Source organism: Kibdelosporangium aridum, assembly GCF_900176515.1.
GTDB classification, from domain to species: domain Bacteria; phylum Actinomycetota; class Actinomycetes; order Mycobacteriales; family Pseudonocardiaceae; genus Kibdelosporangium; species Kibdelosporangium aridum.
The window spans coordinates 460,447-517,234 of sequence record NZ_FWXV01000008.1; the positions used below are offsets into that span (position 1 = coordinate 460,447).

The window sequence follows — 56,788 nt, forward strand, 5'->3', positions numbered from 1 at the left end:
CCACAACGTCAACGCCTCGGTCAGCAACGCCACCTTGTGCGTGTCGTCGTCTGTGTCGCGGGTGCGGTCGCGCAGATCGCGGAACCGGAGCACATCCACTGCTTGATTCGCTTGGTCCACCACCAGCATGTATCCGCTTGAGCGGTGGACGATGGTCATGGCGCCAGCGAAAGCCCCGCGCAGCCGTGAGATGTAGCTGTGCAGTGTGGCCCGTCCCCGCCGGGGTGTGTCGGCACCCCAGACCCGCTCGATCAATCGTTCCGCCGGCATCAGCCTGCCTGCGTCTACGGCCAGTGCCGCCAGCACGCACCGTTGCCGGGCGGGCCCGAGGTCCACCGACCGCCCCTCGACGTAAGTGGTCACTTCGCCCAGTAGGGCGATCTCTACCGACATTCCCGCCTCCCCCGTGCGGCGTCCCTCTACAGGGATAGCGCACTTGACCAGGGCAATGCAGAAAGTTGGCAAGGGGTTCACACGAATGGACGGCCACTCTGACTCCGAGGCGGTCCGTGTGAACGTCAAGGGGGTCGGGCCGCCTCCTTCAGACCTTTTGCTGTCAGTACCTTGTCTGATCACCGGTTGGGCGGTGCACGCTCACACCGGTGCGGGTGACCACCGCGAACATGGCGACCGCTCCGAGGACCACGGCCACGCCTGCGAAGATCCCCAACATGCTGTCGGTGACGTCGACGCCCCACTCCCGCCCGACCGAAACGACGGCGACCTGCCCGGCGACAAGTACGGCCAACGTGATCGTGGCGGCGAGCGGCGCGGACGCACGCCGTGCCGTGGATGCCAGCAGCACCAAGGCAAGTAGCAGCATCACCAGGACACCGGCCAGCGTCCATGCGCCGGGGTCAAGCAATCGCGCGACGCCTTCGACGTTGGTCGGGGTGAACGGCGCGAACGAGAACTGGAGTGCGACGTCGGTAGGCGAGTCACCGCCGGACGGAAGCTCGCTGACCAAGACATTCAGCGGTATGAACGCACCCGCAGCAACCAACACCGTCCCAACGGCCTGACCGGCGGCGCTGCCACGTAGCGCCGCCACAGCCGCGGGTACGCCAAGTACCAGCAGCGGCAGAACGAGAACCGTGATCGCCGTGAAATCGCCGTCACGACTGAACGACGACAGCCGGTCTGCGCCCAACAGTGCCCACAGCACGTTGGCCATGGCTCCGGCCAGCAGATAGGCGGCAGCCGCCCAGACTCCTGCTTGCCGGTGACGCCAGACCAGCACCACGGCAGCCGCGACGGCGACAATCAGGCCCACTATCGCCGCGATCTGCCAGTCCACAAAGCCGTTCTGGAACCCACGGTCGCCGTTGATCAGGCGCAGCCACGGCGCACCGAGCTGGAGGGCGACCAGGGTCACCGCTGCCAGCACCGCGCCTGGCAACCCTGGCAGCCGTACCGCCAGCACCGCCGCGGCAGCCAGCACCGCCAGGGTGATCACGCCGGAAACCCGGCCAGGCAAACCGAAAGCGGGAAGGCTGTACACCGTCAGCGTCACCGCCGCCACCCCGGCCGCAGCGGCGAATACCGCTGGGTGCACGGCAGGCAGCCGCAAGGCCCGCGCGACCACGTCGCGTAAAGCCGAAGCCCGCCACGCGATCAGCGCGACCAGCAGAACAGCGAGTGGGATCGCAGCGAGTGCCAACGACCTGCTCACGTGGACGCCCTCGCCCGTCATAAGTGTGGGGATCAGCAGATACGCGGGCGGCACCGAGAACAGCGCAGCACCGACCAATCCGCTGGCCACGTCCTGGCGCGACACCGCGAGAGCCAGCAGTACGGCTGCCGCGCCGAGCGCAAGCACCAATACCACCGGCACCAGCCCCTCTGGAAGGGTGCCGACGGCGGCTTCGGTCGCCTTCGTCGCAGGGCGGTTCGTGCTGGTCGCCAGCGAGCCGAACGGCGACACTCCAGCCCCGACCGCGAACGACGCCGCCATCAGTCCGATGAGGATCGTGAGGCTGCCCCACCGTGTCTTCGAAAGCAGGGCCATCGGGACACACGCGATGGCCACAACCAACGACGAGAGAGCGATCACCGAAGCGTTGGCGCCGGCCACGCCCATGATCGACACAGCCAGTACGGGCGTGACCACGCCGATGCCGACGAGGCCGGCCGTCAGCCCACGAACGGCGAGGATGATCAGCGCGATCAGCGGAACTCCGTACAGCATCAGCAGAATCACGACAGGCGGTGGCAGTTCCGGCCGTTGGGAACCAAAGAACGGACCGTCCGGAATCGACAGGTCGACCAACGCGAACCCGGCGAGGTACGCCCCGAGCACCACACCCGCCGCGCCGATCCCGGTCAGCACCCAACGGCCGAGCACCCAGGTCCGCCGCACGTCCGGGTCATTCGCCGGCCGGGCGATCAGCGCTCCCGCGATGATCATGCTCAGCGTGATGAGCAGATGCCAGCCCTCCTCGGACGTCCATCCGTAGAGCATGACCGCCGCGACCCCGACGAGTGCCGCCGCCACGGCGGCAAATCCCGCTATGGCGGGCGAGTGCGGTCGATCATCGTTCGCGGGGACGGTAACGGCGTCATCCGGCGCTGTCTCAGTCATGCCGCTGATTCTCATCGACCAATGTCTCGGTTCGTACCGGAACATTCCGCTTACGCCGGTTCGGTGTTGACGCGACAGTGTTCTCGCTCGAGTTCATACGACTGAAGGACACTAAGGAGCAACGGGCCGCGCGTCGAGGGACGGTCGTTTCGCTCGCGGTCGCATTCGGGGTTCTGTTGCGGCAACAGCGTTATTCGTCGTGCTTGGTGATCATGGTCACGAAGCACTCGTTGGGGTGAAGGATCAGGCAGCCGTCGGACTCGCGGATGCCCAAGCAACGCCTCCTGCGTGGTCTGTCACAGCGGGCGCCCGAACCGCATGAAGTCGCCGAACTCAGCGATGGCGCAGGACAGAGCTTCCTGCTGGGTGAGCACGGTGCTGGTGATGTGCGGGTGAGCAGCTTGCCAGATCTCCGCAGCTGTGGTGCCGGTGAAGAAGTTGATGTGACTGCACGTGCGGTCGACTGACGCGCAGCACGTGTCGTCCGTCGCACCAGCGAGGACCACCGCGGACGCCGGGCTCCAGTGTGCTTTGTGGCGGTCGACTTCGATGGTGATGGTTGTGCCGGTCGCGGGTTCGGCGGAGGTGATGGTGACCGGGCGGTCGAGCATGGCTGAGATCCCCAGGGCGTCGATGGCGCACATCGCGTAGGTCCGCGGTCCACCCGACCACGTGATGACATGGTTCGTGGGTTTGGGGGAGAACGGATACGCTGCACGGATCTCGCCGTGATCGTCGACGGCGAAAAGGTCTCGAGCGATTAGTTCTTCTATCGCACTGTCCGGCTCGACGCCGTGGTCGTGGGCCATTGTGTTCAGGTCCAGCCGGTTCGGCGCGTGACCGGTCTCGGCGAAGTGGGTCAACAGCAGGTGGTGAAGTCGCCGGGCCTGCAGGCCCAATGCGCCGACAGCTGAGCATTTGGTCAACTGCGGATCGGCGCGATCCATCGACGGACCATGGGTTTTCTCATGGTTGGCCTCCCTTGGAGAAGGTATGACCACCGTAAAGCCTGTACTGGAGAACAAGGTCAACCTGCGCTGGAGTGGCCATAGTGGACAGTGCGAAGCGGTTGACTTCGTACCCGGGTACCGGGCCGATACTTGGAGTGTCCGATGTGGAGGTGATCAGGTGGAGATCCGGCTGTTGCACGTTGCGGACTGTCCCAGTGTGGCTTTGCTGACAGAGCGGCTCAGTGGGTTGCTTGAGGGGCGTCAGGATGTCGAGATCGAGTCGCTGGAAGTCGATGACGATGATCGGGCGGCGGCGCTGGGTATGACGGGGTCGCCAACGATCTTGATCAATGGCGTTGATCCGTTCGGGGAGCCGAGGCGTGCGCCGAGCGTGTCATGTCGTCTCTACCGGGATGAGGACGGCCGGGTCAGTGGAGTGCCGTCGTCGGCGATGTTGCGGAATGCCCTCGAGCTAGACCGCTGCTCGTGAGTGTCTGGGCAGGGCCCGACGAAACGGGGGGTGCTCGCGCGTTGTTGACCCTGTAGCTCGGTACAGGGTTGACACTGTGTGGATGAGGACCAGCGAGCTCGCCGCCCAGGCAGGCGTCAACCCGCAGACGCTGCGCTACTACGAACGCCTCGGCTTGCTGCCCGAACCCGGCAGAACGCCAGGTGGCTACCGCAGCTACCCACCTGAAGCTGTCCGCCTGGTGCGGTTCGTCAAACGGGCACAGGAGCTCGGCTTCACCCTCTCCGACATCGCCGACTTGCTGCACCTGGCCGAAGGCGGTCCGCAGTCTTGCGCCGCGGCGCGCGATCTGGCCGCCAACAAAGTCGTCGACCTGAACCGGCGTATCGCCGACCTCGTTGCCATGCGCGACGCGTTGGAGCAGCTGGTGGCGACCTGCGCCAAACCCCGCGAGTTGCGTGACTGTCCCATCCTCGGAGAGATAGCTCGCCAGTCAGGGCATGGATGATTCCGCGGCGGCGATCCCGCCGTTGTCGGTGTTGGCGAGCAGTTGCGTCGTGGCCAATTCGGCGTAGAGCGGATCGGCGGCGACCAGTTCGGTGTGGGTGCCGACGGCGCGCACCTGGCCGGTGTCCATCACGACGATGCGATCGGCCATGGTCACGGTGGACAACCGGTGCGCCACGACCAGCACGGTGGTGGTCCGAGCTGCTTCGGCGATCGTCTCTCGCAGCGCGGCTTCGTTGACCGCGTCGAGTTGTGAGGTGACCTCGTCAAGCAACAGCAGCCGTGGACGGCGAAGCAGGGCCCGGGCGATCGCGACGCGCTGGCGTTCCCCGCCGGAGAGCTTGACGCCGCGGTGGCCAACGACGGTATCCAGGCCGTCGGGCAAGCGGCTGATCATGGCCTCGAGCCGAGTCACCGCGAGAACCTGGTCGAGGTCGGCGTCGCTGGCGCGCGGAGCAGCGAAGAGCAGGTTGTCGCGCAGCGTTCCGGACAGGACGGGAGCGTCCTGCTCGACGTAGCCGATGGCAGCACGCAACTCGGCCAGCGACCAGCTGTGTACATCGGTGCCGTCGATGAGGATCCGCCCGGATTCGGGCTCGTAGAACCGTTCGATGAGCGAGAACACCGTGGTCTTACCCGCACCGGACGGGCCGACGAACGCGGTCATGCCGCCGGGCGGGATGGCGAAGGTGACCCCGTGGTGTACTTCCGGAAGATCGGCGCTGTAGCGGAAATGCACCTGTTCGAACGCGACAGCGGCCGGTGTTGTTTCGACAGCGGTCGCTGCAGCCGACTCATCTGGCTCCGCAGGCAGAGATTCGACTTCCTGGATGCGTGCGACGGCGGCGGCACCAACTTGGTATTGGGTAGCGACGTGGGCGAGTTCTCGCATCGGCGGCATCAGGTAGTACAGGTACAGCAGGAACGCCACCAGCGTCGCGACATCGATCGCACCAGACACGACGCGGGCGCCGCCGAGGCCGAGCACCACGATGAACGACAACTGGATCGCCAGCCCGGCGGTGTTGCCCGCGACCGCTTGCCACTTCGCAGCCTGCACTCCACCACGCCATGCCTCCAGCGCCGCGTCATGCAGGCGATCGCGCTCGCGTTGTTCCGCCGTGGATGCCTTGACCGTACGGAGATTGCCCAGCGCGCGTTCCAATGCCGCGCTCATCGTCCCGACTGATTCCTGGGCGACTTTGGCGGCCCGCGAGATTCGCGGCACCACGACGCCGAGCACGACCTGTGCCAGGCCGAGCGCGGCCAAGGTGACCAGCAGCAACACCGGATCCAGCAAGGCCATCATCGTGACGGTCGCGACGAGGGTAAGCGAGCTGGTCACCGCGGAGACCAGCGATTGCGTGCTCACCTCGCGCAGCAGTGTCGTGTCGGCGCTGACCCGCGACATCAGGTCACCAGGCTCAGTCTCGTCCAGAGCCGGGATGCGCAACCACAACAACCGGGACACCAGCTGCCGCCGAGCCGCCAGCACCACCGACTCGGCCGTGCGTTCGAGCAGGAAGCTCCCGAACGCGCCGATCGCGGCGTTGGTCAGCACCAGGAGCGTCATCACCAGCAGCAGACCGCTGATCTCGGCGCCGGAGCCGAATCCCTCGATCAGCTCCCGCACGACCAGCGGCAGTGCCAAACCTGCGGCAGCCGTGGCCAGGCTCAGGACACCGCCCAACACCAGCACAGAGCGGAACGGACGAACGTAACCCAGCAGGACTCGCCACGCCGGTTGACTGGTCTGTGTGCTCACCGATGACCTCCGCCGCCGAGCATGCACGCTGTACCGAGGTACAGAGTCAACAACGTCGCCCGGACGTCGGTACGCATCGGCAACCTAACCTTGAGAGCACAAAGTCGGAAGCGTTGGCGCTGAATGACATGTTCAAGTGTGCGTGATGGAGGAGGTGAACTTCATGAGCACAGCGTGCCGGGAAGTGTCGAAAAGCGGACTCACGAAGGGCAATTGTCAGGCGCTGGTTTGCCAGCGAATCGGTCGGCGAACCAGCGCGGCAGTGCTCTGGCCGCGTCCGCCACGATGGAGCCATGGTCACGGCCAGCGATTTCGTTGTAGAGAACCCTGGATCCGGCTGTGCACAGCACTTCCCATTCGCGCCGGGTGAACGCTGGGGGCACGGTGTCGTCAGCCGTCCCTTGGAAGATCGCGTACGGCATGGTGCCGGTTGGGTGAAAGTCGTCGATCGCGGCCATCGCCCGGGACCAGACGCGGTCAGCGGCCATCGCGTCAGGCTGGTAAGGATTGACCAACTGGCTTCCTCGGCTCCATATGTCCCAGCAGCCGTCAGCCAGCATGGGCAGTGCCTCCATGGCTTCCGCAGTCAGGAAGTCCCGGAACTTGAGGTTGGGGTGGGCTGCCTGGATTCCGCGTAGTGTGGCGATCACGTATCCACCCAAACCTTTGTGACGCATCGAGTTCAGCGTGAGATCCCGGATCCTGGTGGCCGGTGCGATCAGTCCGGTGCCCATCGGGCGAAGTTCCGGTGCGTAGGACGAGGCGATCGCGTCGACGTGTCCCGAGGTTTGGCCACCTTGTGACCAGCCGTATTGGACGAACTTCGCCGATGCGCGCAGTTCTGGGATAGTGCGCGCGGCGCGGACGAGATCCAGCGCCGCTCTTGCGTTCGGATCGCCTGCATGTAGTACTCGGGCCCTGCCAGTCCGAGTCCCGGGTAGTCACTGGCCAGAACCAGGTGGTCGGCGTCCGTCAGTGCCTGGATCGCCGGAATGACGTTGGTGTTGCTCAGATCAGGATCGGCGGTGTTCAGCGTTTGCCTGGAGGGTGCGCAGTCGTCGGTCATCCCGGCGGTGGGATGGTTCCACAGCACGACGTCGCGTGGGCGTGTTGACAGCCGGTTCGGCGCGAAGACCTGCCCGGAGACGTACTTCTTCAGACCAGGCTGGATCTCGGAGACGTAGACGACGTTCCAGCCGCGCGCGCCGCGAGGTGCGTCCGTGCGGCGCTGCACCCAGAGGACATCGCCAGGTTTGGCTCCGGACGGCACCTGCTCCGGCACCATGGTCCAGAATCCGGTGCCTGGCGGTCCAATTTTCTGTGCGGCGAGGGTCACCGCTCCCGATTCCGGTTGCGCGCCGGCGGACGTGCACACCACGATCACCGACATCGCCATGGCGGCCACAACCGCAACGACTGCTTTCGAAGTGATCTTCAACCGCATGAAACCTCCGTTTGCCGGGCGGCTCGCATCTGCGATCGCGGCCACTGAGGCAGCATCCGGCACACGTCGTGACCCGCCTGGTAAGGCAACGCACAATTGTGGTGCCACGATGCACGGCTGGAGGTGTGCTATGCCGGTAGAACACCGAGAGGACGGTGCGCTGGTGTTCGGCTATCTGGACACCAACGCGACTCGTCATCCCCGCGACTCCGTATTGGTGCGCACCAAGGTGCGTTACCACGCCGAGATGCGGTCGCACCACTTCGGATTGCTGGTCGCATGCGACGTTGTCGGCGACGACTGGGTTCAGGTCCGGCCGGTGCCGTCGCCTGTCCCGACCACGCAACACCTGCTCGGTCTGTTGCTGTCTGGCAGCGGAACGCTGGAGCAGAGCGGGCACACCATGAAGCTGCAGAGTGGCGAGTTCGTTCTGTACACCGGAGTCCGACCGTTCCAACTAGAACTGAACGGACCGTACCGTTACCTCGTGATGACGCTCGATGCCGCAACGACGTCGCTCGCGCAGGCCACCGTTGGCGCCACAGCGGACACGCGGCTGTCGCATACCCCCACAGGCAGGGTGCTCGCCGCCGCCCTCACCGAGTTGGTGCATTCCGCCCCGGGACTCGGCCCGGTGTCCAGGCGCGAAGTAGGCGAACACATCGTGTACCTACTCCGTACCGTCATTCGCGACGTCGACCGCGGGCATGAGCAAAGCCCGCTGTTCGAACAGATTCTCGAATACCTCGACCGTCATCTCGCCGAGAACCTGTCGCCCGCGACAGTCGCAGCTGCCCATCATGTGTCCCTGCGCTACTTGCATCGTCTGTTCCGCGACCGGGGCGAGACCGTATGCGAGCACATCCGGCGACGTCGGCTGGAGCGCATTCGTCGCGACCTGGCCGATCCTGATCTGATACATCTGCCTGTCTACTCCGTTGCCGCGCGTTGGGGACTGCGCGACCCGAGCCATTTCGGCAAGCTGTTCAGGGCGGAGTTCGCCATGTCGCCCCGTCGGTTCCGGGATCAGGTTCTGGACAGGGAATAGGCATGGGTCGTCTCCTGCTGGTGCTGGTCTTGGTGGCTGGTCTTGGAGCAGCCGGGCTCGCCCTGGGTGGCGTGTTCGACCAGCCGCCGGACGCGTTCTGCCCGGACTCCCACGACAACGCGGAAGTCAAGGCCTCCTCGCTGCTGGACGGCGAGGTGGCGCCCATGTCGGCGACCGGGCCGCGTCCGACGAAAGTCTTCGACGTCTACGACCGGGACTCCAGAGTGGAGGGTGCTGACCCCAACCCGCCCGAAGACGGCAAGATGTACGACGTCACGTACGAACTCGAACAGAAAGCCTGGCAGGCGAAGAACCAGGTGCAGGTCGTGGTCTGCCAGTACCGTCACGGCATCGGTGAGGGCGAGGGTAAGCAGTGCACGGGCTACAACAACCAACAGACGATCCCGGTGTTGGCAGCGACCTACACCTACAAGGTCTACGAGGCAGCCACCAAGACCCTGCTCACCACGTTCACTGTTCCCGGTTCCCTGGAGGACACCCTGTGCCCCAAGGTGATCACGTACGAGGCGGGCGATCAGCCACACCTCGCCGCGAGCCCCGACCACGCGGAGTTGGCCAACCGTCTCCGCCCGTACGTCGAGCCTGCTCAGTAGCCACGTTGGGCCGTCTCGCGGATGGCAGCGATCAGGACGAGCAGGGCAGGGGCGAGTGCCACAGAGGCGACCCTGGTCCTTGGGCGCTTCCGGATCACCCCGTTCCGCGAGCGCGGCCTCCTGTCGATGCGCTCCGGGACTCACGCCGCAGGGGTGGGCGACGCAACCAGGTCGCCCACCGCCAGAGCCATTCAAGGGGTCCTTGGTGGTATCGGCGAAGCCAGAGCGTGGACCAGATCCACTGAACTGTGAGGATGACTCCGGCGATGACAAGTACAGTCCGGATGGACCAGGTTTCCGGCGGGCTGCCGAGTATGTTCCGGGTCGCCAGCACGAGAAGGGTGGCAGTCAGGTAGTTGGTCAGCGCCATCCGGCCCAATGGGGCGAACACCGTCTGGACGGCCTGCCGTAGCGGGCTTTTGAGCAGGAGCAGCAAGCCGCACACGTAAGTCCCGCCGAGCAGCAGTCCCGCTACGGTGAGGGCGAGGTGGAACGCCGGGTCAGTTGCCTGCAGACCGGCCTGCCACCACAGGGTGGGTGCGGCCGCGGCGGCGAGCCCGAGACCGAGCAACGCCGGGTGCCGTGTGGACTGCTCGATCCGGTCGATCACGCCGTATCGCACGAGGGTTGTCCCCAGCAGGAACAGCCCGGCAACAAGGGTGAACCTGCCGTCGCCGAGCATCAGCGACGCCCCGAGGAACGCGCCACCAAGTCCGGCGACGACCGCTCGCGGCAGCCAGGTGGACGGCAGCAGCACCAGGATGCCGACGACGGCGTACGTCGACAGGATGTCGCCGCGCCACAACAGAAGGAAATGCGCCGCACCGATCACAAGCAGGGCCAGCAGCCGACGCAGCAGTAGCAGTCGCGGGCTGGTGGTGCGGTCCGTGGATGCTCGCAGGAGCAACGAGAACCCGATCCCGAACAGCAGCGAGAAGATCGGGAAGAAACGCTGCACCACCAGCAGCCCGAGCCAGGCGTCCCCGCCGTCGTGGTGACCGGACGGTGCCTCGGAGATGACGACCGCGCCCGCGTTGGCGATCGGCTGGATGTTGGCGAGCAGGATCCCGCACAGCGCGAACCCGCGGATGACGTCGAGCGCCACGATCCGTCGGCGGCCGGGCACGAGGTCTTGAGTGGACATAGGCGGCATCTTGTGCGCCCGCCCACAGTGGCCGCATCGGCTCAAAGCACAGTTGACCGGCATGCGGTCGTACTTTTGACCGATGCTGCGCAGGGCACGCCGTTTCGTAGCCTGACCGGGTGAGTGGGTGGAACCGATCGGCCAGGGCGATGACCGATGTGGCGCTCGGCGTAGCGTTCGCGGCGCTGCTTGTGTATTGGGCGGCCAGGATTTCCGGCAGCTGGGGCGGAACCTACTGGCAGTTCGACTTCGCCGCAGGGACAGTGGTATGCATCATCGCCCTGATGCGCCGACGTAACCTGGCGTACCTGGCTGTGGCGGGTTTGACGGTTGCCGCAGTGGCCGTTCTGGTGGCCCGTCTCGCCCATCTGCCGAGCCAGCCTGGTCCGGCGATGACCTTGGCGCTTACCGTCCTCGTGGCCGCCGCGATCAGGACACTTCAGCCGCTTCCGGCAAGCGTTGTCGCCGCCGCCGGTCTGGCAGTCGCCGCAGGCAGTGCGTTCACGGCCCACGATCCAGCCTCATCGCCGGTGATGGTGCTCAACGGCATGGGGTGGTTGGCTGCTGTCACGATCGGACTGCTCCGGCGACTGCGTGACAGCCGTCGACGGGCCGTGATCGAGAAGGTGCGCCGCGACGAACGGCTCGAGCTGGCGAGAGAACTGCACGACATCGTTGCCCACCACATCACCGGTGTCGTCTTGCGGACGCAGGCGGCAAGGATCGTCCGCCGTAAGCAACCGGAAGAGCTCGACGGCGCGCTGGCGGACATCGAGACTGCGGGATCCGAGGCGCTGACGGCGATGCGCCGTGTCGTCGGCCTGCTGCGTGACGAAGACGTCACGGCGGGCTTGCTCGGGCCCGAACAGCTCAGCGAACTGGTCCGTCGCTTCACCAAGCACGGCCCGCGGGTACGCCTGCAACTGCCCGAGGGCGAGCCAGTGTGGCAGCCGGAGATCACCAGCACGGTCTACCGCATCGTGCAGGAGTCGCTGACCAACGTCTCGCAGCACGCCCCGCGCGCCCGCTCGGTCTCGGTCGACGTCAGCCAGGATCAGGATCGTGTCACTGTCGAGGTCGTTGACGATGCGCCACCGGCGCCCGCACTGCATCGCGCCGGATATGGACTTGTCGGCCTGCGCGAACGCGTCGAAGCACTCGACGGCGTGCTCTCGGCGGGCCCGCGTCCCGGCGGCGGCTGGTCCGTACTGGCCACGCTGCCCACTGTGATGAGGAAGCGCTGATGACGATCACCGTACTGCTGGCTGACGATCAGGCAATGGTCCGCCGCGGCCTGCGGCTCATTCTGGAAGATCAGCCCGACATCACGGTGGTGGGCGAAGCCGCGGATGGCGCGGAGGCCGTGGCACTCGCCCGGCGGCTGTGCCCGGACGTGTGCCTCGTGGACATCCGGATGCCTCGCCTGGACGGCATCGAAGTCGCCCGCGCCCTGGCCGGCCCGGGCGTGGCCAACCCGCTGCGGGTAGTCATGGTCACCACCTTCGACCTGGACGAGTACGTGTACGGCGCGCTGCGCGGCGGCGCCCTCGGTTTCGTCCTGAAGGACGCCGGCCCTGGCCTACTCGTCGAAGCCGTCCGCGCCGCCAACGCCGGCGACGCTCTGGTCTCTCCCTCGATCACCTTGCGGCTCCTGCGCCACATCACCGCCACCGAAAGAACAACACTCACCCACGCCACAAAGCCATTGTCCGAACGCGAGACCGAGGTGGTCCGTGCCATCGGCCGCGGCCGGACCAACCGGGAGATCGCCGCAGAACTGTTCATCTCCCTGAGCACCGTGAAAAGCCACGTGTCCGGAATCCAGAACAAGCTCGGCCTACGCAACCGCGTCGAAGTAGCCGCCTGGGCATGGGAAAACCAGATCATGCGAAGAACATGACCAGCACAGTGAGATCACTTTCGCGCGCCCCTTGATCAGCCGGACGCGGGCTGTGCTGTTCGTTGCGGCACAACGGCGACGACTCCCGCGACCAACGCCATGACCAGCCCGGCCATCATCAGCGCCGCCGAACCGAAGCCGACCGAACTCAGCCGGGAGACCGTGCCTTCCAGGAACGCGATCGACATCACGATGCTGATCATGACCATGAACCGGTACCGCACGAGCGCCACCAGCAAAGCCAGCACCGCGAAGGGGATCGGTCCCGGCCGGCTCAGGTCCCACCCGCCCATCCAGGCGTTGCCGACCGCGTAAACCAGCAGTCCCGACGAAGTGACCGTTACGGCGGTACGTTGCCCTACCTGCGGTTCCGATGAGCGCGTAACGGTCATCGCCACGACCGCGGCAATTACCGACACCACGAGTCCGGCGACCATCACCCAGTTGCCGACCGCCACTATGTCCTTTGTGGAGGACAGGCCTCTGGTGAGCGAGCCGCTGTTCAGGCCGCCGTAAAAGATCCATGCCGACATCGCGACCGCGCCCATGGACGCCCACCGTGACCGCCGTTCCAGCAGCAGGATGACGATCGCCCCCGCGATATAGATCAGCCCTGGTGGCAGGTACTGCGGCGCCGCCAGCCACTGCAGGCCGCTCCCGATCGCGGCGACCAGCTGTCCCACAAGAACTATCCACGCAATTCGTGTCATATTCCCACGATCCCCACGTCGTGGCGGCCACGAGTACGTCACGTGTGCCCATTCGATCTACGCCCGGTGACGTACATAAACCTGAATCATCAGTGGTACACGCCAGCTTCGCGGCACGGTTGTTAGGGAAGCTGGTTAGCGAGGGCTTGTTCGGGTAGCCCGACGCCATGGACCCGGTGGCACAGGCCCGGCGCATGGCCTCGTCACATGGCTGACACGCTCGACCGGCTGATGAGCGCCTACGGTTCCCAAGCGAAAGCTGTTGTCTGGGCGCACAACACGCACGTGGGTGATGCCCGGGCGACCGACATGGCGGCGGCCGGGATGGTGAACATCGGTCAGTTGGTGCGTGAACGGCACGCCCGGGACGGTGTGGTACTGATCGGCTTCGGCAGTCACCGCGGGAGTGTGATCGCGTCTGACTTCTGGGGCGGGCCGGTGCGTCGCATGCCGGTGCCTGGCGCACGATCGGACAGCGTCGAGGATCTGCTGCACGAAGCCGTCCCGGATGACGACAGCCTGTTCGTGTTCCCGGATTCCTCATGGGCAAGCCAGGTTCGTGGACACCGGGCGATCGGAGTGGTCTACCACCCAAGCACAGAACGCACGAGCAACTACGTGCCGACGATCCTCGGCCAGAGGTACGACGCGTTCGTCCACTGTGACCACACCGATGCGCTGAATCCCTTGCACCAGTTCGAGCACGCGCAGAGCGAGTTGCAGACGTACCCGTCCGCCGAGTGAAACGAAGGGTGATCGACGACGCCTGCCGACGCGGCCGAGTTGATCGTGGCCAGCCATATGGCCCGAGCCTGCGACCTGGTGTCCAGGGTAGCCTTGCGGACCGCAGGTCAGCGGCTGATCCAGAACTGGTCGACGGCAACTCGCATCAGCAGCCCCTGGGGCGAACCCGTGCAACCCCACATCACCAGCGGTGACCCAGTACGGGTCACCGCCGGTTTCCTGTGCTGGAACGAACATGGTCCAGTGGATGCCCGCGGCGGACCGGGAGTGCTCAGTACGCCCGGACGTTCGGCCACGCCCTGTTGACCCGCACGGTGCACTCAGCTGATACCGTCCTGCGCTTCCCAGGGTCCACGCGGTACCACCTGGTGTGGTGGTCGCGGGTGATCGGCCCGACCCCGCAGTTGTAGCCCAGGCGCACCCAGCTCTTCCGGGTGCCGCCGGTGCAGTCCATCCACGCGGCCGTGTTGGCCCAATGGGGCGAGCAGCTGGCCAGGCTCTGGACGCCGATCGGGTCGGCATTGGCCGGCGCAGCGCCCAGGCCCGCCGCCAGCAACAGTGGGGTCACACCCAGTGCGGCCACCGCTCGCAGGCCTCTGCCGGTCTTTCGTAGCATCATTTCATCCCTTCGGAAAGAATTCATACGTCAGGACAATGTGCGGTGCGAGATTTGTTCCTCAAAGGACGTTCAACGCGGTGAGCGAACGTCGATCTCTATCGTGAGAGCACGCTCTTCTCAGGTGGAACTGAACGCAACCCAGGTTGTCCGTCCATTGCCGTCCAGGTGTCCAAAATTTGGACACGGCCTGCCCAGTGGAACGTCCAACATGACATTTGACCTGCTGATACCCTGTGGAGGTGCATCGATCTGACCCGCACGGAATACGCACGCGTGCGGACTTCAATCGTGAGCTGCGCGCCCTGCACCGGGCCAAAGGGCTGTCAATCCGCGTCCTCGCGGGCAGGTGCGGCTATTCACACGGATCCGTGGGCAACTTTCTCAATCCAAAAGTGTGTGCCATACCCGACAACGAGGAGAAAGCCCGGCGACTGTTGCTCGCGATGGGCGCCACCGATGACGAAACCGCGGCGTTCCTCGCCGCCCTGCTGCGGGTCAAGGAGGCCGAGACGCTCGATCGGCCACGCTCCGACGTGCGAGCGGCAGAGACCAGGAATCCGCGGACCTGGTGGATTGTCGCCTTCACCGCAGTACTGGCCGTCGTCGCGGTTGTGGTGATCTGGCTGAACACGGGCGATCAGGACCCGGCCCCGTCGACGTCGCCCGTGACGTTCACCGAGCCCCGACTCCTCGTCTCGCACGACGGCAGGTGCGTCGGCCCACGTGACGGCCGCGGAGACTACGACGTTCCGTTGGTGCTGATCGACTGCGCGCGCATACCGGACGGCGGCCGCTGGCGCCTCGAGAAGGTGGACGACGAGGACTACCGACTGGTCAATGACTACAACAGATGCCTCGGGGCGCACGACGCAACCGCCTATCAGGGCACCAAACAGCAACGGTTCGAGTGCCAGAGGCGTACTCACTTCTTCTGGCGGGTGCGGGTGCTACGGGACCACGGTGGCGGGACGGCCATGACATTGTTCAACATCGGCCGCCAAGGCTGCCTGGACACTGAGGACGACAAGGTTGTTCTCTCGGCCACCTGCGACGAACGGCCGTCGCAGACGTTCATGGCCCGGCCGGAATAAGCAAGTGCGGGCCGTGCTTGGACGACGGATGTCGTCCTTGTCGTCAGCTCAGCCAACTGTCAGCCGCGGCCGCCGTACGACCTCACCAGCAGCTCCGGTACGACTGGCCGGGCCGTCAACGCGATCGCAGCGCCGTGGGCGTGATGAATTCACCGGTCGCGCGCCCGTACTCGTCGAGCATCCAACCGATTCGCTTGCTCGTGCGTAGGTTGATGCCGCTGTCGAGGATCTCCATCCACGGAAGTTTCGTGGCGAGGAGTTGCTCAAGACGGACGCTGATCCGTGCCGAGCTCGCGCGGCATTCACGGCCCCGTCAAATCGCGGCACACGCGCAGGGGACCGCCGGGATCCTGGCCGCGATCCGGGGTGGCGTGGACAGTGTCGAGCACGGTTACGAGATCGACGACGAGGGCATTGAGCTGATGCTGGAACGGGGCACCTTCTTGGTCCCGACTCTCAGTGCCGCGTTGCGGGTTCCCGATCCGGCGGCGGTGCCGCCGTATTTGTACGAGAAGAAGGTCCGGTGGTCGGAGATCGCGCGCGAGAACGTTTCGAAGGCGATCCACGCGGCGGAGTTGCTAGGCCTCGCGAGCGAACTCGGCACCCTTGAGGTCGGCAAGGTCGCTGATTTCGTTGCGGTACCGGTAGACCCGCTGACCGACATCGCCACGCTGGCTGATCCTGGCACGATCGAACTCGTCGTCAAGGACGGCATCATCGTCAAAGACCTGATGGGCACGACGGCGGGAGCCTCGGCCACCAGGGCACGTATGTGAGATTGTTCCCGGGCGGCCCGTCGATTCAGCGGGCCAGGTGCCGGCTGATCACCAGGCGCTGGATCTGGTTGGTGCCTTCGAAGATCTGCATGACCTTGGCTTCGCGCATGTACCGTTCGACCGGGAAGTCCCGGGTGTAGCCGGCTCCGCCGAGCACTTGCACGGCGTCCGTGGTCACCTTCATCGCGGCGTCCGTGGCGACGAGCTTGGCGACACTGGCCAGCCGGCTGTAGGGACGTCTCGCGTCACGGCGGCGGGCAGCGTCCAGATAGGACGCGCGTGCGGAATCGACCGCCGCGGCCATGTCCGCCAGGAGAAAGCCAAGTCCCTGATGGTCGGCGATCCTTCTGCCGAACGCGGTGCGCTCCTGCGCGTAGGCCACGGCGGCGTCCAATGCGGCCTGGGCGAGTCCGGTCGCCACGGCAGCGATACCTAGACGACCGGCGTCCAGCGCGGAGAACGCGATCGGCAGTCCCTGCCCTTCGGCGCCGATCAGGCGGCCGGGTTCGAGCATCGCGCCGTCCCAGTGGGCCATCGTGGTCGGGATGGCGTGCAGGCCCATCTTCTGTTCCGGACGGTCGAACGTCAGGCCGTCGATCCGGCCGGGCGCCAGGAAGCAGGAAACGTCTTCGCCTGTGCGCGCGAACAGGGCGTAGCAGTCGGCTTTGCCGCCGTGGGTGATCCAGGCTTTGGTGCCGATGATCCGATAGCCCTCGGTCGTGCGCTCGGCGCGGCATTTCAGCGCGGCGGCGTCCGAGCCGGCGTGCGGTTCGGACAGCGAGTACCCGCCGACCAGTTTCGTCCACGCGCGTGGCGAGTTCCTTGTCGGCGACCTCCCGTACGAGCGCGAGCAGGTCCTCGGCCTCTCGGCTGGGCAGCAAGCGATCAACGGTCACGACCATCTCCCGTGAGTTCGGCGAACTGGTCGTCGCGCCACTCCTCGCAGGTTGTGTTTTCCTGCGCTATCCGGTCTTCGCGGCCGCGCAGTTCGAAACGGCGGATCTTGCCCGACAAGGTTTTGGGCAGTGTGTGGAACTCGATCCGGCGGACCCGCTGGTACGGATTCAGCCGCTCCCGGGCGTGTCGCAGGATTGACAGTGCTGTTTCCTTTGTCGGCTCGTGGCCGGGTGCGAGCGCGATGTAGGCCTTCGGCACGGCCAGCCGCACCGGGTCCGGGGCGGGCACGACGGCGGCCTCGGCCACGGCCGGGTGCTCGACGAGGACCGACTCCAGCTCGAACGGACTGATCTTGTAGTCACTGGCTTTGAACACGTCGTCGGTGCGGCCCACGTAGAAGATGTACCCGTCCGCGTCCACAGTGGCCACATCGCCGGTGTGGTAGTAGCCGTCGGCCATCGCCTCGCCCGTGCGGTCGGGATCGCCTTGGTAGCCCTTCATGAGGGACAGCGGCCGCTGGGCGAGGTCCAGGCAGATCTCTCCCTCGCCAGGCCCATCCAGCTGCTTGCCGGTGGCCGGGTCGACCAGTACCACTGGGACGCCCGGCAGCGGCCGGCCCATCGAGCCCGGCTTCACTTCGGCGCCAGGGGTGTTGCCGACCTGGGCGGTGGTTTCCGTCTGGCCGAATCCGTCCCGGATGGTCAGTCCCCACGCCCGCCGAACCTGGTCGATCACCTCGGGGTTGAGTGGCTCGCCCGCGCCGATCAGTTCGCGCAGACCGCTGGGCCGCTTGCCCAGGTCGGCGTTGATCAGCATGCGCCACACCGTCGGCGGGGCACAGAAGCTGTTGACCCGCCGTTCCCGCAGTTGCTGGAGCAGTGCGGGGGCATCGAACCGGCCGTAGTTGTAGACGAAGATCGTGGCCTCGGCGATCCACGGCGCGAAGAAACACGACCAGGCGTGCTTGGCCCACCCCGGTGAGGAAATGTTCAGGTGCACGTCGCCGGGCTGGATTCCGAGGAAGTACATGGTCGCCAGGTGACCAACGGGGTAGGACACCTGCGTGTGCTCGACCAGTTTGGGCCGGGACGTGGTTCCTGACGTGAAGTAGAGCAAGGCCGGATCGTCGACGGATGTCTCCGGATGCTTGACCGGCTGCCATTCCTGCGAGGCAGCGTCCCGGAGGTCCGCCCAGCCCGCAGCCGGACCCACACTGATCCGGGTGTAGTCACCCGGGACATCCTCGAAGCGACCCGTGTCAGCCGCATTGCAGATCACGTGCCGCGTGTTGCTGCGGGCGATCCGGTCGGTCAGATCAGCGGCGGTGATCGCGGTGGTCGTGGGCAGCAGCACCGCGCCCAGTTTCAGCACCGCCAGCATCGATTCCCACAGCTCGACTTGATTGCCGAGCATGAGCACCACCGGGTCCCCTTTCTCAACGCTACGCGCGGCCAGCCACGTGGCCAGGCGGTCGGATGCCCGGGCCATCTCGGCGAAACTGCGTTCGATGCAAGAGCCGTCTTCCTCGGCAATCACCAGAGCCGGGCGGTCGTTGTCGTGGGCGATCGCGTCGAACCAGTCGACTGCCCAGTTGAACCGATCTCTCAGCTCCGGCCATCGGAATTCGGCTACAGCACGCTCATGCTGCCCACGCAACGCGAGCAACTGGTCCCGGCTCGCTCGATACGCCCCGGTCATGTCCATCGTGGACTCCTCATAACTCGGCGGAATCTCGCCCCTGCAACAGGTCAGGCGGTGGTGGGCTCGGGCTCTTCGTGCTGGGGCTGTTGTTCGTGTTCCAGGGCGCGGTTGCGGGTCTCGGCCAGCATGGAGACGCTCACCAGGGAGAGCAGGGCGATCAGTGAGAGCATCACGCCGATCGCGATGCTGCCGAAGGACGCGGCGAGACCGGGCGCGACCAGCGGGGGAATGGCCCCGCCGAGGACCCCGGCGAGGTTGTAGCCAAGCCCGGCGCCGGTGTAACGGTGCCGAGCGGTGAACAACTCGGGCAGGTAGGAGCCTGCCGGGCCGTAGGCGATCGCGAAGATCACCAGGGTGCCCGACAGCCCGATCGCGAACGCGGCGGCGCTGCCGGTGTCCAGCAGCGGGAACAGCACCAGGGCCCACAGGATGCCGGCCACGCACGAGACACGGATGACGTTGCGGCGCCCGAACCGGTCCGACACAGTCCCGGCGATCATCGTCACGATCCCGAACAGCACCGCGGCACCGATGCCCATGCCGAGGACGACCGGACGGGACAGTCCCGCGCCCTTCGGGTTGGTGCCGTAGCTGGTCAGGTAGGCCGTGCCCATGTAGAAGAACGCGAACAGCATGGCCAGCGCACCGGCCGACAGCAGCACCTCACGCGGCTGGGCCCGCATCGCCTCCAGGAACGGCACCCGCCTCGGGTTCGTCTCGGCGCGGGTCTGGGCCGCGCGGAACGCCGGAGTCTCCTCAATACTCACCCGGACGTAGAGACCCACCAGGACCAGCACGATCGAGAACAGGAACGGGATCCGCCAGCCATAGGACAGGAACGCCTCGTCGGTGTCGCCCATGATCAGACCGGTCGCCAGGAACGTGCCACTGGACAGGGCAAAGGCGATCGCCGGACCGATCTGAGGGAACACGCCGTAGAAGCCACGCCGGTGCATGGGCGCGTACTCCGCAGTGAGCAGCGTCGCGCCTGCCCACTCGCCCCCGACGGCGAAGCCCTGCGCGAAGCGCAGCACGACCAGGGTGATCGGGGCGGCGACCCCGATAGTGGCGGCCCCGGGAAGCAGCCCGATCAGCACGGTCGCTATGCCCATCAGCAGCAGTGTCGAGATCAGGGTGCGTTTGCGGCCGATCCGGTCGCCGAAGTGACCGAACACGATCGCGCCGACCGGGCGGGCAATGAACGCCACCGCGAACGTCGCGAACGAGGCCACCGTGCCCGCCGTGGAACCCAGCGCCGGGAAAAAGACCTTGGGGAATACCAACGCCGCGGCGGTGCCGTAGATGAAGAAGTCGTAGAACTCGATGGTCGTGCCTGCACAACTGGCGGCCGCGACACGCCACAGCGGGACTGGCGGGCTTGTGCTGGGTTGCGAAGTGGACATCGAGGCTCCTCGTCGAGCTCGGGCTGAAGGTGCTGGGTGAGCCAAAACTGCTGTTGAGGGGTCTCCTCACCAGGTACGGAGGCTGGGTGAGCGCGTATCATCCGGATGGCTCGGCAGCGCTCGCTACCCCCGGACAGGGGTAGTGCCCGGCCGGGCCGGGCGGGTTCGCTGCCGGGAACGGCACCGACGAACGCAGGAGGTCACGTGTCCGCCCTGCTAAGGCCGGCTGACGGGGAGCTCTACCGGCGTGCCCTGCGTGGGATCCGCAGCCGGACCGGAGTGCCGCTGGCCTTCGCTGGTCAGATCCGCGACCAACGACTGGTGCTCTGCGAGTTCCTCGGCGCGCGGACGACCGGGCTCCGCGATCTGCACGTCGAACCAGGCAAGGGCGTGGGCGGAACAGTGCTGCAACGGGTCCGCCCATACGGGGTGTCCGACTACCGAGCGGCCCGCTCGATCACGCACGACTACGACGATCCCGTGCTGGGCGAAGGCATCCACGCGACGGTCGCCGTCCCAGTCGCGACGTACGGCCAAGTCCGCGGCGTGCTGTACGCCGCTGTCCGCTCGGACCTGCCGCTAGGCACACGCACCATCGACGCACTCGTCGGCATCGCCAACGACGTCGCGCGCGAACTGGCGGTGCGCGACGAGGTCGACCACCGGCTGAAACTGCTCGGCACGACCGCCGTGAAACCTGATCCCGCAGGCCAGGAACAGCTCCGCGAGCTGCACGCGGAGCTGCGCGGCATCGTGGCAGACGTTCCGCCCGGACCGCTCCACGACCGGTTACGCCGTGCATGCGACCGGATCAACGCCCTGAGCGGCCCGGTACCGGATCCGGCCTCGCAAACAACGCTGTCTCCACGGGAAATCGACGTGCTCAGCCAGGTTGCCCTCGGCTGCAGCAACGCCGGGGCTGCCGAACGACTGGCCGTCAAGCCCGAAACGGTGAAGGCGTACCTGCGCAGCGCCATGAGCAAGCTCGCGGTCCACAACCGCTACCAGGCCGTCCTGGCCGCCCGACGGCTCGGGTTTCTCCCCTGACTGCTCGACGGCGTCGACGCAAGTCGTCAAGGGTTCGCAAGGTCACCTCACTGCTGTGGAGAGGCGATCGCCGTGGTGGCCGCGGTCGTCGCGTGGCCACGGCGCACGCGGCCGACCGGAGGCGACGGTGTGCACGTCCCTGGCCCACCAGGTGCTGAGTATTCATCCGATGGCCCTGCGAATGGCCGACAAATGGGCGCGCGAGGAAATTCCCGCCGACCAGGTACGCGATCGAGTTCTCACACTGATCAACCACGCGTTCGACCTACTTGGCCACGGCCTCAGGCACGTTGAGTGATCGACGCCAGGCGATTGGTACGCCGACTGGACCGTGACTATCACCCGTAACGGCGATGCGCGTACAGTCGGCGGTGGTGCAGGGTTACCGGTGCCGCAATGTCCATAGGGGTAGACAGGGGTGAATGTTCGATGATCGAGGATGTGGACCTCGAGATCGCGTTCGAGTCGTACTCGCAAGACTATGACAAGCCTATCGACGAGATCTTCGGGTTCGTCACGCGGTCCGAAGGGTAATAGCCCGACGACCGTTTTCCCATGAATCACCAAACCGTTCAGGTTCGGGTTTCCTCGTGTGGCGTGTCCTTTTGGGACTCCGGGAAACTCGTTTGGGATGACACCCTCGGGCACCGTCAATTCGCTCTGGTTGATGGTGCCGAAGCGTTGTTGCGCTGGTTCTCGGCGTGGAAACCGTTGGAATCCACGGACACCATGACCGACGATCCGGTGCTCCGTGAGCGTTACGCGAAGATCGCCAGGATCTTTCTGGACCACGACATTCTGGTCGCGGAAGGATCGCCTCGGCACAGGTTCGAGGAGTCGGCCGTCTCGGCTTTCAAGCCGTGGGGCCGGCTCGCGTCCGCGTTCCACTTCTCCACTCGCAACCTGGCGGGCGAATCGGCGATGTCACCTGAGGACTACGACGCCATGCTCGTCGAGAACCTCAAGCTCGGGCCGCCGCCACGGGCGCACCGGACGTTCACCGGGGCCCCGGTCGTCGAGCTGCCCGACTGGTCCGCGGCGAACTGGCGAGAACGTGATCTCCTCAACCTGCTGTATCAGCGACGCAGTGACCGGAAGTTCGTCGACAAGCCGATTCCGCTGGAATCGGCGGCGGCCTTGCTGAAGGTTTCCGCAGGCATTGTCGAAATCGACGAACAATCGCAGACGGTGTTCAAGACCTCACCGTCGGGTGGCGGCCGGCATCCCACCGAGGTTTACGTCCTCATACGCGCGGTCGACGGGATCGATCCGGGCGTTTATCACTACAATCCGACCGCGCACACGCTTGCACTTATTGGTGGACCGTGTAGCGACGATGACTTTTCGCGTATTGTCACCGAACAGGCCTGGACCGAGAATTCGGCGATGGTGGTCTTCTACACCGCGGTCCTGGAACGAAGCATGTGGAAATACCGCACGGCCCGAATCTACCGCGTACTGCATTTCGACGTCGGACACCTCAATCAGACGGTATATCTCCTGGTCACCGCCCTAGGTCTGGGCATGACGTTCACCTCGGCGGTCCGCGACGAACTCGTGGAGCAGCTGCTTGGTCTCGATCCGGCCGGGGAACTGGTGATGGGATGCGCGGTGATCGGAAACAAAGCGTGACGTCGGCTCCCGAGCGCGTCGGCTACCGCGAGGCGCTCGCGAACCGCGAGTTCCGGGCCCTGTTCCTCGGCCGGAGCCTCTCGACGGCCGGTGACTACCTGGCCAGGGCCGCGTTGATGATCGCGGTGTACGAGCGGACCGAGTCCGCCGGCCTGATGGCCGTGACGTTCGGGTTGACCATGCTCCCTGACCTGCTCGGCGGTCCGCTGCTGGCCGGCCTGGCGGATCGGTATCCCCGCCGGACCGTCATGATCTGCTCGGACGTCGGCCGCGCGATGTTGTTGCTGTGCATGGCGATTCCGGGAATGCCGTTGGCCGGGCTGTGGCTGCTGGTGATCGCGACCCGGTTGCTGGACACGCCGTTCAACGGCGCGCACACCGCCACCCTGTCCGTGGCGCTGACCGGCGAGTCCTTCGTGACCGCCACCTCGATGAACCTGCAGGTCGCTCACCTGGGATACGCACTGGGCTACGGGCTTTCCGGCGTGATGGTCGGCTGGCTCGGGATCAGCGGGGTGCTTGTGCTCAACGCCGCCACCTTCCTCGGGTCCGCCGCCCTGATCCGCTTCGGCGTGCGGCTGCGGCCCGCGACGGCCGCCGAGACGGATGCCAGCCCATGGTTGGCCTCATTGCGGTCAGCCGTCGTTTTCGTTGCCCGGCATCGGCGGCTGCGCGTCCTCATCCTCTTCACACTGCTGATCGCGATCGCCCCGATAGGCGTGACGCTCGCCGTTCCGTACGCCGCGCAGTTCGGGGTGGACGTGGCCGCCGCGGGAGTGCTGATGGCGGCCAACTGCACCGGAATCGTCGTCGGCCTGTGGGCGTACACCCGCTGGGTCAGGCCCGCCAGCCGGTCCCGGCTGATGGCACCGCTCATGGTGTTGACCAGCCTGCCTTTCGTGGCCTTCGTTCTCCAGCCCGGTGTCTGGGCAGGCGCCGCGCTGTTCGCCGTTTCCGGTGCCGCCCTGTGCTTCTGGATCCCCCTTGGCGCCGAGTACACCCGGTCCGCTCCGGACTCGCAGCGCGGTCAGCTGGCCGGCCTGCTCTTCACGTTCATGCGGGTGAGCCAGGGCATCACCGTGGTGCTGTTCGGTGTCCTGGCCGAGTCGTTCGCGCCGTCGTCGGTGATCACCGGCACTGGCCTGGCTGGTCTGGTCCTGTGCGCACTGCTGCTCGCGGCGTGGCGCGCGGCCACGTCGTCAACCAGAAGCGAGTCAATCAGAAGCGAGCAGCCGGCGTAGCTCGTCAGTGTCCGGAATGGACAGTCCGGACAGTCGGTCCAACGCCTGCTGCCACGAGGATCTCGCCTGCTCGTGGTCCCCGCTCGCGGCCAGCGCCAAGCCGAGCACATGCAGGGCTTGCGCCTGGCCGAACGGGGAATCGGCGTCGGTGTGCACGGCCAGTGCCTGCTGGGCGTGTTCCCGCGCGACAAGCAGGTCATGCGCCTCGAACGCGAGCCAGGCCAGCAGCGTCTCGGTGCGCCCTTCAAGGTCGAGCAGCTCCGCGCGCCTGCTGAGCTCGACGGCCTGGCTGGCGTGCTCCCGTGCCGTGGCCAGGTCACCCCGCTGACGGCACTGGGCCGCCAGCTCCAGCAGTGCGCAGATCTCGCCGCGGTGGTAGGCGAGGCTACGTGCCATCTCCAGTGCGTTGCGGGCGCACGTGGCCGCCTCGTCGGCGTGTCCGATTCCTTGCTGTGCCGCGGCGACGGTGACCAGCGAGTCGACCTGGTCCTGCTCGATGCCGGACTCGTCGGCGACGGCCATCGCTTCGAGCGCGTTGGCCAACGCGGCCTTGTGGTCGCCAGCCAAGCGGTTGGCGTCGGACAGTCCACGCAGTGTCTTGGTCACGTTGTTCCGCGTCCCGGTTTCCCGGTAGGTGGCAAGGGCCGCCGAGAACTGGTCGATGGCCTCGCTGAAGCGGCCCCGGCGGACCAGCACATCGCCCAGGACCGTGCGGGACGAGGCCACGGTCACCAAGGTGCCGCTCGCCGGCGCCAGTCGCAGGGCTTCCCGCGCGGCCCACTCCGCCTGGTCGAGGTGCCCCCGCCGCTCCTCGACCACGCACAAGTTGATCAGTCCGAACAGCCGGACCTTGTCGGACCCGTGTTCCTCGGCCAGGCGCACGCCCCGTTCGATCTCGTCCACGGCGGGTCTGAGCCTGCCGTCGACGAAATGCAGGATGCCCAGGGCGATCAGTGCCCGTGCCCGGCCCTCATCGGATTCGCACCGGTCGTAGGCGGCCAGTTCGGCCAAGGTGTGCTCCATCGCCGTGACGCGGTCCTGGAAGCGGAAGGAGATGGAGGCGTGGACATAGTGCATGGCCGCCTCCGCATGGGCATCCCCCGCCACCCGCGCCGCGGTCAAGGCAGCCTTCGCGGCGACGACTCCTTCGGCCCGGTAGCGGCCACGGGTCACCAGGTAAGCGCGTAGCGATTCGACGAGGTGCCACGCGGCGTGCACCGGTCCGCGTTTCGCCGCGTCGAGGATCGCCGCGATGACGTTCGGCCCCTCTTGGTCCATCCACGCGGACGCCGGCGCCGTGCCGTCGAACGTGGGGCTCGGCACCGCCAGCTCCACTTCGGTTCGTGGCAGCCGGCGCCAGGTCTCCCAGAGCACGTCAGCGACGGCGTCGAGCCAGCGCACGTAGTACGCGAACAGCCGGGCCCGCACTGCCTCCGCCTCGTCCGGGTTCTCCTCGATCTGGCAGCGTTCCTCGCTGTAGAGCCGCAACAGGTCGTGGAAGCGGAACCGGTCGGACGCGACCTGCTGGAGCAGTCCCGCGGCGACCAGGTCGGCCAGCAGCTTGCCCGCGCGCTGCTCGGGCAGCTGGGCGAGGACCGCCACCGCCTGCCTCGTGAAGTCCGGCCCCGGCACCAGGCCCAGCTGCCGGAACAGACGCGCGACCTCGGGTTTCAGCGCCAGGTAGGACAGGTCGAACACGGCACGTACGGTGGCGCCCGGATCGTCCTCGATCTCCAGCGCGGTGAGCCGGTTGCCGTGCCGTAAGTCGGTGACGTATGCCTGCGCCGAGTCGTCGTCCCGTAGCAACAGGTTGGCTCCCGCGATCCGCAGAGCGAGCGGCAGATGGCCGCACAGCTCGGCGATCTCACCCAACACGGCGGGATCGTACGGGTGGTCGTGTCCGACGATGGTGTTCAGCAGCGCGACCGACTGCTCAGGGCTGAGCACGTCCAGGTTGACCAGTCGCGCCCCACCCAGCGCGGCCAGGCCGCGCAGTGATCTGCGGCTGGTGACCAGCGCCGCCGATCCGGACGTGGTGGGCAGCAGGTTGCGCACCTGCCCGGCGCTGGCCGCGTTGTCAAGGACCACCAGGACTTTCCGGTCGGCGAGCGCGGTGCGGTAGGCGGCCACGAGGCCATGGAGGTCGTCGGGAAGCTGGTCCGGTGGCAGGCCGAGCGCCTGCAGGAACCGGGCAAGCACCTGCTCCGCGGTCAGCTCCCGCTCCAACGCGTTGCCAAGCAGGTCGACGAAGAGCTGGCCGTCCGGGAACTGTGCCCGTAGCTGGTGAGCGACCTGCACGGCCAGCGCGGACTTGCCGACTCCCGGCTGCCCGGAGATCGCCACCACCGGAACACCCGTATCTCCGTCGCGGGAGAACAGGCTGACGATCTGTTCGTACGTCTCATCCCGGCCGACGAAGTTCTGCAGGCCCGCCGGCAGTTGCCGGGGTACCTGACGCTCGGCCTGCGCGGTTTCGGTCTCTGGTGGAGCTGGCGCGTGACTCGGCTTCGACGGCAGCGCCAGCGCCGGATCGTTGGTGAGGATCCGCTGGTGCAGCAGCCGAAGCTGCTCGCTCGGATCCATCCCGACCTCGTCCGCCAGCCTGGTCCGCACGTGCTGGAACGTGGACAGCGCCTCGACCTGACGTCCCGAGCGGTACAGCGCGAGCATCAACTGGCCGTGCAGCCGTTCCCGGAACGGGTGCAGGGTGGTCAGGTTCTGCAGCTCGGGCAGGAGTTCCGCGTGCCGTCCGATGGCGAGGTCACAGTCGACACGGATCTCGATCGCCCGCAGGTGCTCCTCGGTCAGCCGGGTCACTTCGCGTTCCCGGAACGAGCAGGCCGGGATGTCGGCCAACGCCGGGCCACGCCACAGGGCGAGGGCCTGGGTGATCAGGTCGGTCCGGGCGGCCGGGTCGGAGGTCTCGTCGGCCTGCTTGACCAGGCCACGGAACCGGACCAGGTCCAGCTCGTCGCTTTCCAGGTTGATCCGGTAGCCGTGCGACATGGTCGTGATGAGGTCCTTGGCCTGCAGCGTCTGCCGCAGCCGCCGGACATAGGCCTGCGCCGTGGACACCGCGTTGTCCGGCGTGTCCTCGTCCCAGAGCCAGTCGATCAGTTCGCTGACCCGGACGACCTGGTTGGCCCGCAGCAGCAGGCCCGCAAGGACCACCTGCTGGGTACCGGCTGGGACCGCGATCCGCCGGCCCGCCACCTTCACGTCAAGGGTCCCCAAGAGGCGGAAGTCAGTGTCTCCCACCATTTTCACCCCGTCGGGTCGGGTCGTACGACGTGTTCTCGATCCTAGTCTCGTTAGCCGAGAGTACGCGCCTAGTACGCGGCGTGATGTGGGCTTCAGCTGTGGCCCGGGCAGGTCGGGCCCGGTGCTGAGGGGACTTGATGACGACCGCCGACATGCTGGCCGATGAACTCGTCGAGATCTTCGCCGACGAGGACCCGCTGCTCGCGTCGATGTACGGCATCAGGGAAGCTGACGGCGACATGGGGGACCTGTCCGAGGATGCCAGGAGTGCGGTGCGCGCGCGGGCGTTCGACGTCATGACCAGGGCGCGGGCGCTGGACGCCGCCACGCTGCCAGCCGTCGACCGGATCACCAAGGCCACGGTCGAGGAACAGGCCCTTGCGGTGTGCCACCGGATCGACTCTCGGGCCGTGGAGTACACGGTCACCGACTTCTTCAACGCCCCGGTCGCCAGGGCGCTGTACTTCGTACCGCGGGTCACGGTCAACAATGCGGCTCAGGCCGAGGTCTACGTGGCCCGGCTGGCGCAGTTCCGCCACTACCTGTCCACCGCGGCGCGGCGTCACGTGGACGGCACCGGCGCGGGTAGGCCGCCGGTCGCGAGGCTGGTTGACTCGGCCGTGGCGCAGGTCGACCGTGCGCTGGCCGCCGGAACCGACGATCCGCTGCTGAAACCGCTGCGGCAGCACGGCATGGAGAAGTACGCCGAACAGGGCCGTGAACTGCTCGAATCGGAGATCCGGCCGGCGTTGGCGGCATACCGCGCGGTTCTTGGCGAGATCGCGCCGCAGGCCCGGCCCGACTCGAAGCCCGGCCTGTGTTGGATCACCGGCGGCGAGTCGATCTACGCCGGCCTGATCCGCGTGCACACCGAGGCCGACAGGTCCCCGGAGGAACTCCACCGGACCGGCAAGGACCTGGTCGCGAAGATCCACGCCGAGATCGCGCGGAGTGGCCAGCAGGTGTTCGGCACGTCCGACGTCGGGGCGGTCTTCCACCGGCTGCGGTTCGACGAGAAGCTGCGCTGGCGAGACGGGGAGGAGATCCTCGACGTTGGCCGGATCGCGGTGGCCAAGGCCGAGGTCCTGGCGCCGGGCTGGTTCACGGTCGTCCCCGACCAGCGGTGCGCGGTCGAAGCCGTTCCACCCGAACAGGACGCGGCGATCCCGTCGGGGATGTACCTGACGGGATCGCCCGACGGGAAACGGCCCGGCACGTACTTCACGAACATCACCAGGCCCACCGAGCGGTTCCGCTACTTCGCCGAGGTACTGGCGTTCCACGAAGGCGTGCCCGGCCACCACTTCCAGCTGACGCGGGGGCAGGGGCTCAGCCACCTGCCGGTGCTTCGGAGGCTGCCGCTGAGCAAGGCGTTCGTCGAAGGCTGGGCGTTGTACGCCGAGCGGTTGGCCGACGAGATGGGCCTCTATTCGGACGAGTTGTCCCGGATGGGCATGCTCGCGTCGGACGTGTTGCGTGCCGTCCGTCTCGTCGTCGACACCGGACTGCACGCCAGGGGCTGGAGCCGGGCCGAGGCCGTCGAGTACGTGCGGGCCAACACCGCACTGCCGGACATCGAGGTCGAAGCCGAGGTCAACAGGTTCATCGGCTATCCAAGTCAGGCCCTGGCGTACATGGTCGGCCGGCTGGAGATCAACCGGATCAGGGCAGCGGCCGAACGCAAGCTGGGCGACCGGTTCGACATCCGGGCCTTCCATGACACGGTGCTGCGGGAGGGATCCCTGCCGCTCGCCGTACTGGCCGACGTGGTGACGGACTGGATGGAGAGCGTCTGAGGCCACCGAGTACGCGATTGGTACGCGGTTGGTACACGGCGTCCGACACGATGACGTCACGCGCCTCGCTGGGGAGGGGCTCGGTGGGGTCGCTGGGGGTGGCCCCACCGAGCGCCCGGTCCTTCCTGTTTGCTGATCTTCCAGGATCGGCTCAGGAATGAGACATTTCGATGCCGGACTTCGACCCGGCCGCGATCCAGGTGCTCGCCTTCGCATCTTCCGCACCACCGTCGACTGGCGGTCGGCCACGCCTACCTCAAGGTCATGCCCAGCCTGCAAGGCATCGGGCGCCACCTTCGCGACGAAGTACGCACAGCCGAAGCCACCCCGTGTAGTTGAATGACGGGGCTGCGACTCGCGTGAGTGAAGGGGGACATGAGTGAGCAAGGTGCATCGGATCCTGTTGGGCGCCGCGCGGATCGGGCAGGCGCAGATGCTGTTCGGCAATCTCTACGAGGCAGTCGTGAAAGTCCCGCACGTGTTCGCTCACCACCGCGAACTTGCCAAACCGGGTGCCGTGTTGCGTCCCGGCAGTCCAACGCTGTACTTCGTGCCTGCCGGACCGGTCACGATCGCGGCCTCGGTCGCGGCGCTCGCGTCTGGGTGGCGTGACACGAGTCGGCGTCCTTGGCTGGCCGCATCCGCCGCGACGACTGTCGCGGTCGCTTTGGTGACCGCGTATGTCGTGCCGGCGATCAACCAGCCTCTGTTCTTGGCCGCGGAACCGCCCGCGCCGCAGAAACGGGATGTTCTGCTTCGCCGCTGGTACCGGCTCAACGCGATTCGCATCGCTGCCGGAGCGGTTGCCTGGTACACAGCTGGCCGGGCTCAACGCGTCCAGGGGTAGATCGCCACCTGTCCCTGCGGGTGGCGATACCAACCGGATGTTCGCCAACGCACGATCGCACTGCGGCAACGCTCGGCTGGCCAGCTCGCACAGATCTGGCGAGCCCCACGCGACTGACTCCCGGCGAGTCGCTGCTGCCCCGACTTGGCGTGGATCACGTCGTCCTTCGCTGTGCTGCGTGCGCTAGCTCCACGGCGCGGTCGGTGGCGAGTCGCAGGTCCACGCGTCCCGACCGGTCGGATCGGAAAGCCTCAGCACGGTAGGAGATCCGCAGCACACGGGAACGTTCGGCCGATATCGTCAAGGCGAGCCACAGCGGATGGGTGAATGGGACATCCACGTGTTTGCTTCCCGACGTCCACACCACCAGCCGCGACTTCGACACCGCGACCGCACCGACGATCGAGACCTCTCGCCGCCGTATCTCGACTCCGCCGGCCCGGTAGCGGCGGTACGTGATCGAGCCGGTCAGCTCTTCCGCCAGCGCGACAAGGTTTTCGGCCGCCAAACTGGTCCGTAACGCGTCTGGTAGTCGTGCCCAGCTGGGACCGCCTGTTCCCGCCATGCCGTGCGGCTCAGGCAGGTCGTGGAACAGTGCGGACAAGTCGCCGCGTGTTCGTGCCTCGGTCGCGGCCCGCACACGCTGTTCGAACTCGGGCAACGAAAGTCGCCCGGCGACAAGGTGGCTGACCAGTGCCTGGGTGACCGCGTCGCGCTCGGCGTGTCCCACACGCAGGCTGGACGGGTCGTTTGTTTCGCCCACCGCTCGACAGTACGAGATCTGGGACGTGTGATCGACCCGCCCATGTCTCCTCCAACCAACAACGCGCGTCGACCGAGCGGCGAACACTTACTTCCGCCGAGATACCGATGAGGTCAGGACTTCCCGCGGGCGGCTTCAACGTCAACTGTGGACGCTGTCCCAGAGCGCGTAGAAGGCGGACCGGGTTATGGGAGTGATGCCTGGCTGGTCGATTTCGAGGGCCTGGTCGGTCAGCATGCCGGTGTCTCTTCCAGATGCTGCCACCAGTAGCGGCGGGAAGGACCGGACGAGGGCACCTCGATCTGTTTGATGGCAACGACGTCACCGTCCAGGATGACGGCCTCCCACAGCCAGCGGTGATCTTCACGCAGCCCCGACAGTTGCCTGGCCCAGAACGCTGTGGCAACACGGGGGCAAGCGAACAAGTCGCTAGCTTCGTCGAGTAGCGTCACCGGCTGGACTGGCTGCGTTCGGTGAAGTTTCCGCGTCCTGGTTCGTCCTCCCATCGGCGACGGTGAGGATTGTGGCGATCAGGGCCAGGACGGCCGCGGGAAGGCCGAGCAGGGTCACCGACATCCATCCTTGTGCAACGCCACCGAGTCCACTGCCCAGGGCGATGCCGAGGAAGACCGCGGAGGAGTTGAGTCCGAAGAGGACTGGTGCCGAGGTGGGAGCGATGCTGACCAACCGGTATTGCTGGATTACTGATGGGGCTCCGTCTGTGATACCCCAGATTCCGGCCCATAGGAGGACAAGAGCCAGGCTATCGATCGCGAGAGGGCTGATGGCGAGTAGCGCCGTCGCGGCAGCGAGTGCCACAATCGCGACGCGAACCGTGGGAAGATTGTCTACGAGGTAGCCTGCGATCGCATTGCCTAGGACCGCGCCGAGACCCCACACCAAGAGAACCAGAGTCAGCGCTTGGGGAAATGTCCCGTTGAGAGCGTCCGCCGTTATCGCTCCGATGTACGTGTAGACCGTGTAGTGTCCGCCCATCACCAGCAGAGTCGCAAGCAAGGTGACGATCACCTTGGGCTGGCGGAGCGGCGCCAAGCGCGCGGAGAGGCTTGTCGCCGGCAGGTCAATCTTGGGCAAGCCCATCGAGGTGCCGATTGCCGCGATGACGCCAAGAGCAGCGACCGCCCAGAGCGTCAGGCGCCAGTCGACACTGCCGATCAGGTTGCCCAGTGGCATACCCAGTGCTGTGGAGACAGTGAGTCCGCCGATGACAAACGCCATCGAACGCCCTCGCCGTGCCTCCGGCGAGATCGCGACCGCGGCACTTGAAGCGGTCGCCGTGATGGTAGCGGCCCCCGCTGCCGTGAGAATGCGGGCCACCAACGCAATGACATAGTCGGGGCTGAGCGCCGTAACCGCGTTGCCGACTGCGAACACGACGAGCGCCAGCTGTAGTGCCGTGCGACGGTCGAGCGAACTCAGCAGCCAACCAAGAATCGGCGCGGTAATGGCGAACGTCAGGGCGAATGCCGTCACCAATTGGCCAGCGGCTGCAATGCTGACCTCGAGATCAGCAGCGATGGCGGGTAGCAGGCCGGCAATGACGAACGCGTCAGTACCGACCGCGAATGTGGCCAGGGCAAGCACAAGGAGGGGCTTCATGAGCTGGCCGGTTCCCTTCGTCCCGGCGGCACTGGCCTCGGTGGCGTTCAATCTTGACCTCGTTCCTGTTCGGTGAACAACCTGAGAAAGTTGCCCTCGGCGAACGTCCGGCCGACTGGCGAACCGCAGAACCGGCTGGTCGCTCCGACGTCGTTGCCAAGTCGTTCGGATACACGACGTTGTCTTACGCGCTACATGTCAGTGTTCTGACATGTAGAAGTATGTCAGAATATTGACATGGGTCAAGAAGAGACCGTCGGAGAGCTAGAGCAGTCAGTGGGCTACGTGCTTAAGCAAGTGCAAGCATCGCTGCATACCGCGATGGATGGGGTATTGCGTCCACTGGATTTGACAGTGGCGCAGTACGCGTGTCTCGAGCTGCTCGGTCAGCGCCCTGGGCTGTCCAACTCTGAACTTGCCCGCCGCGCTTTTGTCACGCGCCAGTCGATGAATCTCGTGGTGCGCCGCTTACAGGAGCGGGGCCTGCTCACCAGGCCTGAGAGCGCCTTACATGGGCGGAGCCTGCCGACCGAGCTCACTCCAGCCGGAGAGGAGAAGGTGCGCGCAGCCAGTGTCGCTGTACGTGCCGTCGAACGGGAATTGTTCTCGCCCTTGTCTGAGGAGCAGCAGCGCCGGTTGCGTGACGACCTCGCCGCCTGCGTTGCCCTCGCGACGTCCGCAGCCAATGCCCAGCGCCAGCCCGAAGATGAGATACTTTAGCGCGTCGATCAGGCGGCAAACGGCGCACCGGGTGGTCGACTCGCTCGGCCCGCTGCTGGCCCTGGTCCGCCGACGGCGCGTCGCACCAAGTCGCGATCGTCGACGGCACCTTGGTGCCCACACGCGATCACCGGGTCGCCGAGCGGTCGAAGAACTACTGGTATTCGACCAATCTGCAAGTCGCGATCGACGCCGATACCCGTCTGGTGATCGCGACCGGCGATCCGCAACCGGGTAACCGCAACGACTGCACGGTCTATCGCGACTCCGGCATCGCCGATGTGTTGGCGGGTCGTCCGGTGATGGCCGATGGCGGCTACCGGGGCAATCCCGGCGTGATCATGCCGTATCGCAAGCGCACCAAGGACACGGCTTTGCCGGACTGGCAGGAAGATCTCAACAAGGTCCACCGCAAGGTGCGCGCCAGGGTCGAACACGCCCTGGCACGCATGAAGACCTACAAGATCCCGCGCCACTACCGCCGTGCCGGCCACACCCTGGCCACCACAGCATCCGGCATCGCTTTCCTGCACAACCTCGCCATCACCGGCTGATCACCCCGCCCGGCAACCACCACACGATCAGTTACGAGACAGCCCTTAGTTCAGCTGACCGCTCATGGGACGACAGTAAAGTAGGCTCCTCTTCCGAGTTTGCCGTCGCATTTCATATGCGCGAAATAGGTGCCGGGTTTGTCGACGATATCAGCCTCGGCCTTCCACAAGTTCTTATAGTCGGCAATCCTCGCCTCTCCGCCGACAAAGCCTTCAGAAGTAACGATCTTGACCTTTTCGTCCACGCAATCTCCATAGAGGACCGCGCCCATCGTCCCAGCCTTGACCTTCCATGGTGGGGTAATCCTCGGCTGTTCGTTGGTGGCTCCGACAGGCGTGGCGAGCACAACCACCCCTGCTGTCGCAAGCACAAGGGCACCGATTCTCCTGCCCAAAGTAGACACATCCTTTCGCTATGGAAATATAGTTCGTGAATGCGCAACGATACCGGTCGACGTGATACAGCGTCAACGGTCGAAGAATTGTGATCGCCCGTTCGCATACTGTGCATGAATTGCGCCGGACAACTCCGCCAACTGCCCCAAGTCGCTTAAGTGGCGTTGGTCCGCACGTCGAGCGCCAGCCGTCGCGCATGTCACCCGCACCACACCGATCTGACGGCCCGAACCGGCCAGCGCGGATGGCCACAACGAGGGATGTCCGGCACACCTTCCAGGCCTGGTGCGGATCTCCGAGAAAAGCGTCAGGAATTCAGTCGACAAGCCTATTACAGCCACGTGCCCACCGGGTAAAAAACTCGTCGGCACCGGTGCCGAGATCGCCGGCGGCGGACCAGACCGCGTCCTGATCCCGCCAGAAACGATCAACGCGCGTCAGTGATGTCAGTGGGCAGTGCGGAGAGCTCAGCCAGGATGTCACCAGAGGAGACCAAGCCGTGCCCGCAGCGCCTGTTCGGAACCACCACCCGCCATTCTGACCCGCTATGACCACACCACCATCGGCACAGAGAGGGCATCCGGTACCGGTGTGAGCCATCGCGGGCAGGACGTATGGGTGGCCACGTCTGAGGCGGTGAGGATCTGCTCGTCGAGGGAAGCTCAGGAAGCTTGATGGTCGCCGACATGTTTGCGGCCTAGCCAAGACATGGGTCATGGAGTAGCCCCTGGGCATCGACCGGTAGGCCGTTGTGTGCGCCATGCCCGTCCGTGTACCGCATCACGGCGTGGGTGGCCACCACGTAACCCCATGTGCTCAGCACGAGCAGCAGCACGCAGACCCCGGCGCTGACCAGGCGCACCCGGCGCCCCCGGTTCGTGCCGTGAGCCAGCAGCGTCAGCAAGCCTGCGCCGGCGAGCGGGAACACCAGCATGGAGCCGAGTTCCCAGAGCACCAGGCCGAGATTGGAAAACACCGGCATATTCCGCAGCCGGCAAAGCAGTTGCGGGCCGGCGGAGATGTTGGCGATGTAGGTGGCGGCAAGCCACCACGCCACCCCTACGGCAATCCCGCCGCCGACGACTCCAACCGTCATCAACCCGCGAGGTAACCTGCCCGACCACAGCATGTGAAGTCCCTCCGTCGTAATAACGCTGCGACTCAAAGGCGGCAACGGCCGGGTGATTACCACCGCTGATCCCTATCGCTTCGCGTACCTGCCTGGCGCCACCACGGACACGATCCGTGCATAGATGATCACCCGGGCGGTGCTGTCAAGCATCCGGTCGGTCTCCGCAGCGTCTGCACGGCGAGTGATCCGCCACTAGTCGTGACCTTGGTCAGCGCGGAACGATAACTGGGTTCGTGTCTCACCGACTTGACCCACACGCGTCCGAGGGGCGAGCCGATCTGACATTACGGAGGTCGTCATGGGTTCATCGGAGCGCGATCGTCCGCGGGTTGTAGTTCGGCGCGGTGGGCCTGGCTTTGTCCAGTTCTGTCACTGACTTGGTGTCCGCACCGGTATAGCGGTGAGGTTGTTTGAGCAGGGCGACGCGTTCGCGGTGCCGTTCCAGGAAGTCGTAGTCGACGGTGGGCGGGTTTCCGGGTTCTGCGGCGAAGCTGCCGCGGACCATGTCAACTTTCTTTCCGTCCAGTTTGGACCATAGGTCGCGGGTTCTGACGTGTTCGATGTCGAGGTGGATGCCGCGGCGTTCGAAGTCGTCGCGGAGTGTCGGCTTACCGAGGAACTGCACGATGATTTCAGTCCTTTGTGGACTTCCGGCGGTCCGCGGCGTGCTCGGAAGGTCATGGCCGGCCGGGAAACTTGCGATCCTGGGTAGCGTCGGCAGTGCATGGACGGTCTCCGCCGCTCGGGGACCAGTCCCGGACGCTTCGGCTAGCCTCGACTTGAGCCGGACACCTGAATACAGGAAAGGGTATGCGACGTGTCGGTACTATTCTGTCGCGTCTCACCAGCGGTCTACCGCATGAAGTCGGCTTTATGACCTTGTTGACGGTTCTCCGTGTTGACTACCTCCTTGGATGCTCCTCGCGCGTCAGACTCTTTCGATAATCTTTTGTTTTTCTTCTGATTGTCCATATGTGGCGGTCATGTTAGCATTTGTTACTTGCGGCGTGGCATGTGATGGGGGAGGCGTTCATGCTGAAAGCCAGGGATGTCGATGGCCTGACCATGCAGATTTATCGATATATTGTGCGTAATTCGGGGTGTGGATCGGAAGATGTAGAGCGTGCTCTCGGAGTTCCGAGTTTAATCGTCGAGGATCGCCTTGACCGGCTTCAGCTGGCTGGTTTGCTCGCGGTGGGAATGAGCGGAGACATCCGTATCCTGCCGACTGGGCCTGACGTCATGTTCGAGAGACTCCGGGCAGGTGTCGAGTTCGAGTACGCCCAACGCAAGCAGGAGCTCACTGAACTCCACGACAGGTTCTCCCGCCTATTCGGAGAGTCGCTGGCTGCTGCCGACGACGCGCATCCAGTGCCCATGGACGTGCTCTCCACTACGGAGGCCGGATACGTTCACATATTGAATCTTGCCAGGAGTGCCAGGCGAGAAGTGCTGCATATGTGGACCGGGCTGCACGGCTCGTTGGGCAGTTGGCAGGAGATAGTGGACGTTCATGCCAGTGTCATGCGGCGTGGTGTGGACGTGCGAATGATTTGTCCATCGCACATTGCCGCAGCGGTACGGCCGATCACGACGATGCCGATCCGCGCGGTGGCGGCGCCACCGCTGGAAATGCACATATTCGACCGGCGAGTCAGTATCATCGACGATGACCGGGCTGTTTTCTTTATAGTGCGCGGCCAGGTGCTCGTGCACGTGATGCATGCTTTCTTTGAGAACTGGTGGGCTATGTCCCAAAATGTCGAAGGTTTTTCCGAGCAGGAGCCAAACCTGCCGTCGAACGAGGACAGAACTCTGCTGCATCTGCTGGGGGCAGGTGTAAAGGACGAGAAGATCGCACGCCGGATGGGGCTTTCGGTGCGCACTGTTCGACGTAAGATCGCGAGCCTGATGGACAGCTTGGAGGCGACCAGCCGCTTTGAGGCGGGTGTGGTGGCGGCTCGCCGTGGTTGGGTCTGAAGGCTGTCACCTAGTGCCCTTAAACATCGGTGTCCGCTTGTTGACGTCGAGTTGAGCGGTCCGGTGACGGGCGATTGGCTTTACCTCAGGGGCCTCGGACGAAGGGGAACTGATGGGGTATATCCAAGAGCTGCGCTCGTTGGTCGGTGTGCGGCCACTGATCCTTCCTGGTGCCGCGGTGATCGTGCGGGACGGCACGGACCGGATCCTTTTGTTGGCCCGTGCCGACACCGGCGGTTGGGGTTTGCCTGGCGGGTTCATGGAACCGGGGGAGTCCCTCGAAGAGACCGGGAGGCGTGAGGTCTTCGAGGAGACCGGGCTGCGCCTCGGCGACATGACCCTTCTTGGCGCGTTCTCCGGGCCTGAGCAGTTCTTCCGCTATCCCAATGGAGATCAGGTTTTCAACGTCACAGCGGCCTACACCAGTGTCGCACGCGGTTCACGCGTGACTGTCGATCGGACGGAAGCGATCGAGGCGAGGTTCTTCGCGCCGGTCGATCTGCCGCACGGCATCATCGCCCCAGAATTACCGATCATCGAGCGATATCTCTGCGGCCATCAGGTGGCGTGATGACCGCGGGATATCTCGACTTCATCGACTCGGTGCTGTCGGCTGGGGCACAGGTGGCGCGCCGGATGTTCGGCGGACGCCAAGCGAGCGGCCGAGGCGAGGATCGCAACCAGGTGGTGACCGAGGCCGACTTGCGGATTGGGTCGCTGATGTCGGAGCGGATCCGCCGGGCATTCCCCGAGCACACGATCATTGAGGAGGAGAACGGCGTCCTGGCTGACAAGGGCAGATGCGCCTGGGTTCTCGACCCGATCGACGGCACCAGCAACTTCGCCGCAGGCAGCCCGCTCTACGCCATCATGATCGGGCTTGTCGAGGACGGCAGGCCCGTCGCGGGCGGCGTCGTCATGCCGGCGCTTTGCCAGACATACCTGGCGGAACGAGGCGGTGGCTTGTTCCGCAACGGAACACGGCTGACGCCGGCTCAGCCGACCGACTTGTCCGAAGCGCTTGTCGCGTACGGGTTCGACATCCATTCAGCTGGTCAGTGTGCCTGGGAATGTTCGCTGATGGCGCGAATCGCGCCACATTGCGCCGGAATCAGAGCCAGTAACAGCGCCTTCGACGCGGTCATGACGGCATGTGGCGTCTACGGCGCCTACATCAATCGCTCGAACCGCATCTGGGACTGCGTCGCACCGCACGTCCTGGTGCAGGAAGGTGGCGGTAAATACACCACTTTGGACGGTTCACCGATCGGCTACGACAGGCCCGCGCAACGCGTCCACGACAACTTCGAAGTGCTGGCCAGCGGCGGTACCTGGCACGACGATCTCGTTGGTCTGGTCAACGCTTTCACAGAATCGAGGGACTGGGGAGATGGAGACACGCCAGCTCGAGGCATTCGTCACGGTGATCGACACCGGCAGCTTCACCAGAGCGGCGGCGCGACTTGACCTGTCTCAGCCCACGGTGACAACTCGCGTCAAGGCGTTGGAGCAAGGGCTGGACACGCTGTTGGTGGACCGGTTGCCCTCCGGGATCCGGCCGACAGCCGCCGGAGCCGAGTTCTTGCCGTACGCGCGTGAGATCATCGCCTTGACCGCCCGCGCCCGGTCGGCAGTCGCGGCCGACGGACAGCCGCACGGGCGGATCGACATCGGGACGGTCGCGGCGCTGACCACTTATCGGCTGCTCCCGGTCGTCGAGTATTTCTACCTGCGATATCCGCGAGTGCAGCTGTCGATGCACCCGCCGGCCTGCGGAGAAGCGATCACCCATGTCAAGGATGGCCGGTTGGACTGTGCCTTCCTCGTCGACACCGTCATGGACTATCCCGACCTGGCGACCAAAGTCCTGTGCCGGGAGCCGCTGGCACTGGTGGCGGGTCCGGATCACGCGTTGCTCGACCAGACCGGCGTGACCACGGAGCAGCTTCTGGCCACGGCGTTGATCCGGGCGGATACCAGCGGCGAGTACCACCTTCGCTTCGACAGCACCCTCGGGCAGCAGCCGCGGACGTTCGAGCTGGATTCCATCGACGCGGCCAAGCGCAGCGTCGCCAATGGGATGGGTGTCGCGCTGCTGCCCGCCATCGCGGTGGCGCAGGAACTCAGGGACGGAAAACTGGGCCTCGTCGACTGGACCCCGCCGTTTGAGACCTACACCCAGATCGTGTGGCGGCGCGACAGTGTGAACGCGGCCCTGGACGCACTGGTGGACGCGGTGGTGGAGGTAGTGGGCGAACAGACGTGCTGACTCACACCATCGCGGACAAGGCCTTGCGGTCGACCTTCCCGTTGGCCGTCAAGGGCAGCTCCGGCAGTGTGTGAAATCGGTGCGGCACCATGTAGTCGGGCAATGCCGCCAGGCAGAACGAAGTGAGATCCCGTTCGTCGCAATCCGTGGCCGTGACCAGGAAGGCGGTCAGTTCCTCGTCAGTGAGCGCGGCGGCGGCGGCGCTGACTCCGGGAAAGTCCACCAGCCTGCGCTCGATCTCACCGAGTTCGACTCGGTTGCCCCTGATCTGCACCTGGCTGTCGACACGGCCACGGAAGTACAGTTCTCCGCCGCGCCCGAAGCAACCCTTGTCCCCGGTGCGCAACACCTTCTGGCCGGACCGGGGCTCGACAGGATCGGGCACCAGCGCGGCTTCGGTGGCACGCGGGTCGTTCCAGTACCCGCTGAACAGTGCTGGGCTGCGCAAGTGGATCTCGCCGATGACGTCTTCATCCTCGACCAACCGCCCGTCCGGACCCACCAGCATCATCTCGGCGCCGTGGTGCGCCGGACCGATGGATAGCCGCTCGGGGATCGACTGCGGTACATCCACCAGCGACGCTGCCATCGATTCGGTACTGCCATAACAGTTGACGATCCGTGCTTCGGGCAGCAGCCGCCGAAGCTGACGAAGCTCGTGTACCGGGAATTCCTCGCCGGAGAACAGCACTCCGCGCAATCCCAGCTCCGCAAGTCTGCTGGGCGCGTGCTGGAGGACTTGACGCCAGATTGCGGGCACACCGTTGACCTGTGTGGTTTCCGTATCCCGCAGGACTCGGAGAAATCTCGTCGGCCAACGCAGCAGGTTCCTGGGAACGGGCACGACAGCGGCTCCGCTGCCCAGCGCCAAGCCGATGTCCAGTAAGGAGAAGTCGAACTGCAGCGGGGAGGTACTCGCGATCCGGTCGCCGGGTCCGGCGATCCCATGCCGCAGCATGCCGCGGTAAAACGAGGTGACCCCACGGTGGCTCATCACGACACCCTTGGGACATCCAGTCGTCCCGGACGTGAAGATCATGTAGGCGGTGTCGGTGACTGTGAGCTCATGACGTCGACGAACTCGGTGGGCTGGACGAGATTCGATGACGAGTTCGTTCTCGTCGAAGCACCCTGTGCCGGTTGCTGACCCGGTGATCCCTGCCTCGCCCTTGTGCCGAAGGAACAACGCTGGTTCTGCAAGGTCCACGATGGACTGTACACGCTGGTCAGGGGTCCGTGGACTGACCGGGATGAACGGAAGGCCCAATGTCGAACATGCGAGGATCATCGCGATGGCCGGTTCGCAGTTGTCGGCTTGGATGACAACCCGGTCTCCGACGTCCATGCCGAGTTCACCCAACACGGCCGCATAGTCGCCCACATGGGTCTGCAGTTCGCGGTAGGTGGTTGTCCGAACGTCGTCGTTACCGACGAACTCGACCACTGCGGCGCTGTCCGGCGACGACTCGACAGCAGCCAGCATGTATTCGTGGAAACACTCGTCCGGCCGGTGAAACGAAGTCATGCGGTTTTCCTCTGCCTGGTAGTCGTTGTGTGTCCGTCAAGCAGGAGCAAGGGAGGCTTGCCCCCGATCCGGACATCGCGGGCTGTACCGATGAGCAGGGTGTGGTCCCAGAGCACGACAGTCTGACGCACCGAACAGACCACGATCGCGGCTACATCGGTCAGCAGAGGCACACCCGCGTGGAGCGAGTACGGGACGCCTGCGAACCGCGTGGCGGGATCACCGGTCGCGAACTGTTGGATCAGCTCGTCCTGGCCAGTGGACAGAACGTTGACCGCGAACGAGCCGCCACGGATGGAGCCGTTCAGTGTGCTGCTGTTGTTGCGCAGGGAGACCAACATGGCCGGAGGACTCACCGACAGCGAGAGCACTCCCGTTGTGGTGCAACCGAATGGGCCTGGGGCCGTGACGACTGTCACCGACTTGGCGAGCCGGGACATCGCCTGGCGGAAGGCTGTGCGCTCAGGCATCAGACTCGCACCTCGGTGCTCAGCAGTCGGCGGAAGGCGGCGGCGACGACTCCCGGCCGGTCTCGGCCCCGGCTCGCGGACTCGACAGCGAATCGCAAAGCGCGAGGCAGGCCGACCCAGTCCGCGGTGGGTCCGTCATCCAATATCGTCCGCTGGAAGCAGTGGTGGCGTGCCGCGGCCCAAAGGTCGTCAGCGTGGTGGACCAACGCCCTGCGATCGGTGGCCAGCCGGTCGCCGAGGTACTCAAGCACATCAGCGGGATCTGTCAGCCAGCGACCCGCTGGTGGCCGGCGCTCTGAGCACGTCTGCCGAACCAGCCAGCGGTGCCGGCACTGGGTCGGCACGGCGGTGGGTGTGCCCAAGGCATGCTCGTCGCGGAGCAGGAGGTGGTTGTCGAGATTCGCTGGCAGGGTGAGGGCGCTGCGGAGCTTGTCTTCGTGCAGCCAGCCGCAGTACGGCGATTGCTGTCCGCTGGGCAGTTGTGCGTCGAACTTGTCGACCACTCTCCACTGTGTCCCATCCCAGTCGGTCAACAGTATCCAATGGGGAATGTCAGTCGATCGGTAGTTCGGAGACCACGGAAGGTGGCGTGTGTTGCCGACCGCGAGTACAGCGCCGTGCTTGGACAGCTCCGTGACCAGTCCGTCAAGGGCCGATGGCCAATGCACTACACCTCGGTATGCCAGTTCCCAACCGTGCTCGCGGTCGATGCGTTTGTGGTGGGAGAAGGCCAGATCCCCGCTGGACAGATCGGTTCGCACGTGCAGCCGGATCGCGCGGGCCAACCGCTGGACGGCGGTCGCGCCGAGGTACTCGACCAAGTTGGTGGTGTAGCAGGAGAGCATCATTGCTGCCTCCACGCGCAGCTGAGTGGAATCGCGGACAGGTGACGCAGCATGAGCCAGCGGTACGCCTTCCAGGTCCCGGTCGTGGAATACGGCCTGACGTCGACCGTTCTGGGCATGCCGCGAATTCCGCTGCCTTCGGCCTTCACGCAGGCTTCCTGGGCCGTCCAGATCCACGCGGCCTCAGTGCGATCGCTTGGATCTTGCACATCGATGCCAACCGGGCCCTGGGCTGACACACAGGCGGCAACGACATCACCGTCGTGAGACACGTTGATGCCCAGCGAAGGCCACTCGGACAGCGCGGGCTTGCCGTTGGGGCCAAGTAGTATCCCGGCAGTAGCGGCATTGGGCTCAACGTGGGCGATGAGAGCTCTGAGCACGGCTCGGCCGGCTAGGAATTCCTTGGCCCGCCAAGCAAGCATGTGCCTCGCATAACTCACATCCTGAGGATGCCGGGATCCCGGTGTGCTCACCTCCCCAGTCGTGACCCACACGCCGCGGACGACCTCGGTGGGCATCATGGCGAGAGTTCCTCGAGTACAGCGTCGGCGTTGTCACCTACTACTGACAACACAACTTCGGTCGCGCCGCCGCCGACACCGAACAAAGCGGCCTGGGCGCGCAGTTTCTGAGCGCCGGTGCTGGAAAACCCCTCCGCGCCTTGCAGATGGCCGCACTCACCGAGAACGTGATCCAGCGTGTCAGCCACTGAGCTCTTCAACATCGCCGCTGCTGTGGTGTCGTGCCGAACGGCGACTCTGTCCATGAGCTCACAGGTCAGCGCATGCAATTGCCGCGTGCGGACAAGGCAGACGGCGAACCGCTGCCGGACACTGTCCATTTGCCACAGAGTGGCACCGCCGTGAGGGCGTGCGAGCAAGCGTTGTTTGGTGTCAGCCAGCACTCGTCGGCAGAGCGCCACACCCCACAGCGCACCGGCGAGGCGCTCCACTGCGATGTGCGTGGCAAAGGCAGGTAGGCCTCGGCCGACTCGTCCGACCAGCCGATCACGCGGCAGCCGCACATGGTCGAAGTGGATGTGTCCGGTGCCGGAGCCGTCGAACAGTTCGGTGTCAGCGGACTCGACTTGGACGCCGGGCGCGCTGGCGGGCACCAGTATCCAGGTGAAGTTGGCGAAGTGCCGCCCATGACGGTGCCTTGCCAGTACGAGGATCTCGTCGGCGCAGGTGGCGTTCGTGATCCACTTCTTGGTGCCGTGGACCTCGATGCCGGCTTCCTCGATCCGGACCTCAGTGGCAAGCGCGGTCAGGTCCGAACCAGCTGCCTCGTCGGTGGCTGCGAGAGCCACGAGCGAGTCTCCGTCCAAGGCGCGGAGCAGTACCTGGCGCGCGGTTTCGCCGCCGGTTGCCAGGAGTGGAACAGCGGTCGCGAGCTGTACACAAACGGCCAGTGTCGCACCGATCGTCGACGTTTCGTCCACAGTGGCCAGCAGCTCACCTAGTCGGCGGGGATCCACCCCAGCGGCGGGGTCACCGTCCTGGTAGATCTGTGCGATGGAACCCGATCTGCCGAGCATGGCCCAGAGCTGTGCCCCGGTTGTGTTGCTCCGTGCGGCCACCGCGGTACTCACGCCGCGTCCGATGTGCTCGGGGCCGATGCCACGGCACGCCAGAGGCTGCCGGCCGTGGCGAACGTGTCGTCGTTGAGATCCTCGTCCGGCAAGGACACACCGAACTCGTCCTCGATCGCGAAGAGCAGTTCGATGGATTTCATCGAGTCGAGGCCGAGTGCCCGCAACTGCGAATCAGCGGTGATCTCCTGGCCATGCAGGTACTGCAGGAAAGGTTTGAGAAGCCGGGTGAAGCGCTCGTCCATGGTCAGGTGTCCTTCCTGAACATCTCCGGGTCGGCCGCCAGCAGGGCGGCGAGTGTCGAGAGAAGACCTGGCGGTTCAGCGTGACCCCGCTGAACTCGCCGCATCGCGACGAACGCTTGGCCCGCCAGCAGTTCCCACCGCCGCAGGTGTTCGTCAGGCACACGCGTTCCGTGCGCGGCGAGGAAGGCGGCGTGCAAGGCGCGTGACCTGGCCAAGAGCCATGTTTCGACGCAGAGGCGGTCGAGTGACCGCTGCCGGTCCGGATAGTCGTCGTAGGCAGCCAGGTACCTGGCTGGGGGCTCGACCTGGACGACGGGGTGCGGGGTTTCGACGTCCCTGGGGCTGAGGGCCATTACGCGGCCACGGTGGGGGAGTTCGTCCCATTGCAGTTCCCAGGTGCCTGGGCTTGCCGAACCCCACTGCGTCTGGTTGTGGTAGGCGTCGACGACGATCGCCTTTTCGCCCACAGGCTCGACAAGGAAGCTGTGATCCATGTGGCGCTGTCCGAAATACGGCAGCCAAGGCATCTCGAAAGCGTCCGCGACCACGTACAACGACGTGTTGCGTTCGGCCAGGTCGCGTAGCTGACCCGGTGTGGTGAAGCGCGCCCGTGCGTCGACGGTCATGCCGGTCAAAGCGCATGCCTCGGTCACTTGGGGCACCATTTCCGGTTCGACCGTGGGCAGGCCGTCTTCTGTTGTCCTCGGCCGAAAGCGCAACGCCGCACCCAGAGCCAGGTGCGTGTCCGGGCCGTGCCACCGGTCCGCCAGCACCGCGAGATTGGCCTGGATGCAGTCGAGCAGGTGGGATCGCACCGTGGTCTCCGGCCGCGAAATCGGGAGCAGGCTGGTCATCTTGACTCCTCCGACTCGGTTCTCCTCAGTGAAGTCCAGCCGCCAAGTCTGTCGCAAGGGAATGTCGCGGCATTGCGATACGTCCTGCTTATGCGCCTATTGTCGGTGCTGAAAGAATCATGTTAGAGATGTTTTGCCGGACCTGTCGCGGGTATGCGGTTGTAGTTTATCGGGTCATTGGATTCTTCTATCGACTCGATCTGAATCGGCTCGTGGGATCCGATACCGTGACGTTATTCGAAGTGCCTCAGCTTTGCGAAGACCGGAGGAATCCCGGATGGTCTTGACGGCATTCCCAAGCGCGGATACGGCACGGTTTCGTGCCAAAGGACCCCGCCAGCTCGACGAGATCTCGGCACGGTACGGCCTGACACCCGAGATCACCACGGCGATCAGGCTGATCTCCCAGGTATTGCCGTTCCGGGTGAACGACTACGTACTGGAGAACCTGATCGACTGGGGCGATGTCCCCGCCGATCCGATGTTCCAGCTGATGTTCCCGCAGGGTGGAATGCTGGGCCCGGAAGACGAACGGCGGCTGGCGAAGGTGGCCGGTGATCGAGCCGGAACCCGCGAGCTGGTCAACCGGATTCGCGCGCGCCTCAACCCGCACCCGTCCGGGCAGAAACAGCTCAATGTGCCCAGGCTGCACGGCTCGGACATCGCCGGTGTCCAACACAAATATCGGGAAACCGTTCTTTATTTCCCAGGACAGGGGCAGTCTTGTCACGCGTACTGCACTTACTGTTTCCGCTGGGCCCAGTTCGTCGGTGACGCGGATCTGCGCTTCGCCGCGGCCCGGCCGGATGAACTGATCGAATACCTGCACTGCCATCCGGACGTCACAGACGTCCTGGTGACCGGCGGTGATCCGATGGTGATGTCGACCGAGCGGCTCGCTTCCCACCTGATGCCCTTGTTGGCTGTCGAATCGGTCCAGACGATTCGTATCGGCACGAAATCGCCGGCGTACTGGCCGCACCGGTTCGTCACGGACAACGATGCCGACGACGTGCTGCGGCTTTTCGAGAGTGTGGTCCGCTCCGGCAGGCATCTCGCCGTGATGGCCCACTTCAGCCACCCGCGAGAGCTGCGGACCGACCTCGCGCGTGCGGCCGTTTCGCGGATCCGGTCGACCGGAGCGGTCGTGTACTGCCAGGCCCCGATGATCGCCCGCGTCAATGACGACGCGGCGACATGGGCGCAGTTGTGGCGCGCGGAACTGGCGGCAGGGGCTGTGCCGTATTACCTGTTCGTGGAACGGGACACCGGGCCACACGAGTACTTCAAGGTGCCACTCGCCAAGGCGGTTCGCCTCTTCCAGGAGGCCTACCGGCAGTTACCCGGCCTGGCCCGCACAGTGCGAGGTCCAGTCATGTCGGCGACACCGGGCAAGGTGATCATCGATGGTGTCGAGACGACCCCGCGGGGGCGTTTCTTCCAACTGAGGATGCTGCAGGCGCGCGACCCGTCGCTGGCCGGCAGGCCGTTCCGGGCCCTCTACTCGCCGAGTGCGGCATGGCTGACCGACTTGCAGCTGGATCTCACCGCGCCACAGGACATCGCTGCTGCCGTGCTCGGCAGGCCCAGCCCTGTCCGAGCGAGTGCTTGACGAACGAAAGGTGCAGAGGATGGTGTCCCCGAATTTGGCGCTGAATGAGTATGTGGCGCAACGGCAAGCGGCCGGCGACGACATCGTGCACATGGGGTTCGGTGAAGCACGGCTGCCGGTCTTCGGTCCGCTCGCCGACCAGTTGATCAAGGGGGCGACCCGCAACGCCTATGGACCTGTCGCAGGGTGCGAAGAGGCCCGCGCGGCAGTGGCCGGATATTTCACGCGCAGGGGCCTGCCCACCCAGCCGGGGCAGATCGTGCTGGCGCCAGGCAGTAAACCGTTGCTGATGGCCTTGAACCACGTGCTGCCTGGCGATGTCGTCCTACCACGGCCATGCTGGAACAGCTACGCGCCGCAGGCGAAGCTCGCGAACAAGGATGTGTTCCCGGTCGCGATCCCGGCGGAGTGCGGCGGTGTTCCTGATCCGGCCGCACTCCGGGGGATGATCCACGCGGCTCGCGCCCTCGGTCGTGCCCCTAGGACCGTGGTGCTGACGCTGCCGGACAATCCCACGGGCACCATCGCGTCGCCAGAGCGGGTGCGTGAGATCTGCCGGCTGGCGGAGGAAGAAGACCTTTTTCTCGTCTCGGATGAGATCTACCGCGACCTCGTGCATCCGCCGGGGACCGAGTTGGTCAGTCCGGCGGAGGTCGTGCCCGATCGGACGGTCGTCACGACGGGCTTGTCGAAGAGTCTGGCGGTGGGCGGCTGGCGGATCGGCGCGGCGCGTTTCCCCGACAGCGCAGTGGGGGAACGGCTTCGCGCGGACGTCACGTCGGTGGCCAGTGACTTGTGGTCCACATTGGCCGGTCCCATGCAGGCGGTGGCCGCGTACGCGTTCAGTGAGCCGCCGGAGATTCGTCAGCAGTTGGCCGCTTGTGCCCGCCTGCACGGCGTTGTCGCTCATGCGGTGTACGAGATCATGATCTCGGTGGGCGCTCAGTGCCGACGGCCCACCGGTGGTTTTTACGTCTATCCGGACTTCGAGCCACTGCGGGACCGGCTGGCCGGCCATGGAGTGTCGTGTTCGGCGTCGCTGAGCCGGGAACTGCTGCTGCAATCAGGTATCGCGGTTCTGCCAGGGCACCATCTCGGTGACGATGACCAGGCACTGCGGTTCAAGGCGGCGACGAGCATGTTGTACGGGGAGAGTGCGCACGAGCAGCAGATGGCGTTGGACGCGAACGATCCCCTGCGTCTGCCTCATGTCGACGCTGCTCTCACCCGGATCGACGAAGGCCTGACCAAACTGTGCCGGTGAGGAGAAGACCGTGCGTCACAACGAAGTTCACGCGATCGTCGCGGATACCGCGGCACAGGTGCTGGGGGTCCAGCCCGGCACCGGCACCCTAACCGATCTGCCCACCTTCAACTCGTTCCGGCTCGTCGAGATCCTCGAGAGGGTCGAGACGAGACTGGGGGTGACGGTGGATCCCGCCGACCTCACACCGGACAACCTCACGCGGATCGACTCCTTGTGCGCGATGTTCGAACGCAGTCTGCGGGAAGGAGCCGTGCGATGAAAGCCGCGGTCAGGACAGACGACGCACTCGCCGAGGTGCGCGCTGTCACACGAGAACACGCTGACACAACGGATCGGGAGGCTCGATTCCCGATCGAGGCGTTGGACGCGCTGCGGAACCGTGGTTTTCTCGGACTCGTGGTCCCATCCGAATACGGCGGTCTCGGTGCGACACCGGCCGAGATGTTCACCATCGCGGCAGAACTTTCCAGAGACTGCATGTCGGTCGGGATGATCTTTGCGATGCACTGCCAGCAAGTCATGGCAGTAGTCGAGCACGCGGACCGCCGTCTTCGTACGGCGCTGCTGCCACGCATCGCGCGAGACCAGCTGTACCTCGCCTCGGTGACCACGGAGGCTGGCAAAGGTGGTCATCTTCTTACCTCACAAGCTGAGCTGACCCGCGATGCGTCTACTTTGCACATTGACAGGTTCGCCCCTGTGGTGACGGGCGGCGCGTACGCCGATGGGTTCCTCATCACTATGCGTGCGCCGGACGCGCGATCTGGCAGTGATGTGTCGTTGGTCTACGCGGATCGGACACAGCTCGACGTCAGTGCCGTGGGTGATTGGAACCCACTGGGAATGCGGGCGACTCACAGCATTCCGATGAAAATCGTCGGCGACATCCCAGCGGATCAGGTAGTCGGGCGGCACGGCGCCTTCCGCGACATCGCGGTGCGGACTTTCGCGCCTCTCGCCCACCTCGGCTGGGCTTCATGCTGGCTCGGTACTGCCGACGGCGCGTTGGCGCGGACCGTACGGATGTTGCGGGACACCCGGCAGCGCCGAGATCTGAACTCCGAACTCCTGCTGCACCGGCTTTCCCAGGCGCGGCAGCGGCTGGACACGGTGCACGCGCTCATTCAGCATGCCACGGACGTCCTGGCGGCAGGCGTTGCGGACATCTCCACACCTCGGGTGCAGCTGCTCTTGAACGCGGTCAAGCTGACCGCCTCGAAGGAGTGCGTCGCCGTGGTGGACGACTTGATCGAACTGGCCGGCTTGCGCCACGGATACCTGTGTGACTCCGCGTTGAAGCTGGAACGGGCGTTGCGCGATCTGCGCTCGGCGTCACTCAACTATGGCAACGACAGGTTGCACGCCGCCGACGGCGCCTTGGTGCTGATGGATCGCGACGTCAGGCACGTGTGAGGCAGGGACGATGACTGAGTATTCGCTCTACGACTGGTTCGCACGATCCACTCGGAGGCATCCTGACGCCGAGGCCTTGCGGGTGGGTGACACCGCATGGACCTATCGTCAGCTGCGCGAGGCGGTCGAAGTCATGGCCGCCCGGCTCGACGGGCACTCGCGGGTTGGCGTGCTGGCCACGCGCAGTCCGCTGGCATATATCGGATATCTGGCCGCACTGTGTGCCGGCTCGGTCGTCGTTCCGCTGAATCCCCGGTTCCCGGTGCGACGCAACAACATCATCTGCCGGGAGGCCGGTGTTTCGGTGATCATCGCGGATGTTCCGCATGAGCTAGTGTGCACCGACGGCAGGCCGCCGAGCATGGGTGACGTCGCCTATCTGCTGTTCACCTCCGGGTCCACCGGACGGCCGAAAGGGATCGCGATCCGGCACAGGAACGTGTCGGCGTACGTCGCCTACAACATCGAACGGTATCAAGTCCGGCCCGGCTGCCGACTCTCGCAGACGTTCGACCTGACCTTCGACCCCTCGGTCTTCGATCTCTTCGTCGCGTGGGGAGCGGGAGCAACTGTGGTGGTCCCGCAACGCGATGAACTGAACGACCCGGTCACACTGGTCAACCGGGAGGGCATCACCCACTGGTTCTCCGTGCCATCGGTGGTTTCGCTGGCCGCTCGGATGCGTCGATTGCCTCCTGGAAGCATGCCCGGACTACGTTGGAGCCTGTTCGCAGGTGAGCAGTTGACGATGGAGCAGGCGCGGGCTTGGTCGGCCGCCGCGCCGGGCAGTGTCCTGGAAAATCTCTACGGGCCGACCGAACTGACGGTGACGTGTACGGCCTACCGGCTGGCAAAGGACGCGGAACAATGGCCGGAGACCAGTAACCGAACGGTCCCCATCGGACATTGCTACCCCCACCTCGATCACCTCGTCCTTGATGCCGAAGGAAGATCGTCCGACGATGGCGAGCTTTGTGTGCGTGGTGTACAACGGTTCGACGGCTACCTCGACGAACGCAACAACATTGGCCGGTTCGTCCGCTATGACACAGTCGCGGCGTCATACGAGGGCACCGGCCGTGTGCCGGACGACGTCTGGTATCGGACGGGTGACCGTGTGACAGTTGGGCCCGACGGCAGCATGGTCCACAGAGGACGCCTGGACAATCAGGTCCAAGTGCACGGTTATCGGGTCGAACTGGGCGAGATCGAGGCCGCTCTGCGCATGCATCCGCGTGTTCACGAAGCAGTCCTGCTGTCGGATGGTGCCGAGTTGAGCGCTGTTTACATCGGTGCGGATGTCGGCAACGACGAGCTCGCGAGGTGGTTGAGCACTCGTCTGCCGCCCTACATGGTCCCGCGGACGTACACGCGTGTGGACGAACTTCCCCTCAATCACAACGGAAAGATCGATCGGAAGGCCTTGGTGGGCTAGGAGGACGAATGGACAGCATCGAGGACGCGGTCGTGCGGATCGTGACCAAGGAAGCGCAGGAGTACACCGGTGGACCGGTCACCATGGACACCGAGCTGGGCAGCGGAGGCCTCGGCCTGAGCTCGCTCGGTTTGATCCGCGTGCTGGTCTGCATCGAGGACGAACTCGACGCCGACTTCGACGACGAACAGGTTATGTCCGCGAACATCCGTACCGTGCGGGACATCGTCTCGATCGCTCGCGACTGCGCTGGGAGCCTGTCATGATCGAGGTTCCAGCACATTGGTACAACGTGTTGGCCGACCGCCGCATCGAGTTGTCCAAGGAACGGTCAGCAGGCATGACCGGCACTCGACCGCCGCAAGTTCCCAAATCGCTGGTCCGGCAGAGCATGCCACTGCGCACATGGGACCCGATCCCGGAACCGGTGCTGGCCGCGTACCGGGAATGGCGGCCAACTCCCTTGCGACGCGCACACAACCTGGAACGTGCCATCGGTGCCAAGACGCCGATTTACTACAAATACGAAGCTGGCAACGTTGCTGGCTCACACAAGTATCTGACTGCCTTGGCGCAGGCCTATTACTACTCGCGCGCGGGCGTGGAGACGTTGGTGACGAGCACTGCCGCCGGCCAATGGGGCACGGCGGTTGCGGCTGCCGCACAACGGTTCGGTCTGCGATGCAGGATCTACATGGTGCCCCGCAGCTACGACCGGAAACCCGGCCGTCGAACGGTGATGGAACTCCTCGGTGCTGAAGTGATCCGCGCCAATGCTTCGCAAGGGCGACGAACGTCGTTGGTCGATGCCATGACCGAAGCCGTCAGCACGACCGCCTCGATCCCCGGGAGCCGGTGGATCCTCGGTGGTAGTGAGCCGTTCGCGATCTTGCATTGCACGGTGATCGGGCTGGAGACCAAGCAGCAGTTGGCCGAGCAGGGCGAGACGGCGGCGCCAGTGCTCGTCGGATATCTCGGCGGCGCGAAGAACATCGGCGGACTGGGTCTGCCTTTCCTGCAGAACGGCGGTGAACCGCGCATAGTGCTCGTCGAGTCGTCCAGTTATCCGGTTCTGACCCGGGGCATGTTCGCGTTCGACTCGACAGACGAGACCGGCGCCAGCCCACAAGCCGGTATGTTCACGCTCGGCAGTCGCTTTCGTGGCGCCCCGATCCAAGCAGAGGGAATCCGGTACCACGCAGCACCGAAACTCGCGAGCGAACTGTATCGGCGCGGGCTCCTGGCAGCGGTGGCGCACGACGAGCGCCCGGTCTTCGACAGCGCCAGGAAATTGCTGACCACCGAAGGCATTCTGGTCTCCGCGGAGGCTGCCTACGCCGTGCACGAGGCGTGCAGGCAGGCGTGCGACTCGGTGAATGCCGGAAGACCCGTCGTTTTCTGCCTGACGGACCACGGCTCGTACGACACCGACGCGTGGCGAGCGTATCTCGACGACGAACTGCACACCGATGCGGCGCCGACGGATGAGGAGATCACCGCGATGACAGCTGGCCTGACCCCCGTTCACTGATCGAGTTCTCAACGACAAGGGGAATGCCATGCTTGTGGCCCGACATCGACGAAACATCACCATCGCGCCCCGCCACGGCCGGCTTCCGGCGTCCTTCGCGCAAGAGGAGAGGCTCGTCGCGGGTCGCCACACCCACATCGTCAACAACATTGTGACGCTCGGCCTGCGTATCGACGGTCCCCTTGACGTCGACGCCATCGAGCAGGCCATCGCCTTGATGGTGCGACGCCACGAAGGGCTGCGGATCACCTTCCCGGAGGACGATACGCTGCGAGTGCTCCCGGACATACCGCAACCACTCATCGCTTGCCACGCCGACTCCGACGAGCAGGCACTCGACCTGCTGGCTCAGGTGGCTCTGGAGCCGTTCGACCTCGCTGCGGGGCCGTTGTTCCGATGCGCGCTGGTCCGAGTCCACCGGCAGCGCCACTTCCTCGGCATTGTCCTCGACCAGTACGTGGTGGATCGATGGGCTGTCTCGTTGCTGCTCAACGAACTACTCGTCGTGTACGACGCGATCGCCAAGGACACCCCACCGGATCTGCCGGAGTCGCCGATCCAGTTCCCGGACTACGCCGCATGGGAACGGGATTACTTGACCGGAAAGAACTTCGAGCGGCTGCTTGGTTACTGGCGGGACAAACTTGCCGGAGTGGACCCGATTCCGGCTTCCGGGCTGACAGATCCAGATGCCCCGGTCAACGCCCCAGTCGGATTGGCGCGGGCGACAGCCGAGGTGGACCACGATCTCACGGCGCGGCTGACCGAACTCGCGCAACAGCACACAACGAGCCTCGTGGTCGTGTTCTCGGCCGCTACCAAAGCAGCCGCATGGCGGCGAATGGCTGGGTGCGATGTCACAACGTTCGGATCACTGGCCAACCGTGTGATGCCTGGTACCGAGAACCTGGTCGGCTACTTGGCGACACCGGCCGTGCTGCGGACCGACCTCAGTGGTGATCCCAGTTTCGACGAACTCGTTCGGCGTGAGGCGCGAACGTTCTGGGAAGCGATGTGGCATCAGCAGATCCCGCACGCACTCATCACCCGGGAACTGGCACCGCACCAGTATGGGATCCGGCACCGGGGAGGCGGTGCGCCGATACCGCGGTACCTGAACTTCGACCTGGCTGACGACCGCAATACAAGGTTGCGACAACCAGACGGCATTTCCGTTGAGACAGTCCGCGTCCCCATGCCGGAGGTCCCTCGCGGTGGCCTGCGCGTGATCGTCCACAAACATGCGCGGACGGCCACAGTGGAACTCCGCTACCGGACCGACTGCTACGGAAAGCAGTGGGCTGATTCCTTCGTTACCGACATGCTGGCCTGTCTCGAGCAACCGCCTGCGACCCGGCTTTCCCGGGCACTGCCGTGAACGTGCCCCGGCTCGCGGCCGTAGATCTGGACGGCACACTGCTGCGACCAGACGGGACGGTTTCGGATCGGACCCGTGACGTGTTGGCACGAGCGCGTCACGCCGGATGTCGCGTTTTGTTCGTCACCGCCAGACATCCAGTCGCGGTCCTCGACTTGGCCAGAACGCTTGGGTTGACTGGATCCGCGGTGTGTTGCGTCGGAGCCGTGGTGTGCGACTTGCCGTCCGGTCGGATCACCTGGAGCCGCGCACTCACTCCCAGTGTGGCGGTGCGCGTCGCGGCCGTCATCTCTGCGCGTTTCCCAGGGGTGCAACTCGGCTGGGTTCACCACGATCGGGTGGGATACCAAGAGAACTATGCCGGCAGATTTCTGGCAGGGGAGCGATACCACGACACCATCGACCGGATCGACCGACCGGTGCTGAAGATGTTCGGTGTGGGCCCGTCTTTGACTGACGCCGCGCTTCCCGCACTGCGAAGCCTGGTGTCGGGGTTGGCGGATGTCGGCCACTACTTCCCGGGAGTCGTCGACCTTGTCGCTCCGGGGGTCAGCAAGGTGATGGCCTTGCGGCGTTACTGCGCGGCACACCAGATCACTCCGGCCGGAGTGATCGCGTTCGGGGACTCCGCGGCTGACATCCCCATGTTGCGCTGGTCCGGTCGTGGCGTACTGATGGGCAACGCCGACTACCGACTGCACGAGTTGGCCGACGAGATCGCACCGGGTTGCGCTCAAGACGGTGTGGCACAGGTGCTGGAGCGGGTCATCCCAGTGAGGCAGGAGGTGGACCGATGAGTGCTCGGCTACGTGTTTTGCTTGTCGGCGCAGGACGGATGGGGGCGCGACATGCAAAAGTCATCGCTGCCAATGAGCGGTGCGACCTGATTCGCGTGGTCGATCCCTGTGAGCGCACCGGACGTGCTGTCGCCGAGCAGGTCGGTGCGGCCTGGCGTCCTGAACTCGACACGTTGTCCGATGTGAACGCGGTGATGGTTGCCGCGTGTACCGAGGTGCATCACGACCTCGCCGTGCAGATCCTGCGGCAGGGCAAGCCGCTGCTGGTCGAGAAGCCACTGTGCGACGACTTCGCGGCGTGCCGTGAGGTTGTGCGGCTCGCCGATCAACGGGACATCCCGTTGATGTGTGGGCTGCTTGAGCGGTACAACCCGGCCGTGATGACTGCGATGACAATCGTCGATTCGCCGCTGCACATGACGTCGGTGCGACGGGCACCGTACGCGAGTCGTATCCGGACCGGGGTCGCGTGGGATCTGCTCGTGCACGACATTGATGTCGCTCTGCGTGTGTTCGGTGGCCGGCTGCCCGACACAGTCAACGCGACTACTGGCTACTTCCACTCCCAATCAGCCGAACGAGCCGAGGACGTCGTCGACGCCGTGCTGCGGTTTCCCGGTGGCAGGCTGGCCACAGCCTCCGCGAGCCGGGTCGACCAACGCAGGCTGAGAACCATCGTCATCACCGAGATCGACCGCGTAGTCGAGGTGGACCTGCTGCACAACGAGGTGCTTGTGGTCCGGCAAGCTGGGGACTCCACCATTGTGGATACGCCAGATCTGGTCTCAGCACGGACCCCGTTGGAGACACAGCTTGATCGTTTCCTCGACATAGTGGGTGGTGACATTTGCGGCAGAGCTGAGCGACGCTCCATTCTGCCTGTTCACCATGTGATCAGCTCTATCTTGGACACAGTGCCGGTGTCGGCGGTGGCGTGAGGTGCCTCTTGCTCGTTATCTGCTGGCGGCGACGATCGTCCGCACGGTCGACGGCGGAGCGGCGGTCGGCCTGGTCGCACTGGCTGCCGCCAGTAATGCGGGAGCAGTGGTCGGCGGCTTGCTTGTAGCCGCCCTGAGCGCTCCACACGTGCTCGGCTTCCTCACCGCACCGCTTCTCGACCGTGCCGCGGATGGACGAAAGATCCTGGCGATTGCCTTCACCGCGTACGCTGTCGCCCTCGGCTTTGCCGCAGTTTCGCTTGGGCACGTGCCGCTCGCAGTTTCAATCGCCATGATCGTATTGGCCGGGACCTGCGGGCCGATGCTGACAGGTGGTTTGAGCAGCCAGCTCGCCGGTATCGCTGCTGATCAACGTCGCGCTGAGGGCCTCGACAGTCTGACTTATGGGGTGGGAAGCACGCTCGGGCCGGCGATGGTGACCGGGCTGGTTGTCTTGCTGGGTCCGAGGTTCGCACTGCTGGTATGCGCCGCAGCCGCAGTTGTGGCGGCTGTGATGACGCTCTTTCTGCCTCGGCAATTCCGGGTGGGGCAACGCGATACCGCCATACGTATTTCCACTGGGCTTGCGTTGCTGTGGCGCTCGGCGCCCCTGCGCCGGGTCGCGACAGCGACCACGCTGATGGCCGTTGGACTCGGCGCCCTACCTGTAGTCACCGTTTTGCTTGCCACCCAACTGAACCATGGCGTCACAGGCGGCGGCATCATGGTCGCTGTCTTCGGTGCCGGCAGTCTCGCCGGCTCACTGGCGGTCACGGTCCATCCACACAAGACAGAGGCGGAAAAGCTGGTGATCCGCTATGTCACCGCGATGGGAATCGCCTTGATCGTGGCCGCACTGGCGCCGAGCTACCTGATTGCCTTGATCGCCGTGTGCGTGGCAGGGGTGATGAACGGTCCGTTCGTCGCAGCCACCTTGGCGGCTCGATCAGACTACGCACCGGAGAATGCCCGAGCCCAAGTCTTCATCACCTTCGCGGGCATGAAGATCGCGGCTGCTGCGGCAGGTGCGGCACTCGCGGGCGTGCTCAGCCCGTTCGGCGGCCACACAACGATGACTCTGGCAGCAGCTATCGTGCTTGCCGGTGCGCTGGTATCGGTCGCTGACCGATGGACTAATGCCCGCCGCAAAGCTGCTAATGCATAGAGCCCGCTCAGAGCAGTCCGGACGACGTGAACGTTCCGAGCATGAGATCCCGTGATATCGCCGAATAACCAGGGAGCCTCTGAAGTCAGCATCATGTC

Annotated in this window: 54 protein-coding genes and 2 pseudogenes (1 of these 56 cut by a window edge); 32 read left to right on the plus strand and 24 right to left on the minus strand. The window is 65.3% G+C overall.

The features are described 5' to 3' along the window. The 3 genes from B9C43_RS37870 to merB form a co-directional block, all read right to left on the minus strand. On the minus strand, positions 1-393 hold the beginning of the coding sequence (locus B9C43_RS37870) for an AfsR/SARP family transcriptional regulator (protein WP_084431731.1). Its footprint begins 3,012 nt before the window's first position; 393 of the gene's 3,405 nt are visible here — the first part of the coding sequence; the start codon lies at positions 391-393; the stop codon falls past the left edge of the window. Between the two features lie 163 nt (positions 394-556). After that, positions 557-2,581 (minus strand): hypothetical protein, encoded by a 2,025-nt coding sequence (locus B9C43_RS55965; protein ID WP_143446879.1) that lies wholly within the window; start codon positions 2,579-2,581, stop codon positions 557-559. A 296-nt stretch (positions 2,582-2,877) separates the two neighbouring features. Beyond that, on the minus strand, positions 2,878-3,528 hold the full coding sequence (gene merB / locus B9C43_RS37885; protein WP_084431737.1) for an alkylmercury lyase family protein: 651 nt from the start codon (positions 3,526-3,528) through the stop codon (positions 2,878-2,880). A gap of 181 nt (positions 3,529-3,709) precedes the next feature. Between merB and B9C43_RS37890 the strand changes: the two genes are divergently transcribed. Then, entirely contained in the window at positions 3,710-4,021 is a 312-nt protein-coding gene (locus B9C43_RS37890; RefSeq protein ID WP_084431739.1) for a hypothetical protein, read from the plus strand. Between the two features lie 82 nt (positions 4,022-4,103). Next, positions 4,104-4,508 (plus strand): MerR family transcriptional regulator, encoded by a 405-nt coding sequence (locus tag B9C43_RS37895; RefSeq protein WP_084431741.1) that lies wholly within the window; start codon positions 4,104-4,106, stop codon positions 4,506-4,508. Here the strand turns inward: B9C43_RS37895 and B9C43_RS37900 are convergent. Then, complete coding sequence (locus B9C43_RS37900) at positions 4,494-6,272, minus strand: ABC transporter ATP-binding protein (RefSeq protein ID WP_084431743.1); 1,779 nt, start codon at positions 6,270-6,272, stop codon at positions 4,494-4,496. The genes B9C43_RS37895 and B9C43_RS37900 overlap by 15 nt on opposite strands. Positions 6,273-6,472: 200 nt before the next feature. After that, the gene (locus B9C43_RS37905) at positions 6,473-7,147 is read right to left on the minus strand and encodes a lipase family protein (protein WP_084431744.1); all 675 of its coding nucleotides are present in this window, start codon (positions 7,145-7,147) and stop codon (positions 6,473-6,475) included. A gap of 699 nt (positions 7,148-7,846) precedes the next feature. On the opposite strand from B9C43_RS37905, the gene B9C43_RS37910 reads away from it, so the two are divergent. Next, the gene (locus B9C43_RS37910) at positions 7,847-8,764 is read left to right on the plus strand and encodes a helix-turn-helix domain-containing protein (RefSeq protein ID WP_084431746.1); all 918 of its coding nucleotides are present in this window, start codon (positions 7,847-7,849) and stop codon (positions 8,762-8,764) included. Positions 8,765-8,766: 2 nt separating this feature from the next. Continuing rightward, positions 8,767-9,378 (plus strand): hypothetical protein, encoded by a 612-nt coding sequence (locus B9C43_RS37915; protein WP_084431748.1) that lies wholly within the window; start codon positions 8,767-8,769, stop codon positions 9,376-9,378. 94 nt (positions 9,379-9,472) lie between these two features. On the opposite strand, the gene B9C43_RS37920 is transcribed toward B9C43_RS37915, so the two are convergent. Beyond that, a complete protein-coding gene (locus B9C43_RS37920; protein WP_200825870.1) occupies positions 9,473-10,522 on the minus strand; it encodes a DUF418 domain-containing protein in 1,050 nt (349 codons plus the stop codon). A gap of 119 nt (positions 10,523-10,641) precedes the next feature. Between B9C43_RS37920 and B9C43_RS37925 the strand changes: the two genes are divergently transcribed. Further along, on the plus strand, positions 10,642-11,766 hold the full coding sequence (locus B9C43_RS37925) for a sensor histidine kinase (RefSeq protein WP_200825871.1): 1,125 nt from the start codon (positions 10,642-10,644) through the stop codon (positions 11,764-11,766). Next, positions 11,766-12,422, plus strand: coding sequence for a response regulator (locus B9C43_RS37930; protein WP_084431754.1), 657 nt, complete (start codon positions 11,766-11,768; stop codon positions 12,420-12,422). Before B9C43_RS37925 ends, B9C43_RS37930 begins: the two co-directional genes overlap by 1 nt. A gap of 35 nt (positions 12,423-12,457) precedes the next feature. Here B9C43_RS37930 and B9C43_RS37935 read toward each other — a convergent pair whose 3' ends face one another. Next, the gene (locus tag B9C43_RS37935) at positions 12,458-13,132 is read right to left on the minus strand and encodes a hypothetical protein (protein WP_143446882.1); all 675 of its coding nucleotides are present in this window, start codon (positions 13,130-13,132) and stop codon (positions 12,458-12,460) included. 207 nt (positions 13,133-13,339) lie between these two features. Here B9C43_RS37935 and B9C43_RS37940 point away from each other — a divergent pair, with 207 nt between their 5' ends. Next, positions 13,340-13,876 carry an erythromycin esterase family protein gene (locus tag B9C43_RS37940; protein WP_084431758.1) on the plus strand — a complete coding sequence of 179 codons (537 nt, stop codon included), beginning with the start codon at positions 13,340-13,342 and terminating at the stop codon, positions 13,874-13,876. A 271-nt stretch (positions 13,877-14,147) separates the two neighbouring features. Here B9C43_RS37940 and B9C43_RS37945 read toward each other — a convergent pair whose 3' ends face one another. Continuing rightward, on the minus strand, positions 14,148-14,492 hold the full coding sequence (locus tag B9C43_RS37945) for a hypothetical protein (protein ID WP_143446883.1): 345 nt from the start codon (positions 14,490-14,492) through the stop codon (positions 14,148-14,150). Positions 14,493-14,887: 395 nt separating this feature from the next. Between B9C43_RS37945 and B9C43_RS37950 the strand changes: the two genes are divergently transcribed. Beyond that, positions 14,888-15,586, plus strand: coding sequence for an RICIN domain-containing protein (locus B9C43_RS37950; protein WP_143446884.1), 699 nt, complete (start codon positions 14,888-14,890; stop codon positions 15,584-15,586). Between the two features lie 248 nt (positions 15,587-15,834). Continuing rightward, positions 15,835-16,362: an amidohydrolase family protein gene (locus tag B9C43_RS37955; protein WP_200825872.1), complete on the plus strand. Its 528-nt coding sequence runs from the start codon at positions 15,835-15,837 to the stop codon at positions 16,360-16,362. 25 nt (positions 16,363-16,387) lie between these two features. Here B9C43_RS37955 and B9C43_RS37960 read toward each other — a convergent pair. From B9C43_RS37960 to B9C43_RS37970, 3 genes and pseudogenes are all read right to left on the minus strand, one after another. Next, positions 16,388-17,161 (minus strand): annotated as a pseudogene (locus tag B9C43_RS37960) (acyl-CoA dehydrogenase family protein); the annotation flags it as partial. Positions 17,162-17,247: 86 nt separating this feature from the next. Beyond that, positions 17,248-18,963 carry an AMP-binding protein gene (locus tag B9C43_RS37965; RefSeq protein WP_084431764.1) on the minus strand — a complete coding sequence of 572 codons (1,716 nt, stop codon included), beginning with the start codon at positions 18,961-18,963 and terminating at the stop codon, positions 17,248-17,250. A 44-nt stretch (positions 18,964-19,007) separates the two neighbouring features. Beyond that, positions 19,008-20,363, minus strand: a complete 1,356-nt coding sequence (locus B9C43_RS37970; RefSeq protein ID WP_084431765.1) for an MFS transporter — start codon at positions 20,361-20,363, stop codon at positions 19,008-19,010. A 204-nt stretch (positions 20,364-20,567) separates the two neighbouring features. Between B9C43_RS37970 and B9C43_RS37975 the strand changes: the two genes are divergently transcribed. From B9C43_RS37975 to B9C43_RS37985, 4 genes are all read left to right on the plus strand, one after another. After that, positions 20,568-21,410: a helix-turn-helix transcriptional regulator gene (locus B9C43_RS37975; RefSeq protein WP_235039082.1), complete on the plus strand. Its 843-nt coding sequence runs from the start codon at positions 20,568-20,570 to the stop codon at positions 21,408-21,410. A 169-nt stretch (positions 21,411-21,579) separates the two neighbouring features. Further along, positions 21,580-21,708 (plus strand): hypothetical protein, encoded by a 129-nt coding sequence (locus B9C43_RS59715; RefSeq protein ID WP_268811605.1) that lies wholly within the window; start codon positions 21,580-21,582, stop codon positions 21,706-21,708. A gap of 299 nt (positions 21,709-22,007) precedes the next feature. Next, positions 22,008-23,042, plus strand: coding sequence for a SagB family peptide dehydrogenase (locus B9C43_RS37980; RefSeq protein WP_160096977.1), 1,035 nt, complete (start codon positions 22,008-22,010; stop codon positions 23,040-23,042). Beyond that, positions 23,015-24,283 (plus strand): MFS transporter, encoded by a 1,269-nt coding sequence (locus B9C43_RS37985; RefSeq protein WP_084431771.1) that lies wholly within the window; start codon positions 23,015-23,017, stop codon positions 24,281-24,283. The genes B9C43_RS37980 and B9C43_RS37985 overlap by 28 nt, the downstream gene beginning before the upstream one ends. On the opposite strand, the gene B9C43_RS37990 is transcribed toward B9C43_RS37985, so the two are convergent. After that, the gene (locus B9C43_RS37990) at positions 24,257-27,502 is read right to left on the minus strand and encodes an AfsR/SARP family transcriptional regulator (RefSeq protein WP_160096979.1); all 3,246 of its coding nucleotides are present in this window, start codon (positions 27,500-27,502) and stop codon (positions 24,257-24,259) included. The genes B9C43_RS37985 and B9C43_RS37990 overlap by 27 nt on opposite strands. A 179-nt stretch (positions 27,503-27,681) precedes the next feature. Here B9C43_RS37990 and B9C43_RS37995 point away from each other — a divergent pair, with 179 nt between their 5' ends. Both B9C43_RS37995 and B9C43_RS38000 read left to right on the plus strand, forming a co-directional pair. Then, the gene (locus B9C43_RS37995; RefSeq protein ID WP_084431775.1) at positions 27,682-29,340 is read left to right on the plus strand and encodes a DUF885 domain-containing protein; all 1,659 of its coding nucleotides are present in this window, start codon (positions 27,682-27,684) and stop codon (positions 29,338-29,340) included. Between the two features lie 379 nt (positions 29,341-29,719). After that, entirely contained in the window at positions 29,720-30,187 is a 468-nt protein-coding gene (locus tag B9C43_RS38000) for an anthrone oxygenase family protein (protein ID WP_084431777.1), read from the plus strand. A gap of 154 nt (positions 30,188-30,341) precedes the next feature. Here the strand turns inward: B9C43_RS38000 and B9C43_RS38005 are convergent, their stop codons facing one another. Beyond that, a complete protein-coding gene (locus B9C43_RS38005; protein WP_160096981.1) occupies positions 30,342-30,950 on the minus strand; it encodes a DUF1707 SHOCT-like domain-containing protein in 609 nt (202 codons plus the stop codon). A gap of 429 nt (positions 30,951-31,379) precedes the next feature. Next, a complete protein-coding gene (locus B9C43_RS38015) occupies positions 31,380-32,621 on the minus strand; it encodes an MFS transporter (RefSeq protein WP_200825873.1) in 1,242 nt (413 codons plus the stop codon). A 186-nt stretch (positions 32,622-32,807) separates the two neighbouring features. Between B9C43_RS38015 and B9C43_RS38020 the strand changes: the two genes are divergently transcribed. Further along, a complete protein-coding gene (locus B9C43_RS38020) occupies positions 32,808-33,290 on the plus strand; it encodes a MarR family winged helix-turn-helix transcriptional regulator (RefSeq protein WP_084431783.1) in 483 nt (160 codons plus the stop codon). A 19-nt stretch (positions 33,291-33,309) separates the two neighbouring features. Further along, a pseudogene (locus tag B9C43_RS38025) lies at positions 33,310-33,844 on the plus strand (transposase); the annotation flags it as partial. A 62-nt stretch (positions 33,845-33,906) separates the two neighbouring features. Here the strand turns inward: B9C43_RS38025 and B9C43_RS38030 are convergent. From B9C43_RS38030 to B9C43_RS38040, 3 genes are all read right to left on the minus strand, one after another. Further along, on the minus strand, positions 33,907-34,239 hold the full coding sequence (locus B9C43_RS38030) for a hypothetical protein (RefSeq protein WP_143446885.1): 333 nt from the start codon (positions 34,237-34,239) through the stop codon (positions 33,907-33,909). A 698-nt stretch (positions 34,240-34,937) separates the two neighbouring features. Next, entirely contained in the window at positions 34,938-35,369 is a 432-nt protein-coding gene (locus B9C43_RS38035) for a hypothetical protein (RefSeq protein WP_160096983.1), read from the minus strand. Positions 35,370-35,676: 307 nt separating this feature from the next. After that, entirely contained in the window at positions 35,677-35,997 is a 321-nt protein-coding gene (locus B9C43_RS38040) for a hypothetical protein (RefSeq protein ID WP_200825874.1), read from the minus strand. A gap of 407 nt (positions 35,998-36,404) precedes the next feature. Between B9C43_RS38040 and B9C43_RS38045 the strand changes: the two genes are divergently transcribed. The 4 genes from B9C43_RS38045 (at position 36,405) to B9C43_RS38060 (ending at position 39,621) form a co-directional block, all read left to right on the plus strand. Continuing rightward, the gene (locus B9C43_RS38045; protein ID WP_160096985.1) at positions 36,405-37,352 is read left to right on the plus strand and encodes a LuxR C-terminal-related transcriptional regulator; all 948 of its coding nucleotides are present in this window, start codon (positions 36,405-36,407) and stop codon (positions 37,350-37,352) included. Positions 37,353-37,464: 112 nt separating this feature from the next. Next, positions 37,465-37,923 (plus strand): NUDIX hydrolase, encoded by a 459-nt coding sequence (locus B9C43_RS38050; RefSeq protein ID WP_033393838.1) that lies wholly within the window; start codon positions 37,465-37,467, stop codon positions 37,921-37,923. Then, complete coding sequence (locus tag B9C43_RS38055; RefSeq protein WP_084431791.1) at positions 37,923-38,819, plus strand: inositol monophosphatase family protein; 897 nt, start codon at positions 37,923-37,925, stop codon at positions 38,817-38,819. Before B9C43_RS38050 ends, B9C43_RS38055 begins: the two co-directional genes overlap by 1 nt. Then, positions 38,743-39,621, plus strand: a complete 879-nt coding sequence (locus tag B9C43_RS38060; RefSeq protein ID WP_084431793.1) for a LysR family transcriptional regulator — start codon at positions 38,743-38,745, stop codon at positions 39,619-39,621. The genes B9C43_RS38055 and B9C43_RS38060 overlap by 77 nt, the downstream gene beginning before the upstream one ends. A gap of 1 nt (position 39,622) precedes the next feature. On the opposite strand, the gene B9C43_RS38065 is transcribed toward B9C43_RS38060, so the two are convergent. Genes B9C43_RS38065 through B9C43_RS38095 form a run of 7 tightly spaced genes read right to left on the minus strand, consistent with a single transcriptional unit; the run spans position 39,623 to position 45,154 of the window. Then, on the minus strand, positions 39,623-41,146 hold the full coding sequence (locus B9C43_RS38065; protein WP_084431795.1) for an AMP-binding protein: 1,524 nt from the start codon (positions 41,144-41,146) through the stop codon (positions 39,623-39,625). Then, on the minus strand, positions 41,143-41,616 hold the full coding sequence (locus B9C43_RS38070) for a flavin reductase family protein (RefSeq protein WP_051898172.1): 474 nt from the start codon (positions 41,614-41,616) through the stop codon (positions 41,143-41,145). Before B9C43_RS38070 ends, B9C43_RS38065 begins: the two co-directional genes overlap by 4 nt. Next, the gene (locus B9C43_RS38075; protein WP_084431797.1) at positions 41,616-42,464 is read right to left on the minus strand and encodes a hypothetical protein; all 849 of its coding nucleotides are present in this window, start codon (positions 42,462-42,464) and stop codon (positions 41,616-41,618) included. The genes B9C43_RS38070 and B9C43_RS38075 overlap by 1 nt, the downstream gene beginning before the upstream one ends. Beyond that, positions 42,461-42,985, minus strand: coding sequence for a 4'-phosphopantetheinyl transferase family protein (locus B9C43_RS38080; protein ID WP_084431799.1), 525 nt, complete (start codon positions 42,983-42,985; stop codon positions 42,461-42,463). Before B9C43_RS38080 ends, B9C43_RS38075 begins: the two co-directional genes overlap by 4 nt. Further along, the gene (locus B9C43_RS38085) at positions 42,982-44,055 is read right to left on the minus strand and encodes an acyl-CoA dehydrogenase family protein (protein ID WP_235039083.1); all 1,074 of its coding nucleotides are present in this window, start codon (positions 44,053-44,055) and stop codon (positions 42,982-42,984) included. The genes B9C43_RS38080 and B9C43_RS38085 overlap by 4 nt, the downstream gene beginning before the upstream one ends. Then, on the minus strand, positions 44,052-44,300 hold the full coding sequence (locus tag B9C43_RS38090) for a phosphopantetheine-binding protein (protein WP_084431801.1): 249 nt from the start codon (positions 44,298-44,300) through the stop codon (positions 44,052-44,054). The genes B9C43_RS38085 and B9C43_RS38090 overlap by 4 nt, the downstream gene beginning before the upstream one ends. A 2-nt stretch (positions 44,301-44,302) precedes the next feature. Further along, the gene (locus B9C43_RS38095; protein WP_084431803.1) at positions 44,303-45,154 is read right to left on the minus strand and encodes a hypothetical protein; all 852 of its coding nucleotides are present in this window, start codon (positions 45,152-45,154) and stop codon (positions 44,303-44,305) included. 277 nt (positions 45,155-45,431) lie between these two features. Here B9C43_RS38095 and B9C43_RS38100 point away from each other — a divergent pair, with 277 nt between their 5' ends. The 11 genes from B9C43_RS38100 to B9C43_RS38150 are packed head-to-tail and all read left to right on the plus strand — an operon-like array spanning position 45,432 to position 56,690. After that, positions 45,432-46,766, plus strand: coding sequence for a KamA family radical SAM protein (locus B9C43_RS38100; protein WP_084431805.1), 1,335 nt, complete (start codon positions 45,432-45,434; stop codon positions 46,764-46,766). A 19-nt stretch (positions 46,767-46,785) separates the two neighbouring features. Beyond that, the gene (locus B9C43_RS38105; RefSeq protein ID WP_084431806.1) at positions 46,786-48,030 is read left to right on the plus strand and encodes a pyridoxal phosphate-dependent aminotransferase; all 1,245 of its coding nucleotides are present in this window, start codon (positions 46,786-46,788) and stop codon (positions 48,028-48,030) included. A 10-nt stretch (positions 48,031-48,040) separates the two neighbouring features. Beyond that, the gene (locus B9C43_RS38110; protein WP_033393851.1) at positions 48,041-48,292 is read left to right on the plus strand and encodes a phosphopantetheine-binding protein; all 252 of its coding nucleotides are present in this window, start codon (positions 48,041-48,043) and stop codon (positions 48,290-48,292) included. Next, on the plus strand, positions 48,289-49,446 hold the full coding sequence (locus tag B9C43_RS38115; RefSeq protein ID WP_084431808.1) for an acyl-CoA dehydrogenase family protein: 1,158 nt from the start codon (positions 48,289-48,291) through the stop codon (positions 49,444-49,446). Before B9C43_RS38110 ends, B9C43_RS38115 begins: the two co-directional genes overlap by 4 nt. Before the next feature lie 10 nt (positions 49,447-49,456). Then, on the plus strand, positions 49,457-50,881 hold the full coding sequence (locus tag B9C43_RS38120) for an AMP-binding protein (protein WP_084431810.1): 1,425 nt from the start codon (positions 49,457-49,459) through the stop codon (positions 50,879-50,881). A gap of 8 nt (positions 50,882-50,889) precedes the next feature. Beyond that, positions 50,890-51,147: a phosphopantetheine-binding protein gene (locus B9C43_RS38125; RefSeq protein WP_084431812.1), complete on the plus strand. Its 258-nt coding sequence runs from the start codon at positions 50,890-50,892 to the stop codon at positions 51,145-51,147. Further along, complete coding sequence (locus B9C43_RS38130) at positions 51,144-52,412, plus strand: pyridoxal-phosphate dependent enzyme (RefSeq protein WP_084431814.1); 1,269 nt, start codon at positions 51,144-51,146, stop codon at positions 52,410-52,412. Before B9C43_RS38125 ends, B9C43_RS38130 begins: the two co-directional genes overlap by 4 nt. Positions 52,413-52,440: 28 nt before the next feature. Next, the gene (locus tag B9C43_RS38135; RefSeq protein ID WP_084431815.1) at positions 52,441-53,790 is read left to right on the plus strand and encodes a condensation domain-containing protein; all 1,350 of its coding nucleotides are present in this window, start codon (positions 52,441-52,443) and stop codon (positions 53,788-53,790) included. A 2-nt stretch (positions 53,791-53,792) separates the two neighbouring features. Continuing rightward, positions 53,793-54,587 (plus strand): HAD family hydrolase, encoded by a 795-nt coding sequence (locus tag B9C43_RS38140; protein WP_235039088.1) that lies wholly within the window; start codon positions 53,793-53,795, stop codon positions 54,585-54,587. Beyond that, the gene (locus tag B9C43_RS38145; RefSeq protein WP_084431817.1) at positions 54,584-55,525 is read left to right on the plus strand and encodes a Gfo/Idh/MocA family protein; all 942 of its coding nucleotides are present in this window, start codon (positions 54,584-54,586) and stop codon (positions 55,523-55,525) included. Before B9C43_RS38140 ends, B9C43_RS38145 begins: the two co-directional genes overlap by 4 nt. A 1-nt stretch (position 55,526) precedes the next feature. Further along, positions 55,527-56,690, plus strand: coding sequence for an MFS transporter (locus B9C43_RS38150; protein ID WP_084431818.1), 1,164 nt, complete (start codon positions 55,527-55,529; stop codon positions 56,688-56,690). Positions 56,691-56,788: the final 98 nt, after the last annotated feature.

Excerpts from the sequence above, each read along its gene's own strand:
- B9C43_RS55965 (WP_143446879.1), bottom strand. The coding sequence starts at position 2,581 with ATGACTGAGACAGCGCCGGATGACGCCGTTACCGTCCCCGCGAACGAT.
- merB (WP_084431737.1), bottom strand. The coding sequence starts at position 3,528 with ATGGATCGCGCCGATCCGCAGTTGACCAAATGCTCAGCTGTCGGCGCA.
- B9C43_RS37895 (WP_084431741.1), top strand. The coding sequence starts at position 4,104 with ATGAGGACCAGCGAGCTCGCCGCCCAGGCAGGCGTCAACCCGCAGACG.
- B9C43_RS37910 (WP_084431746.1), top strand. The coding sequence starts at position 7,847 with ATGCCGGTAGAACACCGAGAGGACGGTGCGCTGGTGTTCGGCTATCTG.
- B9C43_RS37915 (WP_084431748.1), top strand. The coding sequence starts at position 8,767 with ATGGGTCGTCTCCTGCTGGTGCTGGTCTTGGTGGCTGGTCTTGGAGCA.
- B9C43_RS37920 (WP_200825870.1), bottom strand. The coding sequence starts at position 10,522 with ATGTCCACTCAAGACCTCGTGCCCGGCCGCCGACGGATCGTGGCGCTC.
- B9C43_RS37930 (WP_084431754.1), top strand. The coding sequence starts at position 11,766 with ATGACGATCACCGTACTGCTGGCTGACGATCAGGCAATGGTCCGCCGC.
- B9C43_RS37935 (WP_143446882.1), bottom strand. The coding sequence starts at position 13,132 with ATGACACGAATTGCGTGGATAGTTCTTGTGGGACAGCTGGTCGCCGCG.
- B9C43_RS37940 (WP_084431758.1), top strand. The coding sequence starts at position 13,340 with ATGGCTGACACGCTCGACCGGCTGATGAGCGCCTACGGTTCCCAAGCG.
- B9C43_RS37945 (WP_143446883.1), bottom strand. The coding sequence starts at position 14,492 with ATGCTACGAAAGACCGGCAGAGGCCTGCGAGCGGTGGCCGCACTGGGT.
- B9C43_RS37965 (WP_084431764.1), bottom strand. The coding sequence starts at position 18,963 with ATGGACATGACCGGGGCGTATCGAGCGAGCCGGGACCAGTTGCTCGCG.
- B9C43_RS37970 (WP_084431765.1), bottom strand. The coding sequence starts at position 20,363 with ATGTCCACTTCGCAACCCAGCACAAGCCCGCCAGTCCCGCTGTGGCGT.
- B9C43_RS59715 (WP_268811605.1), top strand. The coding sequence starts at position 21,580 with ATGGCCCTGCGAATGGCCGACAAATGGGCGCGCGAGGAAATTCCCGCC.
- B9C43_RS37985 (WP_084431771.1), top strand. The coding sequence starts at position 23,015 with ATGCGCGGTGATCGGAAACAAAGCGTGACGTCGGCTCCCGAGCGCGTC.
- B9C43_RS37995 (WP_084431775.1), top strand. The coding sequence starts at position 27,682 with ATGACGACCGCCGACATGCTGGCCGATGAACTCGTCGAGATCTTCGCC.
- B9C43_RS38020 (WP_084431783.1), top strand. The coding sequence starts at position 32,808 with ATGGGTCAAGAAGAGACCGTCGGAGAGCTAGAGCAGTCAGTGGGCTAC.
- B9C43_RS38035 (WP_160096983.1), bottom strand. The coding sequence starts at position 35,369 with ATGCTGTGGTCGGGCAGGTTACCTCGCGGGTTGATGACGGTTGGAGTC.
- B9C43_RS38045 (WP_160096985.1), top strand. The coding sequence starts at position 36,405 with ATGCTGAAAGCCAGGGATGTCGATGGCCTGACCATGCAGATTTATCGA.
- B9C43_RS38050 (WP_033393838.1), top strand. The coding sequence starts at position 37,465 with ATGGGGTATATCCAAGAGCTGCGCTCGTTGGTCGGTGTGCGGCCACTG.
- B9C43_RS38055 (WP_084431791.1), top strand. The coding sequence starts at position 37,923 with ATGACCGCGGGATATCTCGACTTCATCGACTCGGTGCTGTCGGCTGGG.
- B9C43_RS38060 (WP_084431793.1), top strand. The coding sequence starts at position 38,743 with ATGGAGACACGCCAGCTCGAGGCATTCGTCACGGTGATCGACACCGGC.
- B9C43_RS38065 (WP_084431795.1), bottom strand. The coding sequence starts at position 41,146 with ATGACTTCGTTTCACCGGCCGGACGAGTGTTTCCACGAATACATGCTG.
- B9C43_RS38070 (WP_051898172.1), bottom strand. The coding sequence starts at position 41,616 with ATGCCTGAGCGCACAGCCTTCCGCCAGGCGATGTCCCGGCTCGCCAAG.
- B9C43_RS38075 (WP_084431797.1), bottom strand. The coding sequence starts at position 42,464 with ATGATGCTCTCCTGCTACACCACCAACTTGGTCGAGTACCTCGGCGCG.
- B9C43_RS38080 (WP_084431799.1), bottom strand. The coding sequence starts at position 42,985 with ATGATGCCCACCGAGGTCGTCCGCGGCGTGTGGGTCACGACTGGGGAG.
- B9C43_RS38090 (WP_084431801.1), bottom strand. The coding sequence starts at position 44,300 with ATGGACGAGCGCTTCACCCGGCTTCTCAAACCTTTCCTGCAGTACCTG.
- B9C43_RS38095 (WP_084431803.1), bottom strand. The coding sequence starts at position 45,154 with ATGACCAGCCTGCTCCCGATTTCGCGGCCGGAGACCACGGTGCGATCC.
- B9C43_RS38100 (WP_084431805.1), top strand. The coding sequence starts at position 45,432 with ATGGTCTTGACGGCATTCCCAAGCGCGGATACGGCACGGTTTCGTGCC.
- B9C43_RS38105 (WP_084431806.1), top strand. The coding sequence starts at position 46,786 with ATGGTGTCCCCGAATTTGGCGCTGAATGAGTATGTGGCGCAACGGCAA.
- B9C43_RS38115 (WP_084431808.1), top strand. The coding sequence starts at position 48,289 with ATGAAAGCCGCGGTCAGGACAGACGACGCACTCGCCGAGGTGCGCGCT.
- B9C43_RS38120 (WP_084431810.1), top strand. The coding sequence starts at position 49,457 with ATGACTGAGTATTCGCTCTACGACTGGTTCGCACGATCCACTCGGAGG.
- B9C43_RS38125 (WP_084431812.1), top strand. The coding sequence starts at position 50,890 with ATGGACAGCATCGAGGACGCGGTCGTGCGGATCGTGACCAAGGAAGCG.
- B9C43_RS38130 (WP_084431814.1), top strand. The coding sequence starts at position 51,144 with ATGATCGAGGTTCCAGCACATTGGTACAACGTGTTGGCCGACCGCCGC.
- B9C43_RS38135 (WP_084431815.1), top strand. The coding sequence starts at position 52,441 with ATGCTTGTGGCCCGACATCGACGAAACATCACCATCGCGCCCCGCCAC.
- B9C43_RS38145 (WP_084431817.1), top strand. The coding sequence starts at position 54,584 with ATGAGTGCTCGGCTACGTGTTTTGCTTGTCGGCGCAGGACGGATGGGG.